Raw genomic sequence first — 57,147 nt, 5'->3', positions numbered from 1 at the left:
AATCGCAGTTCAGATCAAGCCTCAGTCGGCCGATCTCGGCGCGCGTCCGGGCGATCTAGACTCTTACTGATGAGTAAGTTCTTCGGCTCCGTCGACGAGGTGACCAGGCGGCTCACCGATGCCGGGTACCTCCCGTCCATCGACATCGCCACCGCCGTCTTCCTCGCCGACCACCTCGGCAAGCCCCTCCTGATCGAGGGGCCTGCGGGCGTGGGCAAAACGGAGTTGGCCAAGGCCGTCGCCACCGCGTCGACCGCCGACCTCATCCGCTTGCAGTGCTACGAAGGCATCGACGAAGCCCGCGCCCTGTACGAGTGGAACCACGCCAAGCAACTGCTCCGCATCACCTCGGAGCGCGAAGCCTGGGACAGCACCCGCGACCACGTCTTCACCGAAGAATTCCTGCTCGCCCGCCCCCTACTCGCCGCCATCCGCAACCCGAGCCCCACGGTCCTGCTCATCGATGAACTCGACAAGGCCGACGTGGAACTCGAGGGCCTGCTGCTCGAAGTGCTCGGCGACTACCAGGTGAGCATCCCCGAACTCGGCACCATCACCGTCGTCCGGAAACCCTTCGTCATCGTCACTTCCAACGCCAACCGCGACCTCTCCGATGCACTCAAGCGCCGCTGCCTCTACCTCCACATCGACTACCCCACAGCCGAATTGGAACGAGCCATCGTCCGCATGAAGGTCCCTGAACTAGACGAGGCCCTTGGTGAGCCGGTGGTCCGCGTCGTCGGCGCGTTACGCGAACTCTCCCTTCGCAAACCGCCCTCCATCGCCGAAACCATCGACTGGGCAAGAACTCTCGTAGCCCTCGGCACCCGCTCGCTGACCGGCGGAGTTGTTCGCTCCACGCTCGGTGTATTGCTGAAATACCAAGCAGACCACCGCATTGCGTCCGAACGCCTGTCGTTGGACTCCGATGAGGGGACGGAGCGGTGAGTGGTCAGTCAGTAGGCGCAGAGCTCGACCCAGTCGAAGTTGCCGTTGCGATCGTCGAGATTGCCGGCAAAACCGCGACTCTCGAGCAAGAACAATCCGGCACCCTCGACGTACGGAACCGCGAGATCGAAGTCGCTGGCGCGGTAGATGATCCACTTGCTGTCCCGAGCACCCAGCATGCGCGCGTTCTCCGCGGCATCGAGGAAGCCCATGAAGGAGAAGTCGCGCCGAACGCCATGGTGCGGGCGGGAGGCCAGGGTGGTGCGGAGATCGCCGATCACCGCGCGGCCGAGCGATTCATGTTGTCCCCGACCATCATGGTGCGAATGGAGGCAGCGGCATGACGTCTACCCACCGTGGACCAGCTGCTCCGCAACAGCCCTCCGACACGATCACCGATCGCCTCGTCGAGTTCGTCGGACTACTCCGCGACTACGGAATCACGGCGGGCCCCAGCGAAACCATCGACGCCGCAGAGGCAATGCTCGCACTCGGCTTGTCCGACCGAAACCGACTCCGCTCGGGTATGGCCGCCTGCCTCCTCCGCCGCAACGGTCAACGCGCCGTCTTCGACCAACTCTTCGATCTGTACTTCCTGACCACAGAGCAGCCGCAGCCGACCGCCGCCGCAACACCGGAATCCATTGAGTCACTGCGAGATCGACTAGCGGCCGCGCTAATCGAGGACGACCCATCCGCCGCCACCGACCTCGCCCGCCAAGCGCTTACCCAACTCGGCGCCTATGGGGGAGCAGGCACCGGCCAGTCCGACACTCCCGTGACAACCGCCTCCGGCGCAGGCTGGTCCTCCTATCTGACCATGCGAGCCCTGAACCCAGAAGACCTCATCGCCCGCATAGTCGCAGGCACAACCGGCGCACCCGATCTCGACGCCGCCGTCCGCACCATCGAAGCCAACCGCCGCCTCACCCAATTCCGCACCGCCGTCCAAACCGAGGCCCGCCTACGCTCCGCCCAACTCCGCGGCACCGAATACATCGCTCGCCGAGGCGTCGAATCCAACCCCGACCACATCGATTTCCTAGGCGCCCGCGAACAAGACCTAGCTGAAATGCGCCGCCTAGTAACCCCTTTGGCCCGCAAACTAGCCACCCGCCTAGCCGCCCGCCGCCGCAAATCCACCCACGGCCAAATAGACATGCGCCGCACCCTCCGCCGCTCCATCTCCACCGGCGGCGTCCCCATCGATCTCGTCCTCCGCTCCCGCAAACACGGCCGCCCCGACCTAGTAGTCCTAGCCGATCTCTCCGGCTCAGTAACCGGCTTCGCCGAATTCACCCTCCACCTAACTCAAGCCCTCCAAGACCAATTCACCAAGGTCCGCAGCTTCGGCTTCATAGACACCTGCGACGAAATAACCGCCCACTTCACCCCCGGCGACCCACCCACCCCAGGCCTCGCCGCCCGCATAGTCCGCGACTCCAACGTAGCCCGCTACGGCAGCAGCAACTACGGCGAAGCCCTACAAGGCTTCGTCGACAACTACTTAGACGCCCTCGGCCCCCGAACCTCCCTCCTAATCCTCGGCGACGCCCGCACCAACCGCACCGACCCGAATCTCCCTGCCCTACAAGCGATGTGCAATCGAGCCAAACACGCGTACTGGCTAAACCCAGAACCCTCCCGCTCCTGGTCCACCGGCGACTCCGCCGCCCACCTCTACTCCGACCACATCACCATGCACGAGTGCCGCAACGTCAAGCATCTCGCCGAAGTCATCTCCCGCCTGCTGCCTGCCTAAGCAATCTGGCTGTTCGCCCGCGGACCAGCAATACTGAACGGGCGGTGCGGCAGGTCCTTTACCACCTCCAGATGCCGCTACCAAGTTCACAAGTCGGTTCCGAGTCATCGGTTACTGTCATGTGCCAGATTGATACAACAGGCGAGTGGAATTGGCAGCGGGAGGGACCGATCGACGACAGGTGGGGTCGATGACCGAGCTACGGTTTGTTGATGTGTGCGCGGGGGCAGGTGGGTTGGCCCTTGGCCTCGAGCAGGCTGGCTTTGAGCCGGTGCTGCTTCTGGACGAGAAGCCCGGGGCCTGCGGCACGCTGAAGTTGAATCGTTCGGCGTGGCAGGTCCTGGAAAAGAATCTGCTGGACTTCTCACCTCTGCAGCACCGGGAGATCTATGACGTTGATCTGCTGTCGGCAGGGTTGCCCCGTGTGAAGTCCAGTGCAACTGTCATGCGGATCGAATCAGAGGCCGAACTGCGATTGCTCGAGGCAACCGTGTATCTGGCGCACGCAGTCAAGCCCCGAGCGTTGCTCATCGAGAACGTGCCGGAGCTTGTCAACGCACCAAGCTTTGAGCCGATACGCGACTTCCTCCGTCAGGAGCTGGTTCATCTCGGCTATCGGTTCCACTGGTTCATCCTGAACGCGGCTGACTTTGGGGTACCGCAGAACCGGAAGCAAGGCATGCTCGTGGCGCTTCAGAAGCAGTATTTCGACGCGTTCTGTCCACCAGAACCAACAGTGCGCGAGCATCAGTCCGTAGGTCGAGCGCTATACCGGTCCATGGCCGCGCGCGGTTGGCGCGACGTCGACCGTTGGGCAGCCCAGGCGCTCAGTGTTGCCCCGACATTGGTGGGCGGGTCGGACAGGCGCGGAGGTGCAGACCTCGGGCCAACTGGCACGAGGAAGGCATGGGCCAAGATAGGCGTAGACGGAGGCACGGTCGCAGACGAAGTTCCCGGTCCAGACTTCATCTGGGCTCCGGAAACGGGTAGGCGCGGAATGGTGAGGATTACCACGGACCAAGCCGCGCTCCTACAGGGTTTTCCGACTGAGTGGAGATTCGATGGTAAAAAGACGGCCCGCTATCGTCAGATAGGGCATGCCTCCCCGCCTCCAGTAGGGAGGGCAGTGGGATTGGCGATCCGAGCGGCGTTGGTAGAATCTGCGGCCCCTGCCGCCGGCTACACTTCAACCCCATGAACCTGGAAGCACACGCTTGTCATTTCGACGGAGTCCGCATCCTTGATCTCTTCGCAGGTCCTGGGGGACTCGATGTGGCCGCGCACTTCCTGAAGTTCAAGAGCATCGGGATCGAGCTGGACCAGAACGCGTGCGAAACGCGCTATGCGGCAGGCCTGCCGACGATTCACGCCGACGTGAGAGTCATGCGCGAGACCCGCTTCGACGAGATCCCGAAGTCGGTCGATGTGCTCGCCGGGGGCCCACCCTGCCAGTCCTTCTCGGTCGCAGGAAACGGCGCGGGGCGGCGAGCTCTGGACACTGTTAAGCAGTTCATCCACCGTCTTGTAAGCGGAGAAAACGAGGCCACGATCGATGAGGATCTGCTTGCCCTCGGCGATCCCCGCACCGCCCTGGTCCTGGAGCCACTCCGCTGGCTCCTCAAGGCGATCGAAACAAACGGTCGTAACCCATACGAGGTAATCGTTCTCGAGCAGGTGCCAGCGGTTCTGCCTCTCTGGGAGGTCTACGCGAAGCTCCTCCGGGGTGGTGAGGGAAAGCTGGAGGGTGTCAAGTACGAAGCGGAGTGCTGGGAATTGAAGACTGAACAGTTCGGTGTGCCGCAAACTCGCACCCGCGCGGTACTCGTCGCTCGTCTCGCGGGGCAGGGAGCGATCGAACCGATCAGAGCGACTCACCTGCCATTTGACTTGTATCGAGGCAAACGCGACGCGGCTCAACCCGATGTGCTTCTGACCGACTGCGCGATTCCTGGGGCCAAGCAGCGCTGGATATCTATGGCAGGTGCCCTCGACGCGGCAAGTCGGCTCGAGGATTCTCCCGTTGACGTTTCCCGATTCCGTGCAGGAGACAAGACGGAGTTCTTTGTTGTCTCGAACTATGGCTCTGGCGGTGATCCGAAGAAGCGAGGTCGGCGCCTGTCCTCTGAGCCCGCCTTCACCGTCACCGGAAAGATCTCGCGAAACAAGATCTATAGGAGCATCGCGGAATACGAGGCCAACCGGTCCGACCGGTTCACAATTCCTGAGTCTGGGGTTCTTCAGACCTTCCCGCACAACTTCCCCTGGTCTGGTAAGGACCAGGCCCAGCAAGTCGGGAACGCTGTACCCCCGCGGTTAGGCATGCATGTGCTCAGCACAGCCTTGCATGGGAGGCCTCCTTCGGACGAGGAGTTGATGGCCGCAAACAGCTGGCCGAGTGTATCCGAAGCAATCTCAGAGGAGTTGCGTCATCTGGGATGTGGTGATCAGAGCCAATGTCCTCCGGAATCACACAAGATCACTCGCCTTCGTCGGAGTCCCGCCCCCTGACCTGCGCATCTGCAAACAGCTCCGCGAAATGACCAACCAATCTCTCGACCGCCTGTTCCGGGGCACGCTCTTCCTCTGGGCCTTCGGGGAGGTTGTTCCGGGGCGAGGGAAGGGACGATTCAGCGCCCGCAATCCAGTCCCGCATTGGGTCAGCGTCGCGTTCCGCGTCCGGAGCGATAACGTCATACATCAAAGTTGCCGCAGCGGTGTTGACCGCGGTCGTCAGGGCATTCACTTCTCGACCGGTTCGGACTATCCCGCGTTCCATCAGTCTGATAAGCGCCAGAGCGGTAGGACGGTGGTCGATGACGTCGAGCCGAAGCGCAGAGTTGAGCATGTCCTGATTACCACATGCTATTACGGCGGGTCGGTAATCCGGGCCGTCACGGAATAGTTCGGCTGCCCACCAGAGCCGCGCGAACGCCTGCTTGTAGTGTGCGCCAACGAACTTGTCTCGAGCCACACGGCCATGTGGAACGTCTGGCTTCGGCTCGGGCAGATGCCGCCAGACGACGTAGTCCGGCGCCACGCCCAAGGCCAGATAGGTCCACAGTTGCTTGTCGGATGCCTCCCGACGTGTCAATCGGAGGGTCTCATGCAGGCGGGGTGCCAGCCACGCGTCCGCTGCAGTTGGACGCTCGTCACGGTACTTGGCAATCGCATAATCGATCAGATCCCGTACGTTCTGAAGTCCTAGTCGTGCGTCCTCGTTCGGCAGTGGCGTGGCAGCCTTGTTGAGCGCAATCGCAGGAACGTCTTCGCGGCCTTCGAGTAGCCCTGTCGAGATGTACTCAGCGGCCTGTATATCGGACAGCAGCGCAAGCCTTTCCGGCAAATACTCGGGGCGGGATGTCACGCGGAGGTCTCCTGGTCGAGTCGTTCGATGTCACGGACAGCGGCGGCCAATATCTTAGGAACATCAGCACGTCGTGCGGCTGCATACTGGATTCGCGGTTGTAGGTCCCTCCAACTTCCTTCGCCGGAACGTCGGATGTGAACCTCGCGCAAAGCGTCCTCTGCTGATCGCCCGGGGATAATATCCGGGAGCATCTCGCGAAGGACTGCTCCGCGCCAATCCGGTGGGAAGACTGGATTCCCGTCGTCTTCGATCTCCAGATCGCCTACAGCGGTGTGAAATACAGCGGTCCACACATCGGAACACATATGAGCGAGCAGCATCTCGCCCAACACGCTCTCCACCTTTGAGCCCCCGCCTTCGACGAGCGCAACAAGGCCCTCGAAGTCCGAGTTCATGCGAACGGCGGGTATGCGGCCTGAAGTGTCCACGATCCAGGGCACATCACGGAATCTCGCCAAACGCTCGGTGCTGCGGGCGAAACTAACGGTGCTCACATCGAGTTGGCGATCCCGGAGCGGGGCGTCGGCAGTCATGTCGATCATCCACTCCTGATCGGTGGAGCCGATTATCCGGCCATGTGTTTCTCCTACCGTGGCTACTACATGCACCGCGAGGGACGCACGGTCCAGGTAGTCGTCTCGGTTGAGCTCGACTTCTCCGATCCATTCCCTGCCACCTGCCGTACCGGGTCGCAGTTGGGCTACGGTGCGTGCATTGGTGGCACCCTCCGTCAAAACGGCGATTACTACGAGGTCGGACCAATGACCTTTTGCCTCGATCTCGCGAACGGGCACAGTCGCGCTGAGGGCAATCCGGGCAGTCTGCCAGTCATTCCGTTCGGCCCTGCCCAGTGCTACAACCTGCTCGACGACCGAATACCCCTTCGTGTCCAGCTGTTCACGGCTGTCGCCGAGACCGCGGAGCCGGACAGCTGTGACCCGCACGGTCACTGCTCCAGCAAGTCGAGGGTAGGGGTATACCTTCATTCGACTCCGCCCTTGCTTTCTAGGAGTTCGACAACGAGACCGGTCAACGCGGCTCGCACAGGATGTGCCGACACATCGGTAATGCCTCGAAAGACAGCACGGCGGGCGTTGGGCGTGAACAGCAGCACCCCGTCGGTCACCTCGCAGTTGCTAACAGCGACGAGCTCGGCCCATTTGACCACTGGACGAGGACCAGAGCGAACCTCGAGCTTAGCGACGGGTCTCATGCGCCAAGGCTCTTCTCCGGGTGACAGCTTGACCTCTGCAGTGATCTGCCATGCCCCGGAGGAATTGATGCTCGCCTCTAGACTGTCCAGTTTCGGAGGAGCCACCGTTCCCCTTACCTTGGCAGTGGGCTTGCCCGAAATCTTGAGTCGCTTGCGTACCTTGGTTGTGCCGCCAGGCTTCTTTTCCTTGGGGATTGCCACCAGTTCGTGCACGGCTCTGTTGGTCGCCGAAGTCAGAGCTGCTATTCGCCGATGGGCCGAGGGCGAGTAGCGCATTCTCAATTCCTCGGTCTGGGCCCATTTATTGTGCTCCGGCGGCTCGGCGGAACGGAGAAACTCCTCTGCCGCGGCAGCGAACGGCGCCTCACCGCCCGCTGCGACGCCTGCAAGTAGAACTGCTTGGAACGGATTGGTACCTACCGGGAGGTTTGGCACCCAACTGGTCTTGACCGTCATGCGGTTGCCGCGCATCGCGGTCACCTGATTGATTTTGCCGTCGGCATCTGTCGCCTCGGTAATGAGTAGGACCGCTCGATGCTCACCGGCTGTTCCGGTTTGGCCATCTCGATCGGGAACATTCAACGGGACCGTGGCTAGCGCAACTTGTCCTGCTTCTACTAGCCGATCCACCGTCTTGCCGCTCAGAAATGCCTGGAGGGCACGGGAGCGTGCGGGCTGATGAATCTGCGGATCGACCTGTTCTTCCTCGATGTACTCCACACCGTTGCGCAGTGTTCTTACAGATGCCTCGAGCAAGGGCGGGCGTCCGCCTCCCGACGTCATCGCGGCCCAAAAGTTGCGACCGAGGGCGCGAACCAACCGCTGATGCATCCGCTCGAGGCTGTCCTCATCGTCACCTACGTCGCCGTCTTGACCCGGTCCGGGCTCGGCAAGACTGGCCACGTCGTGTGCTCCGACAATTAGGAAAGATGTGCCGGCATCATCGTCTTCGCGTGTGAGATGAAGTCTTTCCACGATGTCGTCGTCGGCCCACCAAGAACGGGCTACCTTGGCGTTGTCCGCTTCGGTATCTGGCAGGCCCAACCAAGCTGGACCCGCGAATCTCGCGCCATCTACCTCTCTCCAGGGCAGATCGAGGCGGCCGATCAAGCGTCGCTCAGTACGCCCCTCGTGTGGTTCGGAAAGCGTGGAGTTCATGAGGACCAGCCCTAGGCGGCTGGTCGCCCAGAGGGTGGCTTTTCCGAGGCCATACGATCCTCCGGCCACCGCGTCCGATTTACGACTCTCGAGTTGGCGTCGCACTACGGCGGAGAATCGGCCGTCCTCATAGTCATCACCCGTTAGCCCATTGGCGTTGTAGTCATCAACGCGAAGAAGGACCAGTCGGTCCCGCTCGTACATCTCTCGCATGCCGGCGCGGATGACGCGTCCGACTTTCTGATCTTGGGCAGCGGCCGCTGCGTAGTGCGGGTAGAGGTCGTCCCAACGAATGGCGGTGCGGAACTGAGCCAACGCGTCACCAGTTAGTTCGTGCAGAATGTAACGGACCCGAACTGGGCGGTCGTTGCGCCTGTCACGCTCGTCCAGGCTGTTCTGGGTGGCTTCACGGGCCAGGACCTCCAGATCGGCTTCGAAGGCGAAGGCTGCTGCGTTGCCGAATTCCCGTCCGCCGTCGAGGTGTCCGGGACGGTGGTACCAGGCGATCGATTTGTCCGTAGGTTCGCTTGGGGGCGAACCAATCCCGATTTCCTCTTGGGCACCATCCTCCCCGGTAAATATTTCTTGAACCTTGATCAGTAGGTCCGGACGAGGCGCGGATCGGTTATCGAGCCAGGCTTCGACGAGCGCTCGCGTTACTCCGAGACGGCGTGCCAGTTCGGTTTCGTCCGTCCCATTTCCTTGCATCCGTTCAGCCAGCCATCGGCCAAACTCCGCGTTTCGTGAGGTCACCGCTTCCTCTCTCGTATCGGTGCTGTTGTATGCCTCCACTCTGCTGTCGGCGCTGCGTAGCAGCGGCTTGCCAGCTGCGGATTCTCCTGGTTTCTCTCGATCACTGCCTATGTCGGTCCGTTCCGTGGCCTCCCGCGCGAAATCTCGAGCAGCCTTCATGCGCCGACGTTTCGACTCAGGGTCGTCTGGGGCCAATCCGATTTGAATCCTCAAATCCGTCAGCGCTCGATTCTCGATCTGCCGAATCCGCTCGCGCGTTACTCGGAATTCCTTCCCGATTTCATCGAGCGTCCATTGTCTGTCATCGATGAATCCGAACCGCAAAAGAAGAACTCTTCGTGTTCTCGTGGGAAGACTGCTGGCGTCGAAGAGTTGGAAGAGTTCCTGACGTGTGAATTCGTTCCAGAGTGCCTGTTCAGGGCCAGGGATGCCTCGGCTCAGATCGGCGGTCAGCTCCCCAAGGGTTATGTTGTCGCCGACGGGCTTATCGAGTGAAAGGACATCTCGGTTGCAACTGAGCCGCAGGCAATCCTCTACCCGGGCGTGACTGATACCGCACGCAAGGGCGAAATCGTCCATATTCGGCGTCCTGCCCTGGTTGTAAAAATCTCGCTGAACCTTCCGCACCTTCTCGATATCACTCCATACATGGACAGGAATCCTGATAGAAGACTCTTCGTCGATCACGGCCCGAGTTATCTTCTGTCGAATCCACCAGGTAGCGTACGTGGAAAATTTCCACCCCAGAGACAGGTCGAATTTCTCCATGGCTCGGATTAATCCGAATATGCCGTGTTGGGCAAGATCGTCATACATGGGATTGTCTTTGGAGCGTCTCATGTTGCGCAATGTATTGTGAACAAGCCCCTGATTGTGGAGGATCATTGCGGAAAATGCCCGATGTTCCTCACTGTCTCGCGAAAGCTTCGAAACATATCCATCGGGCAATGATTCCGATGGATTAATATTCCCTCGGAACAGGAGGCAGAGGCCCACTTCTTCTTGCGCGGTCAGCAGATACTTCTCGAGCTTTGATCGCCTGCGATCGATTTCGAGCAGGCCTTGAGCGGCGCGACGTGCCGCACGCAAGTCTTCGACATGTACATTTCCACGGAGAGTCCTGAGGTCCGGAGCATTTTCTTCCTCGGGGACCTCGAAGTCTTCCAGACCGTTGCCTGCGCCGACAACTTCACTCTCCTCGTCGCTGTGATCCTCTTCGGCCCTACCACTCCCCGGATTCGTCGCAACCACAGCTCCGTACAAGATGGGAGCATCCTGCACGTTCAGGCGCGCGGCTCGCCTCACCTGATCCAGCGCGGTGTCGAGTTCGACCCCTTCCGCCGTGAAACGCCGTACAAGACCCGCGAGCATATCTTGGGCAAATCCGTTCATCCGGCTGTTGGATTCACCGCTTCGCCCCATGGTCACCGCCCCTTGCACCCACCCCGTCAACGCTCTGTCTCAGAATCGGCTCCCTGAGCGAATCTGACTCGATATCTTGATGATACGTTTAAGATGCCGTTGGGGAGGGTAGATGCGGGTCATTCCGAGTGAGATCTCGAGCAGTACGAAGAGCCAAGCCGAGCGCAGTGTGTTCGCGGCGCTCGAGAGGATCGTCGATGACCAGAGCGTTGCGTTGCACTCTGTTCATCTCCCCAAGCACCATAAGAAGCGTGTCGGCGAGATCGACTTCGTCGTCATCACGCCCCAGATTTTGCTCTTCATTGAGGTCAAGGGCGGTCGCGTCTGCCTCAGGGACGGGAAGTGGTACTACGGTCCACCCGGTCGCGAAGATGGTCCAAGGGAGAGCCCTTTCTCGCAGGCCAGCGGGGGTATGCACGAGTTCGACCGGGAGATCGGCGAACTTGTCGGCAATTTGCGAGGACACGGCGTGCCCAGCGGGTACCTCGTGATCACCACGGACGTCGACATCCAACGCACCACGGAGTTCGAACCAGAGCAGTACCTCGGTGCCACTGCGTATGACGGCGGACGGGGTCTGGCACGAGGAATCGAGCGCGCCACTCTCTTCTGGCTGGCCCGCAATAAGTGGGCCAGCACCCCTGTACCTGCCGTATTGCGCAAGAAGATGCTCGATGCAGTGCGCCCGGAATTCGACCGCGTACCCAATCTGCAGGCTCGGTTGGTAAACCTCGAGGTCGCTTTTGAACGGCTTACCAACGAACAGATCGACAGACTCGATGAACTGGAGTCCAACCCGCGCCTCATATGGATCGGTGGTGCAGGCACTGGCAAGACCTTCCTCGCGGCCGAGGCAGCTCGTAGGAAGTCCACCAACGGCAGCGTCTTGTTCACCTGCGCTAGCGCCACGCTTGCTACCCATTTGAGCCGAATCCTCGCTGACCACGCGATTACCGTGCTGCCGTTCGATCGCCTGGACGAGGTTCGGGGCCGCACCTTCGACCAACTGATCGTGGACGAGGCGCAGGATCTGATGACCTTCGAGAGTCTCGGCATCCTGGACAACCTCGTCTCCGACGGTCTCGCCAATGGCCGATGGATCTTCATGCTCGACCAAAACAACCAGGTGCTGGCGCCGGAGGCCTACGATCCCGATGCTTGGGATTTCTTGCGGCTACTGGGCTCTGTATACGGGCCCATGAAGAGAAACTGCCGCAACACCGTCCAGATCGTTACACAGGTTCACGCTTACACAGGAGCGGACCTTGGCGTTGCCTCCGCAGGGCAAGGAGAACCGGTCCACTTCACGGATGTCCAGGATGCACAGGAAGAAGCCGCTGCCCTAGGCGCCTACGTGAACAAGCTTGTGCAGGAAGGCATCTCGCTGCGGGATATTACGCTACTGTCCGCTTCCGGGGACTGGGAAACGGGTTCGGCTCGTCTGTTACAGCGATCCTCCAAGATTGAGCGATTCGCAAACGTAGTCGGGACAGACCGTACGAAGCACCGTCTCACCTGGGCTTCCGTCTCCGAGTTCAAAGGCCACGAGAATCATGTGGTTTGCCTGATCGATTTTGGACCCGAACACCTCGAGGGGCGTCTCGATGCGCTTTACGTCGCCTGGACTAGGGCTCGCGCGCAACTCTGGGTGGCCTGTCGCCCAGGCACCCGCCACAAACTCAGGGACCTGGGCAGTGCCATACTGACACGGACGGAAAACCTCGCATGAACGACTCCGAGTCACCGCTCGCCAAGCATCGGGATGCGTTCGTGGCGTATCTCCGCAAGCAATTGGTCGGCCCAGCTGCCGCCGACAACGAGACCCTCGTCGATCCACCCGATCGACGCTATTTGATGGGCACGTTGTACCCACGTGGAGCATCCCTCTCGGAGCTAGCGCAGGAGGACGGCGAGCAGACCTTCAGTGAGACGGAGGCCGGCGCCGGGGAAGAGGACGGATTCGCCGACGATCCTGTGGCCGAAGCGAATGCATGGCTTCCCTCATCCCTTGGTTTCTCCTTCTTCACCGATGCTCAACAGATCGAAGTGTCTTGTGGGGCTTATCGCTATCTCACATTGCGCGAGGGCGGGCGTCGCAGTTGGCAACGACAACCCCGTCTTTCCGCAACAGAGACGGTCGTTGTGGGACAGAAGACACCGATCACCGTTCTGGACGGACATGGTCGTCTCCATACCCGTTGGCGCCCTTACGGAGTCGGACATCTCGTAACGTGTGTCTTGGCTAACGCGCGCTCTGAAGAAGAGAGCCCACACCGGGACCGGGACCGGATGCTCTTCCAGGCCGAGCTAGAGGCATCAACAATCGGAGGGAAGGTCCTGGAGTATCCGAGCACTCGCCTCAATAGTCGCGATGAAGAGGAACAGGAGCTTCGCGTCCAGTACCGCCACATCGTGACCAGAGCAGTAGGACATGGTTGTGCTGTCGAGTGGGACGAAATGTCCGGCGAGGTCGCAACGGTACGAGCGCAGGTTATGCCTCTTCAAGTGGTCGAGCACATCACGCCTGACGGGCCCACGACCTTGCCGATACTAAATCTCGCATACTTGTCGCGACCCGGGCTCGCGGTGGACGCTCTTCGAGCCGAACTGCACTCGTTCGTCCAGGGGTATCGCGTGTGGTTCGAAACCCAGCAGGTGCAGGCCCAATCCCTCCCGGAATGGGCCGCTACACCGTCTCAACGGATCCTCGGCCGCATCGATGTCGTGCTCAACCGCATGGCGCTAGGAGTGGAGGCACTCACCGCATCGACACGTGCGGGAGGCAAGGCGCGTGAGGCGTTTCGTTTGGCCAACCGGGCGATGGCGCTTCAGATGCTTCACAGCCGCCGAGAATTGGCAGGTAGCCGTCGCCGCAGAGACAGTGAACTGCTCCAACAGACCGAGCCCGACGACGACTACGCATGGCACCCGTTCCAGCTCGCCTACTTTCTACTCGTGGTCGAATGTTTGATGAATCCTCACAGCGAGGATCGCGAGACCGTTGACCTGATCTGGTTCCCTACAGGTGGCGGCAAGACGGAGGCATATCTACTCACCGCATGCTTCGAGATCCTTTGGCGCCGACTGTGGTACGGACCGGAGGGCGGTGGGACTGCAGTTCTCAGTCGGTACACGCTGAGTCTGCTTACAACCCAGCAATTCCAGCGCACGGCAACGGCCATCTGCGCCCTGGAATACATCAGAAAGGGACTTGACGGTCCATTGCTCCACGACCTGGGGGAGGAGCCCATCTCCATCGGGCTTTGGGTGGGGAAGGAGACGACGCCGAACAAGATCTCCGCGGCGCAAGACGAGCTCAGCGCCCTGAAGCAGATGAACGAACCCGATGATCGCTTTCTGTTGGAGCGCTGCCCATGGTGTGGCACCGAAATCGTTCCGGAGCGACGCGGATGGAACAAGGATTTCGGGATACGGGCGGATGGAATCTCAACTTCTTTCTTCTGTCCGCGCGACTCTTGTGTATTCCATGAAATTTTACCGGTCTCCGTCGTGGATGAACAGATATATAAGGAGCCTCCTACTTTCGTGCTCGGGACTGTGGATAAATTCGCACGGTTGGCTTGGGAGACGGAGGCCGGGAATCTCTTCGGCAAGAATGGTAAGCGTGCCCCCTCGCTGGTTATTCAGGACGAATTACACCTGTTGGCAGGCCCGCTGGGAACAACGGTCGGATTGTATGAGACAGCTATTATCGAACTGTGTTCCTGGGGCGGCACCGTGCCGAAGATCATCGCATCGACAGCGACCATCCGGCGCTCGCAGGAACAAATCCGCAACCTGTATGGTCGTCCCGCGCAGCTATTCCCTCCTGCTGGAATCAAGGCTGGTTACTCTTATTTCGCCTCTCCGGACGAGGATAAGCCCGGACGTTTGTACGTGGGTGTCATGGCGCAGGGGCATACCGCCTCGACCGCGACCATTCACGTGGGTGCCGCCGCCCTGCAGGCTCCGAAAGAAATCTGTTCAGACGATACCCTTCGCGATGCCTACTGGACCGCAGTCGCCTACCACAACAGTCTGCGAGAGCTCGGTCGAACGGTAACGATCGCAAGGGACGACATCCCTGCGCGACTTGAGCATCTGACGAAGGACGTCGCTCGTCGTCGGAGTTTGAGCGATGACTCGGTAGCTGAGCTCACCAGCAATATTCCGCGCGCAGCTCAACCACGGCTTCTAGAGCGATTAGGCAAGAGCTTCAAGGAACGTGGCAGCATCTCGTTCCTCGCCGCGACCAACATGCTTGCCGTCGGTGTCGATGTTCCACGGCTGGGGCTCATGCTTATGAACGGACAGCCAAAGACGACATCGGAGTACATCCAGGCCACCAGCCGCGTCGGCAGGAAGGTTGTGCCTGGGCTGATTGTTACGCTTTTCCGCTCGACCAAGCCTCGGGACCGATCTCATTACGAGTCGTTCGGCGCCTATCACCGCTCGCTGTACCGGCACGTCGAACCTACCAGCGTCACGCCGTGGTCTATGCCCTCTCGTGGCCGCGCGCTGCATGCGGTACTCGCCATTCTCGTTCGACACGGGATCGGCCTGAATGCGGAGAACATGGCGGGAGACATCCTTGATCACATGATCGAGGTCAGACGGGTCCGGGATCTCATCGTCAACCACGTGCAACGGGCCGATCCAGAAGAGGCTGACGCCGCGATCAGGGAGCTCGACTCGTTGATCGAGGCCTGGCAACAAGAAGCCGAAATCGTCCGCGGTGAGGGTGGATATCTCTATTACCAATCTCAGGGACGTGGATATACAGCGCTCCTCACTGACTTCGGTAAACAAGATGGACTTTGGGAGACACCACAGTCGATGCGCAACGTGGACCGCGAGTGCCTTGTCGCTGTGAGGGGGATGCCATGAAAGATATTCGCCGCAAGGTGCGTAGAGCGCAGACTGTCGTTCCCTTCGGGGTCGGCGGCATTATCGACCTCCGAGGCGAATCGTTCGTCGCCGCGGATATCCGGAGCTGGGCCGCAAGTGGCGAGCGGGTCGAGTCTCCAAGGCTTGCAATGAAATTGAGGGTCGAAGGGTTCCGATCGGCCCCTGTAATCCCCTCTGGAAAAGCCTCCTACACGTCCCGTGTCGGGCCTGCGTACGTACGATTTCCCAAGTGGCTCTTCTGCCCTCAATGCAGGGAAATGCAGTTCTGGCAAACGAGTCTGGAGCAACGGGACAAGCCACCGACCTGCCAGCATTGTGCGGCGAAGGCGCAGCTGGCTCCGATGCGTTTCATCCAGGTCTGCAAGGCAGGCCACATGGCCGACATCGACTGGCGTCGATGGGCACACTTCAGGCATGACGGACATGACCAGCGCCAGTGCCAATCCGATCGGCTTCGGTTCGTCGCTAGTCCAGAGTCTGCCGGATTGGAAGCCCTCCGAGTTGTCTGTCTCGTCTGTCGGGCCGAACGCAGTCTGGCGGGGCTCAGCCAGAAGAACGTCCTCAAGCAGACCAACCCGCTATGTCGTGGAACCCATCCGTGGCATCTTGGGGCCGACGAGGCGGATCCGTGTGACGAAACACCTCAAGCGGTACAGCGCGGCGCATCTAACGTGTACTTCCCGATCACTCACTCGGCAATCGACATCCCGGCGCCTGGCGATCTGCCTGAGGATGACGAGCTGACCCAGAAAGTCATCAATAGCTCACCGTGGCCTGCCTTTGTCAATCTCGGTAGCAGCAGTCCCATGTCCGATTCCTACAAGACTGTAATCGCTGACCTGTGTGGGGTGTCGGAGGATTTCGTCGAGAATATTCGACAGCGCTGTGTCGACAAGGATTCGTCGGTGTTGTCGAGCGCTGGCTCGGACGACGATCTCAGTATTGCCGAATGGGCAGCATTCTCCAATCCCGATGCCATTGCCGAGTCGCGGACGTTCTCTGTGCGTCGAATTGAACTCGGAGTTCACCCAAATGATCCCAGGTCTCTGCATGTGCTGGCCGTAAAAATATCTGCCGTCGTTGTGGCAGATCGAGTACGCGAAGTCCGCGCCCTCGAAGGGTTTTCGCGATACGAGCCCAGCTCCGGTGACGATGAAGAACAGGGCGGTCGTGTGGTTTCGGTCAACACAGCAAGCCGGGCACTGTGGCTACCTGCCATCGAAACTTATGGTGAAGGAATATTCATTTCTGTTGACGAAGAGCGTTTAAGTAACTGGGAGAGAGGTGAGCAAGTTCGAGAATGGACGCGACGAATCGAGCGCAACTTGGACGCTTCCTTCCAGGTCGACCGCTTGAGAAGTAAATCCGGGCCAGAGCTCCTCCCGCGATTCGTGATGCTGCACACCCTTGCTCATCATTTCATCCGTCAACTCTCCTACGACAGCGGGTACAACGCGGCATCCCTACGGGAACGCGTTTACGCTCGAAGTCACCCTTCGGGCAGCGGGCTTCCGCAACAAGCGGGTGTGTTCATCTATACGGCGGCCGGGGACGCAGAAGGGACGCTGGGCGGACTCGTCCGCCAGGGGCAGCCACCGAACCTCTCGGAGACTGTGATCCGTCTGCTCGAATCTGCGCAATGGTGTTCACAGGACCCATTGTGCGCAGACTCGACCGGCAGGTCGCTGGCCAACCTCAACCGAGCCGCCTGTCATGCCTGTACTCTTCTTCCTGAGACTTGCTGCGAAATAGGCAACACCTTGTTGGACAGGATGCTGCTGATAGGCGAAGGCGAGGTCCCCGGATTCTTCCGTGACGTTGTCCAGGCTGCACTCGAGGAATCAGCTGAGGCCATCGATCTGCCATGATTCCGTCCCTCCTCGACCTCAGTAGCGAGCAGCGGAAAGTCATTGATATTCCATTTTATGGATGTCATGTGATCACCGGGGCGCCGGGTTCGGGAAAGACCGTGATGGCTATATATCGTGCCTGGGCGTTGGCGACTATTGGGCGTGCCGTTACATTATTTACGCGCTCGAATCTCCTGCATCAATATCTGGAACAACTTGCTCCGGACGTGGCAAATGCCTACGTAGTCACCACTTATCATCGGTGGATCAGGGAATTCTGGTCGGCACACTTCGCCATCGATCCGCCGAAAACCGGTGAGGACGACTGGAGCTACGACTGGATCGAGATGCAGCGGCGCTGTATCTTTCAGAAGGTCAGGTCCACAACGAATCTGGTGATTGACGAAGGGCAAAACCTTCCTGTCGGCTTCTATCAATTGTGTCGTATCGTCGGCGTCGATGTCACCGTCTTTGCAGACGAGAACGAGCGGATCGATGACGAGCAGAGTGCCATATCCGAGATATGCCGTGTGCTGGGGGTGAATGCAGGCCCACTCGCATTGCTAGAGAGTCATCGAAGTACTCGCCAGATTGCGATGTTGGCATCCGAATTCTCCGTGAGGGCAAACGGCGACGCATTCCTACCTGTACGGATGGGGCGTATCCCCGGAATCCTGAAGATATCCTCACTGAGGGAGTTCGCTGCTGAAATATCTCAGTATTTTGAGCAATATCCGGAGCGGAGTATCGGGATTATCTGCAGGTCAATCTGTCTGCTGCGGGATGTTCAGAGCGAGCTCACTCGGCTCGGGCTCACGAAGTATACTCAGGCGTACGTGCACGACGATCAGTATCGGCACACTGTCGACTTCTCAACGCGCCCCATCCGGATAGTAACCACCGCCAGTATGAAAGGCCTGGAGTTTGACAGCGTCTTTGTGCCGGACTTGCATGCGTATACGGAGGACCGGACCAGCGTCGAGGCTCGGCTTCGCCTCTTTGTGTTATGCACGCGCGCCCGCAAGGATCTCTGCTTTGCTTACCTCGGCCCTCAGGAGCCTGCCATTCTGTCGGGCATTCGAGAATCTTTGTTGGCACGCCGCACCGTTGACCTTGGAGTTTAGGAACAAACGGCATTGTTAATCCATGCTCAAACTGTCCTGCGATCGGGTTAATGAGTCCTATCCTGTGAGCAAGCTGATCTCGGTGTGCCGAGTGGGGTTCTGTCTCGAGGGCCAGACGTTGCTACCGCCCGCGGCGTCCTGAGAACGACTCTGTTGCCCCGTGATCGAGGAAGGGCGAACCCGTCTGGTGGAGTTCGATAACACCACCGGCGGTCTGCGATTGCGTCAAGCCGTCGGGCGTGCGCCGACAGGTGATCAGTGACGGACTTCAGCGACCTGGACGGGTCGGTGTTCGGCGCGCGAGAGTTCGCAGGCTTCGGCGACGTAGAAGGCTTCTAGGGCATCTGTTGGGGGGCAGGGGTTTTCGAGGTTGCCGTTGACGACGGAGACGAAGGCAGTTAGTTCGTCGGTGTAGGCGTTGCGGAAGCGGTCCATGAAGCCGGGGTAGGCGGGGTAGGGGGAGGCTGGGTAGTCGGGTTCGACGGAGGTGAGGGGGGAGCGGTCGTCTAGGCCGACGATGGCGTTGCTCTTGGAGCCTAGGGCTTCGAGGCGGACGTCGTAGCCTGCTCCGTTGTAGCGGGTCAGGGAGATGGTGGCGAGGGTGTTGTTGGCTAGGCGTAGCAGGACCGCGGCGGTGTCTACGTCGTTGGATTCGGTGAAGATGGGGTCGCCCTGGTTGGTGCCGGTGGCGTAGACCTCGACTATTTCTTGGCCGGTTACCCAGCGGATTATGTCGAAGTCGTGGACGCCGCAGTCGCGGAAGATGCCGCCGGAGTGGGGGATGTAGTCGGCGGGGGGTGGGGTGGGGTCGAGGGTGGTGGCGCGGAGGGTGTGGAGCCAGCCGAGGGAGCCGGAGAGGATGGCTTTGCGGGCGGCTTGGTAGCCGGCGTCGAAGCGGCGTTGGAAGCCGATTTGTACTGGGACCGTGGTGTTTTGGAGGTGGTCCAGGACGGCCAGGGTGCCTTCGATGTTGGCGGCTACTGGTTTTTCGCAGAAGACGGGGATGCCTGCGTCTACCGCTCTGGTGATCAGCTCGGGGTGGGAGGCGGTGGCGGTGGTGATGATGAGGCCGTCGAGGTCGGCGGCGAAGAGGGTGTCGAGGTCGGGGGCGAATTCCAGGCCGAGTTTGGTGGCGGTGGTGCGGGCTCGGTCGGGGTCGGCGTCGGCGACGATGACGTTGGCTACGTTGGGGAGGTTTTTGAGGGTTTCGGCGTGGGAGGTGCCGATGCGGCCGGTGCCTGCGAGGCCGAGGGTGACGGCTTTGTGGGATGTCATCGACTTTTCCTCCTGATGAATCTCGACGTGCGGTGGGGAAACTGCCTGGGGCAGGGGAAGTTTCAGCTGATGGGGGTGCTGGTCGTCGCGCGGACGACGAGGGAAGGCTGGAGGCGGCGACGGACCGGGTCGGTGCGGTCGGCGCGTAGGCGTTCGACCAGTGCTTCGACGGCGAGGCGGCCCATTTGGACGCGTGGCTGATCGATGGTGGTCAGGGAGACGTGGCGCAGGGCGGCTAGAGAGGTGTTGTCGTAGCCGACTATTGAGACGTCGTCGGGGACGCGCAAACCGGCCTCTTCCAGCGCGGACATGGCGCCGACGGCGTTGAAGTCGTTGCCGCAGACCAAGGCGGTGGGGAAGTTGTCGCGGGTGAAGAGGTTCAGCAGCTTCTGTACGGCGGCTATGCCCGCGGAGTCGGTGTGTTCGCTCGGGATGACCATCGGCTCGAGGCCGTGGCGTTCCATCGCGGTGCGGTAGCCCTTGCGGCGGGGGGCCGCGGTGAACGCGGTGCCGCCGTCGAGGTGCACGATGCGCCGATGGCCAAGGGAGGCAAGGTGATCCACGGCCAAGCCGACACCGACCTCGCCGTCGTCGTTGACGGTGTCGACGTCGGGGATGGTGGAGCTGCGGGACACCAGGACCAGCGGAGCCTGTTGTGCCGCATCGCGAATGGCGGCGGCGGGCAGGATGGGGGAGAGCAGGATGATGCCGCCGGGGCGGAAGGCGAGCAGGCTCTCCAGGGCGGTGTGTTCGCGGGCGGCGCTGCGGCGGCCGGTGTTGAGGATGAGCTCGAGGCCGGATTCTTGTGCGGCGCTGTCCATTCCCTCGACGACGTCGGCGAAGAAGGCGTTGCGCAGGTCGGAGACCATGACGCCGACGATGTTCGAGGTCCGGCTGGCCAGCGAGCGGGCCATGATGTGTGGCTGGTAGCCGAGGTCTTTCGCGGCCTCGAGCACGGCGCGGCGGCGATGGTCGCTCACCTTCGGTGAGTTGCGCATGACGAGCGAGACGAGGGCGCGGGAGACGCCGGCGCGTTCGGCGACGTCTTCCATGGTCGGTCGCGCCATGTCGTCTCCGTTCCGCGTTCGATGATCCGTGCAGTGTCGGACGTTACAAGGTTGTCGCGCGCTAATCAATAGAGCGCTCTAATCCGACTTTCTTCTCATCCGAGTTCTCGGCGTTTTCGCTGGAAGGTCGGATATTACCTGGTAGTAGCGATATTCTGGCCAACGGTGCGCCTCTTGACACACTATGACCCACGTTACATAGTTGGAGCGCTCCAACCGTGTGGAGCGCTCCAACTCGACATCGAAGGTCGGAGAAGTCCTGATGACCGAACCGCTCTACCCGCTGCGCATCGCGGCCGCCCCCATCTCCTGGGGAGTGTGCGAAGTGCCCGGCTGGGGTCACGTGCTCGACGCGCACACCGTGCTCTCGGAAATGGCCGCGCTCGGCCTGTCCGCGACCGAACTCGGCCCGCCCGGCTATCTTCCGCGCGACCCGGACGAATTGCGCTCGCTGCTCGCGACATTCGGCATCACCGCGGTCGGCGGGTTCCTGGCGCTGGTGCTGCACGAGGAGCCGGAAAGCGCGCTCGCGCAAGCGAAGGAGAACGCCGAGCTGTTCGCCGCGACCGGCGCCGACGTGCTCGTACTTGCCGCCGCGACCGGGCTCGGCGGATACGACGCCCGCCCGCAGCTCAGCGCGGACGAATGGCGCACGCTCATCGACACTTCCGCCGCGATCCGCGACATCGCCGCCGAGCACGGCTTGCGCACGGTGCTGCATCCGCACGTCGGCACGCACGTGGAGACCGAACCCGAAGTCGAACGCTTCCTGGCCGATTCGGACCTCGACATCTGTCTCGACACCGGTCACCTGCTGATCGGCGGCACCGACCCGGTACTGCTGGCACAGCGACACGCCGACCGGATCGGGCACATTCACCTGAAGGACGTCCGCAGCGCGATCGCCGACGAAGTACGCGGCGGCGCACTGGAATACAGCGAGGCCGTGCGACGCGGGCTGTATGCCCCGCTGGGAGATGGTGACGTCGACGTCGCCGCTCTGGTACACAGCATGCAGGCCGCCGGATACGACGGCTGGTACGTGATGGAGCAGGACACCGCTCTGCGCCCCACCGACTCGGCGGAGCTGCCGAGCCGGGATACCGAACGCAGCCTGCGCCACCTGGCGGCGCTCGCGACTTCCGCCGCACGAATCTAGTTGGGAAGTGATGACAACGATGTCTCTTCGAGTACGCCGCGGGTGGCAGCGATCGCGCCGCTTGGTGCCGTGGCTGGCCGCCGCCGCGGTGCTCGCCGCGTGTAGCGGGCCGGGCGCCGACGTGCCCGCGCCGACGAATTCCCCTGTCGCAGCGGGCAAATTGCACTCCGTCGCGGTGGTCACGCACGGCAGCCCCGGCGATGCGTTCTGGAACGTCGTCAAGAACGGCGCGGAGGCGGCGGGCAAAGACCTCGGCGTCCGGGTCGAATACAACTCGGCGGGCGATCCGGGCCAGCAGGCGAAGCTCATCGACAACGCGGTCGCGCAGGGTGTCGACGGGCTGGTCGTCTCGATGGCCAACCCCGACGCACTGCGGCCCTCGATCGAAAAGGCTAGGGCCGCAGGCATTCCGGTGGTGACGATCAACTCGGGCGAGAGCGAGAGCGCTAAGTACGGCGCCATCGGCCATGTGGGACAAAGCGAGTCGCTGGCGGGACAGGCGGCGGGTAAGCGCCTCGCCGACGCTAAGAAGACCAAGCTGCTGTGCGTGATCCACGAGGCGGGCAATATCGGCGCCAACCAGCGTTGCGAGGGCGCGACCAAGGCCTTCGGCAATGGCACGACGCTGCAGGTGGACATCAACAACCCGACCGATGCGCAGTCCCGCATCAAGGGCGCGCTCGAGGCGGACAAGTCCATCGACGCTGTGCTGACGCTCAACTCACAGGTCGCCGCTCGCGCGGTGGATGGAGTGAAGGAGGCGCAGTCCGGCGCGACGGTCGCGACGTTCGACCTCAATCCCGATGTGGTCGAGGCCATCCGGGCGGGCAAGCTGCTGTTCGCCGTCGACCAGCAACAGTACGAGCAGGGCTACCTGCCCGTGGTGATGCTGCAGGCCTACCGGACGAACCTGAACACCGTCGGTGGTGGCACACCGGTACAGACGGGTCCGGCCTTCGTCGACAAGGGCAATGTCGATGCCGTCGCCGCGCTCGTGGCACAGGGTACGCGCTGAGGAGTATGAAATGACTGTTGCCACAAAGACATCCGAGGCCGGCCCGGCCGCCGAACCGAAGGGGCCGACGCTGATGCAGCGGATGGTTGTCCGGCCGGAGATCGGTGCCGCGCTCGGCGCGCTACTCGTGTTCGTGTTCTTCTCGATCATCACCGATCGGTTCCTGAGTCCGCTCGGCGTCGCGACCTGGCTGGACGACTCGTCCACGCTCGGCATCATGGCGGTCGCGGTGGCGCTGTTGATGATCGGCGGCGAGTTCGACCTGTCGGCCGGTGTAATGACGGCGTCGACCGCATTGGTCACCGCGCTGCTCGCGGTGCACGCGGGCTGGAACGTCTGGTTCGCGCTGCTGGCCTCGCTGGTGCTCGCGCTGCTCGTCGGCGCGTTCAACGGATGGCTGGTGATGCGTACGGGATTGCCGAGTTTCATCGTCACGCTGGGCACTTTCCTTGCGCTGCAAGGACTGAACCTCGGCATCACTCGAATGGTCACCGGAACCGTTCAGGTGTCGGGGATTCGGAGCGTGGACGGCTACAACTCGGCGGGCTGGGTGTTCGCCTCGACGCTCAACATCGGTGACGCCCGCATCCAAGCCTCGGTCATCTGGTGGATCGTGCTGACCGTGATCGCCTCGATCGTGTTGGTGCGCACCAGGTTCGGCAACTGGATCTTCGCGGTCGGTGGCGCGCTGCAGAACGCGCGGGCCGTCGGCGTTCCGGCGAACCGGACGAAGATCGTGCTCTTCATGACCACGGCGTTCGCCGGTTGGGTGGTCGGCTCCTGCAGCATCCTGCGCTTCGCCAGCGTGCAAGCGAATCAGGGTGTGGGGCTGGAACTGCACTACATCATCGCCGCGGTCGTCGGCGGCTGCCTGCTGACCGGCGGTTTCGGTTCGGCGATCGGTGCCGCCATCGGCGCCCTCATCTTCGGCATGGCCCGTCAGGGAATCGTGTTCGCGCGCTGGGACAGTGACTGGTTCATGCTGTTCCTCGGCGTGCTGCTGCTGGCGGCGGTGTTGGTCAACAACAGATTCCAGAAGCGAGCCGAAAGGGTACGCCGATGAGCACAGCATCGCCTAGCGATGGGCCCACCCCATTGATCGAGGCCGTTGGTATCGGCAAGAGCTACGGCGGCGTCGTCGCGCTGGAGGACGTGTCCACCGTGGTGAACGCGGGGCAGGTCACCTGCATCCTCGGCGACAACGGCGCGGGCAAGTCGACGCTCATCAAGATCCTGGCGGGCGTGCACCAGCACGACCGCGGCGAGTTGCGGATCGACGGGCAGCCGGTCCGATTGTCCTCGCCGCGTGCGGCTTTGGATCACGGTATCGCGACCGTCTATCAGGATCTGGCGGTGGTGCCGCTGATGAGCGTCTGGCGCAACTTCGTGCTCGGCTCGGAGCCGACCACCGGCCCGTTCCGACTGCTCGACCGCCGCAAGGGCCGCGAGATCGCCCGACAAGGGTTGGCGGACATGGGCATCGAGATCCGCGATATGGAGCAGCCGGTCGGCACGCTGTCGGGCGGTCAGCGGCAATGTGTCGCCATCGCTCGGGCCGTGCACTACGGCGCGAAGGTGCTGATCCTGGACGAGCCGACCGCCGCGCTCGGCGTGAAGCAGGCCGGGGTGGTGCTGAAATACGTTGTCCAGGCGCGTGATCGCGGGCTCGGCGTCATCCTCATCACGCACAACCCGCACCATGCCTTCCCGGTCGGCGACCGGTTCCTGTTGCTCAAACGCGGCACGGTGCTCGGCTCGTACGAGAAGGACGAGATCGATCTGTCGGAGCTCACGCGGCAGATGGCGGGCGGCGCCGAGCTGGACGCGTTGCAGCACGAATTACAGCGGGTCGTGTCGTGAGTCGCGAGCCGCAGCGGAAGGTGCCGTCGTGACCGGTCTGGAAGCGTTGACGATCGGCCGAGTCGGCGTCGATCTCTACCCGCAGCAGAGCGGTGTCAGCCTAGCCGAGGTCGAATCCTTCGCGAAGTTCTTGGGCGGCACCGCGACCAACGTCGCGGTCGCCGCCGCGCGACTCGGTCGTCGCAGTGCGGTGCTCACGAAGGTGGGGCCGGATGGTTTCGGTGACTATGTGCGAACGGCGTTGGCGGACTTCGGCGTATCGGCCGACTACGTCGGTACCGCGCCGGATCTCCTGACGCCGGTGGTCTTTTGCGAACTCAAGCCGCCCGCCGATCCGCCGCTGCTGTTCTACCGCGCGCCCATCGCGCCGGATCTCACCATCACCGAGGACGAGGTGCCGTGGGACGTGGTGGATTCGATTCCGCTGCTGTGGGTTACCGGAACCGGGGTCAGCGCCGAGCCCGGTCGCAGCACCCAGCGCCGGATCCTCGAACGTCGCGACCGGCGCGGGCACACCGTGCTCGACCTCGACTACCGGCCGATGTTCTGGCCGGACATCGACACCGCCCGGTCCGAGATCGGCTGGATGGTCGACCACGTCAATGTCGTCGTCGGCAACCGCACCGAGGTCCAAGTCGCCGTGGGGACAGCCGATCCCGATGAGGCCGCCGATCGGTTGCTGGCGCGCGGCGTCCGTCTCGCGGTGATCAAGCGTGGGGCCGAGGGCGTGCTCGTCGCCACCGAATATGAACGCTGGACGGTGCCACCGTGTCGCGTCGAGGTGGTCTGTGGGCTCGGTGCGGGGGATGGCTTCGGCGGTGCGCTGATCCACGGCCTGCTCTCGGACTGGGACCCACACCGCATCGCGACCTACGCGAATGCCGCTGGGGCCCTGGTCGCGTCGCGGTTGGCGTGCGCGGATGCCATGCCGACGAACTCGGAGATCGAGGAACTGCTGTGCCGCTGATATGGCCGGCCATCACAGAACTGGAGGAACTACGGTGCATTTGACCGACGAACGCTGGCGTGAGCTGCTGCGCGTCCGCGCGACGGACCCGGCGGCGGTCGAGCGGGCATATGCGAAGCGGGTCCGGCGGCCGAACCTGTTGGCGGACAAGGACACCCTGTTCCTGATCGCCGCCGACCACCCGGCCCGCGGCGCCCTCGGCGTCGGCTCGGACCTGACCGCCATGGCGGACCGACGCACGCTGCTGGAGCGGCTGCTGATCGCGCTGGCCCACCCGGACGTCGACGGCGTGCTCGGCTCGCCGGACGTGGTCGAGGAACTGCTGCTGTTGGACGCCCTGGACGACAAGGTCGTCATCGGCTCGATGAACCGCGGCGGGCTGGCCGGCGCGGAGTGGGAGATCGACGACCGCTTCACCGGATACGACGCCGACTCGCTCGCCAGATTCCGCCTCGACGGCGGCAAAATGCTACTGCGCCTTGTCGATTCGGACGCGGGCACGGTGCCGACGCTGCAAGCCTGCGCGCAAGCCGTCTCCGAACTCGCCGCCAACGGCCTCATGGCGATGGTCGAGCCACTGCCGTACCACCGCAACGAATCCGGTGCCCTGGTCATGAGCAAGGACGCGGCATCGCTGGCCCGCGCCATCACGGTAGCCTCCGGCCTCGGCGTCACCTCCGCCTACACCTGGCTGAAAATCCCTGCCCCCGAAGATATTTCAGTCCTCGACGCCACCACCCTGCCGGTAGTCGTCCTAGGCGGCGCCCCCTCCGGCGACCAGGTCGCCGACATCGCCTACTGGGACGGCGCCCTAGGCCACGACGTAGTCCGCGGCCTGGTAGTCGGCCGCACCCTGCTCTACCCGCCCGACGGCGACGTCGGCACCGCGGTCGACGCGGCAGCCAAGATGCTGAAGGAGGCCCGATGAGTCGCAGCCACCTCCCGACCCCTGTCCCCGGGCTCGACTGCGCGTTGTTCCTCGCGACCGCCGCGCACAGATCGTCATCCCGCGCACGAACCCGCCAGCGAATTCGTGCGCGGCGCACGATGATGTGCGCGCCGAGTACACACGGTGGCGTGCGGCACGTCGAGCGCCGTAGCCGGCCAACGGCCGCCGCGCGGCGTGGTGGGCGACTGCTGCGTACGAAACTTCCTGGCGCGCACGGAATTGCTGGCAGTTATGTGCGCACGGTGCGATTTCGTGCGCTGCGGTCGGCAGGCGCGGGCACGGTGGCAGCCAAGATGCTGCAGGAGATCCGATGAGTCGCGGCCGCCTGCCAGTAGTCGACTGCGCGCTGTTTCCCGCGTTCGCCGCGCACGGATTGTCGTCTCGCGCAGTTCGGCGTCAGCGGATTCGTGCGCGGCGCACCATCATGCGCGCGCCATGTACCCGTGGCGCCGGGCCAAGCGCACTGCGGATAAGCAGACCAACGGCCGCCGCGCGGCGTAGCGGGCGACTGCCGCGCATGAATCTTCCTGGCGCGCACGGAATTGCTGGCAATTGTGTACGCGCGGTGCGATTTCGTGCGCTACGGCTCGCGGACGTGATGGCCACCAGAGTGACGAAGGAGGCGCGATGAGGCGGGTGAACCTGGCGAACGTCAGCAGTGGCCGTCCGCCGCGTGCGAATCATCAGGGCGCGCGGAGAATTGCGGGCGATTGTGGGCGCGTCGCGCGAATTCGTGCGCTGCGGGCCGGTGCGCGCGTGGGGCGTGGCGCGAGTTCGGGGGCAGGTGGCTCGGGGGCGGCCGCCATCGCCGAGAACTGGAGGTTGCGATGAAACTGCATCGACCGGCCGGAACCCTCAGCGAGGGTGGCGATTCGATCCATCTGTCTCCGGAAGATGCCGGGTGGACCTACACGGGCCTGCGGGTGCTGAACCTGCGCGCCGGTGAGACTCGACAACTCGAGACAGGGGAGTTCGAAGCGTTCGTTCTCCCGCTGGCCGGAGCCTGTACTGTGCGCGTCGACGGTATGACGTTCGAATTGTCTGGCCGGGACTCGGTTTTCACTCGCGTGACGGACTTCGCCTACGTCCCACGTGACGCTCAGGTGGAGCTGGTTGCTGAAGGTGACCTCGAGCTCGCACTGCCGATGGCACGCTGCACGAACCGGCTGGAACCGAAATACGGTCCCGCTGAAGAGGTTCCGGTCGATATCCGCGGTGCGGGGCAGGCGACCCGTCAGGTCACCAACTTCGGCGTCCCCGGCATCTGGGACCACGCCGACAAGCTCAATGCTTGCGAGTTGATCACTCCAGACGGCAACTGGTCCTCCTACCCACCGCACAAGCATGACGAGGCGAGTGACTGCGAGGTCGTCAACGAGGAGATCTACTACTTCCGCATCGCAGGTCGGGATGGGATTACTCCGTCACGTGACGGATTCGGAATGCATCGGACCTACACCGCGGACGGTGCGCTCGACGAGAACGTCGCCGTGCGGGATGGCGATGTTTTCCTGGTCCCGCACGGTTACCACGGACCGTGTGTCGCCGCGCCGGGCTACCCGATGTACTACCTCAACGTGCTCGCGGGCCCCGCCCCGCAGCGCTCGATGGCCTTCTGTGACGACCCGGCACACACCTGGGTGCGCGGCAGTTGGGATGACGAACCCCTCGATCCGCGTTGCCCGGTCACCAACCACAAAGGACGGCTCGGATGAAACTGACTGCGGCACAGGCGTTAGTGGCCTGGCTGGTCGCCCAGCGTTCGGAGACCCTCGACGGCCGCGAAGTGCCTTTGTTCCCCGCCGTTTTCGGTATCTTCGGACACGGCAACGTGCTCGGTCTCGGCACGGCCCTGCAGGAGCGACGCGACGAGATCCCGGTCTGGCGCGGGCACACCGAGCAAGGCATGGCCCTGGCGGCCGTCGGCTACGCCAAGGCGACCCATCGGCGGCAGATCGGGGTGGCGACCTCATCGATCGGCCCCGGCGCGCTGAACATGGTGACCGCCGCGGGCGTCGCGCACGCGAATCGTCTTCCGCTGCTGCTGCTTCCGGGCGACACCTTCACCACCCGCGCACCCGACCCGGTACTGCAACAGGTCGAGCATTTCGGCGACGCGACCGCCACGGTCAACGACGCCTTCCGCGCGGTGAGCCGCTACTTCGATCGAATCACCCGCCCCGAGCAGCTGATTTCCACGCTGCCCCAGGCGGTCCGGGTGCTCACGGACCCGGCCGAGGCCGGCCCGGTCACCCTCGCCCTGCCGCAAGACGTCCAGGCCGAGACCTACGACTTCCCCGACGCCCTGTTCGAACCGGTCGTCCACCGCATCCTGCGCCCACGCGCCGACGAGCGCTCGCTGACCGACGCCGTCGCGGCACTGCGCAACTCGGCGCGCCCGTTGCTGGTGCTCGGCGGCGGTGTCCGCTACTCGGGCGCGGCCGCCACCGCCCTCGAATTCGCTGAGCGCCATGGCATTCCGATCGTCGAGACGACGGCGGGCCGCACCCTCGTGCCCCACGACCACCCGCTCTACGCCGGTCCACTCGGCGTCACCGGCTCGACCTCGGCCAATGTCCTGGCCGCCGAAGCCGACCTGGTCCTCGCCGTCGGCACCCGGCTGCAGGACTTCACCACCGCCTCGTGGACTGTCTTCGCGCCAGAAGTCCGTCTCGTCACCATCAACGCCGCACGGTTCGACGCCGTGAAACACGGTGCCCTCGCAATAGTCGGCGACGCCGACGCAACGGTCCGTGACCTGGCCGAACGCACCCAGGAATGGCGCGTCGACCCCGAATGGACCGCACGCGCCGCCGCTCAACGCAGCACATGGGACGCCCACATCGACAAGCTGCGCGCCCACACCCCGGGCATCCCCAGTTACGCCCAGGTGGTCGGCATCGTCAACGAACTCAGCGAACCGAACGACTACGTCATGACCGCCTCGGGCGGCATGCCCGGCGAACTCGTCGGCGGTTGGCGCGCGTCCGGCGGCGCACCGACGATGGACGTCGAGTACGGATTCTCTTGCATGGGTTACGAACTCGCCGGAGCCTGGGGCGCGGCCATGGCACACACTGACGGTTTGGTCACCACCATGCTCGGCGACGGCTCCTACCTGATGCTGAACTCCGAACTGTTCTCCGCAGCGTTCGCGGGCCACCCATTCGTCGCGGTCGTCTGCGACAACGACGGCTACGCGGTGATCGCCCGTCTCCAGGAGGGCCAAGGCGGCGCACCGTTCAACAACTTCTACGCCGACTGCCGCAGCACACACGACGAACCGCCGCGAGTGGACTTCGCCGCACACGCCCGCGCGCTGGGCTGCGCCGTCTTCACCGCCACCGACCTCGACGAATTCCGCACCGCCTACACCGAAGCGCGAGAAACCGCGGTCCGCGAGTCCCGACCGGCCGTGCTGGTGATCCGCACTCAACCGTCGTCCTGGACCGAGGCCGGCGCCTGGTGGGAGGTCGGTGTCCCCGAGCATCTGTCCGGCCGCGCCGCCCACAACGCCGCGAAGCCACGCCAGGTGCGTTACCTGCGGCCGTGACCAGAAGACTCGATCTGGGGGCTGCACGGCGCGGCAGAAAGTCGTAGGATGACTTAGCGGCGCCTTAGTGCGCTGGTAGCGATGGCCTTTGCGGCACAAGATAACTGGGACGTGGCCGAGCATCGGCCACCACTTGCGTCGAGAAGGGGAAGGCCTGTGCGGACCGAGGCGAGCAGAGCGGGCCGGTGACTCTCAACCGGGTCGACCATACGGCGCTCGCGCTGTGGGCGGCGGCGTGTGCCGAGCACGTGCTGCCGCTTTTCGAGCGCGCGCACCCCGATGACGCGCGACCGGCCGCGGGGATCGAAGCCGCCCGGGCGTGGGTGCGTGGCGACCTGACGATGCCCGAGGCGCGCAAGGCCGCGTTCGCCGCTCATGACGCCGCTCGCGAGACCGATGGTGCGGCCGGTTTGGTCGCGCGGTCGGCCGGGCACGCGTCGGCGACCGCACATGTCGCGGGCCACGCGGTGCACGCGGCGAACTATGCGGTGCAGGCGGTACAGGCGGATTCGTCGGAGGGGGACGACGAACGAGCCTGGCAACAAGCTCAGGTACCTGAACGACTGTTTCGGGTGGTTTTCCCGGATCGGGGCCTGTCAGAGCATGGGAGGTGACGGCAACAATCCCTCGTCAGCGTTGTTTTGCTCACAGTTGACCGAGGAAGATGTGGAGAAATTCGTCGGATCATGGCATCGTTGATCACGAGACCAGGCCATTCCATTTGGCAGAATCTGGCTCGTCTACAGAAAGTATGAAATGGCTCAGGGCATTGTGAAGTGGTTCAACAGCGAGAAGGGCTTCGGCTTCATCGCGCAAGACGGCGGAGGCCCCGACGTCTTCGTGCATTACTCGGCCGTTAGCGGCGCGGGTTTCCGGTCCCTCGATGAGGGGCAGCGCGTGGAGTTCGAGATCGGCCAGGGCCAGAAGGGCCCGCAGGCGCAGGACGTTCGCGTCCTCTGATCTGATCGCTCCTAAGCTTTTGAAAGGCCCCACACCGGCATGGTGCGGGGCCTTTCCCCGTTTCGGGGGAGTGCTTACGCCCTGGTGAACGTCACATGGGTGACCGCTGGGGATCGGATAACCGAGCTGACCGCGTAGCCGGGCAGTGTGCCGAGCCCGTCATAAAGGCGTTCGCCGGCGCCGAGCAGGATCGGCACGACGGCCAGGTGCAGCTCATCGACCAGACCGGCCTGCAAGAACTGGCGCACCACCGATGAGCCGCCACCCAATCGCACGTCCTTGCCTTCGGCAGCCTTGAACGCCCGCCGCAGCACCTCTTCCGGAGTGTCGTCGACGAAGTGGAATGTGGTCCCGCCGTCCATCGGCAGCGACACCCGCGGGTGATGCGTCATCACGAACGTGTCGTGATGGTACGGCGGGTTGTCACCCCACCAGCCCTTCCACTCCTCGTCCTGCCAGGCGCCGCGAATCGGTCCGAACATGTTGCGGCCCATGATCGTTGCGCCGATGCCGACCTCGCCCGCCTTGATGAAGTCATCGTCGATACCGGTTTCGCCGCCCGCGCCGCCGGACCAGTCGTTCCCGGTTCGAGTGGCGAAGACCCACTCGTGCAGGCGCATACCGCCTTCGCCGAGCGGATTGTCGGGGCCTTGATTCGGTCCGGCGACGTAGCCGTCCAACGAGATGGCCAGATTGCGGACCAGGAGCTTCGCCATTGTGCTGCCTTTCTCTCTACTGCTTGCGGTTTGCAATCGCTTTCGTAGAGGTTAAGGCCATCTGGTTGTATATTGCAAGCAGAAGTTCGAATCGGTTTCGCGGCGAAGGAGCGGTGGATGCGCGAAGAGGGACGCTCGGGCTGCCCGATCAACGCGACGATCGAGGTGATCGGCGATCGGTGGACCCTGCTGGTGCTGCGCGACGTGATGTTCGGCAACCGGCGTTATTTCCGTGAGCTGCTCGCCCGATCGGATGAGGGCATCGCCTCGAACATCCTGTCCGATCGGCTGAAGCGGCTGGTCGCGGCGGGCCTGCTGAGCCGCGAGAACAGCAGGCCCGGTCAGAAGGCGGAATACCGGCTGACCGAGCCTGCCATCGAGTTGGTGCCGGTGATGGCGCAGCTCGGCGCGTGGGGGCTGCGGCACCGGCCGACCACCAAGCAGTTGCGCGTGCGGGCCGAGCTGCTGGAGGAGGGCGGACCCGAACTGTGGGCGGAGTTCATGGACGAACTGCGCGAGTCCCACCTCGGGATTCCCCGTCCGAACCCGGACCGGCCGACCGCGACGCACCGGCTGGAGCAGGCGTACCTGTCAGCCGTCGCCGAAGCGTAAGGGACACAAGCGGTTAAGACCCCGCCATGGCCTCGGCGCGAAAGAACTCCGCAGTGAGGCTCCTGGCCCGGTCGAGGTCAGGTTCCACCGACTTCGGGAAAGCCGCTGCGGCCAAGTCGAATTCGGACTCGATGAACGCGGCGATCGGCACCGGCACTGTCCCACTGCCCATTTCGCGGGTCCGCGACTTGAGCTCGGTCAACTCCGCCACTGCCGCAACAAGATCGGCGGGCAGGTCGCACTCGTCCAGCAACGTCGGCAGGTGCATCGGCGCGACCGCCGCACCCGGGTGCTCGCGTAGCCAGCGCAACGCCATTGCCGGGCGCAGCGAATAGAACACCTTCTTCAGTGATCGGTTGCGGTCGAACAACTCCCACTGCTTGGCGCCGAGATGCAGGTAGTGCCTGGCCACCCGGTTGCGGTCGGCGACCTCGGCGGCCAAGGCGCGCAGGTCGTCGCGGAACCGGCTGTCGCCGCGGTAGACGATCGGCGACATCAGCCATTCGATGAGCACGGCATTACCCGCGACCAGCAGGCGCAGCGCCTTGGCCAGGTCCCAGCCGTTCACGTCGAGCAGGCCGGACAGCGGCGTCTCCAGCACGTCGCGGGTGCGCCAGGGCGAGAGGTAGGTATCCAGGTTCGCGACATAGACGAACCGGCAGTCGTAATCGGAATCCGGCGACGGGAAACCCCAGGCCCGGCTGCCGCTTTCGATGGCAAGCCGGATCGAGACGCGATGCTCGCGTTCGACTCGTGCCAGCTCGAAGTCGATGGACCCGACCACCGTCGGGTCCATCGAAGCGGGGATCACGCGTAGGGCCATGCCATTGATGCTAGGTGCCCGATGATCATCACCGCATCTCGTTTTTCGCTATCTCCGCAGTTCGGGGGCTTCCGGTGCGCGGCTCGCCGCGGCGATCGTCAGCGCGACGAGCACGAGTGCGCCGCCGAGCCACATCGCCGAGCTGATGCCGAACGCGTCCGCGGCCCGTCCGCCGACCAGGGCGCCGAGGGCGATGGCTGCGTTGAAGACGCCCGCGTTCAATGAGGACGCGGCCTCGCGCGCGTCGGGTGCGGCGGCGAAGGCCCAGTTCTGCGTGGTGACCGACACGCCGCCGTAGGACAGACCCCAGGCCACCATCAGCACGACGGCGAGCCACAGCGAACCGCCGAGCGCCGGTATCAACAGCACGGAGACGGCCAACGGGATGCTGATCGTGATCAGCGTGCGGCGCGGGCCGCGAACGCCGACGGTGCCCATGCTGAAATTGCCGATGACACCGGCGATTCCGTACACCAGCAGCACGGCGCCGATGGTGCTCGCACCGATGCCGGTGACCTTCTCGAGCAGCGGACGGATGTAGGTGTAGGCCGCGAAGTGACCGGTCACCAGGAACGCGACAACCAGTAGCGCGGTACGCAATTGGGGCCTGCGGGTCATCCGCAGCACCTCGCGGAGCGGAACTAACTGCGCGACAGTCAATCTCGGCAGCAGCACGGCGATGGCGACGAGGACGACCAGCGCGAGACCGGCGCAGACGAGGAAGGCCGCGCGCCACCCGGCGAGCGCGCCGACGTAAGTCCCTGCGGGCACGCCGATCACCGAGGCCACCGCGACACCGCTGTAGACCAGCGAGGTGGCCGGACCGATCGATTTCTCCGGTACCAGCCGCGCCGCCATGCTCGCTGCGATGGCCCACACGCCGCCGATGCCGAGGCCGATCAACACCCTGGCCCCGATCATGACGGCGAAGTTCGGCGACCAGGCCGCGCCGAGATTGCCGAGGGTCAGCACCGCGAGCAGCGCGCAGAGCACGAGCCTGCGGTCGGTGCGGCCGAGCGCGGCGGTGATCAGCGGCGCGGACAGGGCGGCGACCAGGCCGGTGGCGGTCAGCGAGAGTCCCGCCGCGCCCTCGGTGACCCGCAAGGTGTCGCTGATGGGGGTGAGCAAGCCGACCGGGAGCATCTCCGAGGTGACCGCCGTGAAGGTGGCGCCGGTCACGGCGCCGACGCCGAGCCAGCCGCGCAGCGCCGAACCGCGCGCTGCCGGAGCCGGATTCGCGATTCCTCGAGTCTGTGTCATGACTCCAGCCAACTGATCATCCCGCCTGGAATCAACGGCGAAGGTCTCATCGTTCTATGAGCTGAACTCATCGACGCTGGAGAGGACGCCAATGACCGGCCTGGAGGTACGTGAGCTGGAGGCCTTCCTCGTGCTCGCCGAGGAACTGCACTTCGGGCGCGCGGGGGAGCGGCTGTACGTCTCGCAGAGCCGGGTGAGTCAACTGCTGCGCGCATTGGAACAGCGGGTGGGCGCGCGACTGATCGAGCGCACCAGCCGTAAGGTCACGCTCACGCCGCTCGGCGCGGACTTCCTGGCCGATCTGGAGCCCGCCTACGCGGCGCTGCGGGCGACGGTGGACAACGTCCGTGCGACGGCCCGCGGGACCGAAGGTGTACTGCGCATCGGCATCCAGGGCTCGGGCAGCGAGAACCTCACGGCGGCCCTCGAATTGTTCCAGCACCGGTTCCCCGCCTGCGTCACCGAGGTCGTCGAGATTCCGCTGGCCGATCCGTTCGGTCCGGTGCAGCGCGGCGAGGTCGATATCGCGGTCGTGCTGCTGCCGATGGGGGAGAGCGATCTCGTTCTCGGGCAGGTCTTTTCGGAGAATCCGCAGATGTTGGCCGTGCGCAAGGGCCACCCGCTCGCGACCCGGACCAGCTTGTCGCCGGAAGACCTCGCCGAGTTCTCGTTGATCGGCGTGCGTGGGCCGGCACCGCAGTACTGGCGACGAGCGCAGTCGGTGGATATGACCCCGGGCGGTCGGCCCGTTCCGGCCGGGCCCAGCGTCGGCACATTGCGGGAGGGGATCGAGTTGGTGGCGGCGGGTGCGGGCGCGATGTTGCTGTGCCATCCGACCGCGGTGTTCCATGACCGGCCAGAGGTCAGCTTTGTGCCGGTGACCGGGTTGGCGCACTCGCGGCTGGGGCTGGTCTGGCATCGCAATCGCGAGACCACGCGGGTGCGGGCCTTTTCCCGGGCTGTCGCCGCGGTGAGCTGAACGTCGATTGCGGGTGGGTGAAAGATAGTGCGCGGCACGTTTATCCGGTGCGGATATGGATGATCCAAAGGTGCGCCGAATGTGTCGTTTGACGATGCGCACACGACTGCTTCTACGAGGTGCAATCGGCGAATTCGTGCGCTTGTTACAGAGTTTCGGTTAGCTGTCGGAAATGTCCGGGTCTGTCGAACGTGTATAGCCCTCTTATTGGGGTGCTACCGATTTCTTAGAAGATCTTTATGTTTACCGCCCGTTGGTCCGAGACTGCGGACGGCTGGGCGCATACATGGTGGTCAAGCCCATGGTTCTCAGGGCACGTACCCCTAATGGTCACCTGACCAGGTGTTCTTCGTGATCTGACTGTAACCTGCATCACTAAATGCCCTAATTTCGTAACCGTCCTCGTTCGGGCGCCGATGAGCCTTGTGTCAGCCAGTACGACTGGATTGTCTTTCAATGAAGAGGTATTTAAATGATCCCCGTTATCATCGACACCGGTAGCGCTGCCCTCGGCGGTTTCCTGGACACCTTCGGTGCCGCTTTCCACGGAATCCTCAACACCCTGTGGACGGGCTCCTTCGGCGGCCGCTGATTTGACGTAATGGTCGATTGATCGACCGGGTCTCGCGCCCACTGAGCGCGATTCCGGAGAGGGCCCCGCACCCGAGTGGTGCGGGGCCCTCCGCGTTTCGCTAGCGGGCGTGCACCGTCTGGGCACCGACCCGGGCGATCTCGGCTGCGACCTGTGCGGGGTGGGTCAGCTGCGGGTAGTGCCCGGTGCCCTCGATCACGGCCAGTTCCTGCGGCACGGTCATCGTGAGCGGGTCCTGCGTGCCTGCCACGATCCGCACCGGCACGGTTACCCGCGCGAGCAGGCCGGTCAGCTCTTTCCGGCGTTCAGGCGCACTCGCGTGCCGCAGCGCGGCGATCGTGCGGGTTGCCACCCCGGGCCGGTGCAGGTTGTCCGCTGCACTGTCCACCGCAGGCCCGGCGGGTATACCGAGCTGTGTTGCCAAGGCGGCGGCTGACATTCGCCGCAAAGCCAACGCCGCCAGCGGCGAACGCAGGAGCCAGCCGGTCCGCGGCTGCAGGAACGCGGGCGACACCAGTACGACACCCGAGACCCGATCCGGGTGTGCGGCGGCATATCTCAGCACCGGCCCGCAGCCCAGCGAATGACCTACCAGCACTGGACGACTGCGTACGGAGCCCATCAATCGCGGTAGTACATCATCGATTCCGCCGGGCGCGGACCGCCCGAGTCCGGGCAGGTCGGCGACCAGGCTCGGTGCCGCGAGGGCAGCCCGTACCTCGGCCCAGGATTCACTGTCGACGGGCAGGCCGTGCAGCAGAACGTAGGCCGGATGCTCTCGCTCCCCGGAAATCCAAGTGCCGTCGACGAATCCGGCGGTCGGATCCGCCTCGACGGCACCGAACCGGCTCGACACCAGGTGATCGGCCCAGGTGCGCAGAACGGTCTCGGCGGGCGGCATCGTGAGTCCCGCGGTGCGCGCGACCGCATCCGCGGCGGACGTGTCGTACCGATCGTCGGCGATGAACGGAAGCGTCTCGGGATCGGCACCGGTCAGCGCCCTCGGCAGCTTCTCGATGACACTGACCGGCACCGAGAAGCGCGGCGCGCGCACGCCCAGATGCTCGGCGAGCACCCGAATCAGGTCCGGCAGCACCGGGGTTCGGGAATCGAGAACGGTGAAGGATCGTCCCGCCGTGTCGTCCTGATCCGGCAGGTTGATCAGGAAGGTCGCGAAGTAGTCCAGATCGACTATCGGAACAAAGGTTTCGCGACCGCCGGGGAGCGCCGCGAGCCTGCCGTGCCACAGATCGTCGACCATGCTTGCGAGCCCGACGTATTGGCCCGCGCCGAGCACGCTGCTCGGATTGGCGATCGTGAGGGGAATGCCGCGCTCGGCCGCATGGCGGCGCAGCATCGGATCCGACTCGAACTTGGACGCGCCGTAAGCCCCTCTCTCGTAGTCCTGTTCGTTCGAGTCCTCGACGGTGATGCGATAGCCGGTGATGTGGACGACACGCCGCAACTCGGGCAGTGTCGCGGCCCAGTCGAGCATGTGGAGCGCGCCGGTCACGTTCACCGCGTAGGCCTCGTCCTTACCGAGACCGAAAGCGAAGCGCGCCGCGCAGTTGTAGATGTCACGGATGTCGGCGGTGTCGAGATCGGCAGGGAGTCCGAGGTCTTTCGCTGTCACATCGCAGGAAACAACCCTGAGCCCGGTCTGATCGGTGGCGCGTGCTCGCAACCATGTGGTGAGCCGGTCCTCGCTGCCGGGACGGACGGCGGCGACGACGGAACCGCCCTGCTCGAGCAGTTGCGCCACCACTGCGCGGCCGATGAACCCGGCGGCGCCGAGCACGATGCTGTGGGACATGATTCTCCTTAATAGACCGGTCTACATATTCTGTAGACCTGCGAAAACTGTTGGCATAACTACTGATCCGTTCAGATCATGGTGCGAATGGTCCGCGCCACGCGCTCGAGCGGCTCGCGGCTGCGCTGGGCGCGCGCCAAGAGCAGGCCGCCTTCGATCATCGCGAGAATCGCCCCGGCCAAGTCCTCGGCATCCGGGCGCCCGTCGGCCTGCAGCCGAATGCGCAGTGCCTCTTCCCATCCCGCGTAGGCGGCGGCGCATTCGGCCTGGATGGTGTCGTTGGCCGCCGAAACGTCGAGGGTGACGGTCGCGACCGGGCAGCCCTGCTGCCATGCGGAGGCTTCGAGTCGATCACCGAACGCGGTGAGCAGGCTGGTCGCCGCCGCGGCGGTGTCGCCTGGCTCGACCGCATCGATCAACGCCGCGATCTCGTTGCCCGCCTGGGCGACCGCCTCGGCGACGAGCTGGTCCTTGCCGCCGGGGAAGTGGAAGTACAGCGAGCCGCGCGGTGCGCCGCTGGTCTCGATGATCTGGTTGAGGCCGGTGCCGAAGTATCCGTGCTTCTCCACCAGTCCGCGCGTGGCGCTGATCAGTTGGCAGCGCGTCTCTGTTCCCTTGGCACCCATGCGTTAACTGTAGACCGGTCTTCATATTTTGACCAATGCGGCATACTGACGACGGCCGCCTTACCAGGGGGTAGAACATGCCGAAACGACGCCCACTAAGCTGATCGGCGGTAATTGCCGAACCCTTTCCCCAGGAGTACTCCACAGTGAGCCAAGCAGGCCGTCCTGTTGTCCTGATCGCCGACAAGCTTGCCCAGTCGACCGTCGACGCGCTCGGTGACGGAGTCGAGGTTCGGTGGGTCGACGGCCCCGACCGCCCGGCTCTGCTCGCCGCTGTCCCCGAGGCCGACGCGCTACTCGTGCGCTCCGCGACCACGGTGGACGCCGAGGTGCTCGCGGCAGGCAAGAACCTGAAGATCGTCGCCCGGGCCGGCGTCGGCCTCGACAATGTCGACGTGCCCGCGGCCACCGAACACGGCGTGATGGTCGTCAACGCGCCGACCTCGAACATCCACACCGCCGCCGAGCACGCCGTCACGCTGCTGCTCGCCGCCGCGCGCCAGATCCCGGCCGCCGATGCCACGCTGCGCGAGCACACCTGGCAGCGCAGCAAATTCAACGGTGTCGAGATCTTCGACAAGACCGTCGGCGTGGTCGGCCTCGGCCGTATCGGCCAGCTGTTCGCCGCCCGGCTCGCCGCCTTCGAGACCAAGATCGTCGCCTACGACCCCTACGTCTCGCCGGCCCGCGCCGCCCAGCTCGGCATCGAGCTGCTGAGCCTGGACGAGCTGCTCGAGCGCGCCGACCTGATCTCGGTGCACCTGCCGAAAACCCCGGAGACCAAGGGCATCATCGGCAAGGAAGCCCTCGCCAAGACCAAGCCGGGCGTCATCATCGTCAACGCCGCGCGCGGTGGCCTGGTCGACGAGCAGGCGCTGGCCGATGCCATCAAGTCCGGTCACGTGCGGGCCGCGGGCCTGGACGTCTACGAGACCGAGCCGTGCACCGACAGCCCGCTGTTCGAACTGCCGCAGGTCGTGGTGACCCCGCACCTCGGCGCGTCCACCTCCGAGGCGCAGGACCGGGCGGGCACCGATGTCGCCAAGTCCGTATTGCTCGCGCTCGCCGGTGAATTCGTGCCCGGCGCGGTGAACGTCACCGGCGGCAGCGTCGACGAAGACGTCGCGCCGTGGCTGGACATCGTGCGCAAGCAGGGTGCACTGCTCGGTGCGCTGTCGAGCGAGCTGCCGGTCAGCGTCGAGGTGCAGGTGCGCGGCGAGCTCGCCGCGCATGACGTTGCGGTGCTGGAACTTTCGGCGCTGCGCGGCATCTTCTCCGCGCTGGTCGAAGACCAGGTCACCTTCGTCAACGCGCCGACCCTGGCCAAGGAGCGCGGCATCACCGCACAGGTGAACACCGTGCCGGACAGCCCGAGCCACCGCAGCGTGGTCGACCTGCGCGCCGTGTTCGGCGACGGCCGCACCCTGAATGTGGCGGGCACGCTGACCGAGCCGCAGCAGGTGCAGAAGATCGTCAACATCAACGGCCGCAACTACGACATGCGCGCCGAGGGCATCAACATGGCCGTGCTGAACTACGAGGACAAGCCGGGCGCGCTCGGCAAGATCGGCACCAAGCTCGGCGAGGCGGGCATCGACATCCTGGCCGCGCAGCTGAGCCAGGACGTCGACAAGGAAGGCGCGACGGTGATCCTGCGGGTCAACCGCGAGGTGCCCGACGCGGTCGAGGCCGCCATCGCCGAATCCGTCGGCGCCGCAAAGGTCGTCGTCGTCGACCTGTTCTGATCGGGTTCGGGGGCGCGCCCACGGCTGGGCGCGCCCCCGATTAACAACGGAGCGTTGCAATGAAGCTTGCTGTCATCCCCGGCGACGGCATCGGGCCCGAGGTCATCGCCGAGGCGCTCAAGGTGCTCGACGTGGTCCAGCCCGGCGTGGCGAAGACCGAGTACGACCTCGGCGCCAAGCGGTACCACGCGACCGGTGAGATCCTGCCGGATTCCGTGCTGCCGGAGTTGAAGCAGCACGACGCGATCCTGCTCGGCGCGATCGGTGACCCGTCGGTGCCGAGCGGCGTGCTCGAGCGCGGGCTGCTGCTGCGCACCCGGTTCGCGCTGGATCATCACGTGAATCTGCGGCCGTCCAAGCTCTTTCCGGGCGTGACCAGCCCGCTGGCCGGCACCCCCGACATCGACTTCGTGGTGGTCCGCGAGGGCACCGAGGGTCCGTACACCGGCACCGGCGGTGCGATTCGGGTCGAGACGCCGCACGAGGTGGCGACCGAGGTGAGCACCAACACCCGCTTCGGCATCGAGCGCGTGGTGCGCTACGCCTTCGCGAAGGCGCAGGCCCGCCGCAAGCACCTCACACTGGTGCACAAGACCAACGTGCTCACCTTCGCCGGTTCGCTGTGGCAGCGCACCGTTGACGAGGTCGCGGCCGAATTCCCTGAGGTGGCAACGGCTTACCAGCACATCGATGCCGCGACCATTCACATGGTGAACGATCCGGGCCGGTTCGACGTGATCGTCACCGACAACCTGTTCGGCGACATCATCACCGACCTCGCGGCCGCCGTCAGCGGTGGCATCGGGCTGGCCGCCAGCGGCAATATCGATGCCTCGGGCACCAACCCGAGCATGTTCGAGCCGGTGCACGGCAGCGCGCCCGACATCGCGGGGCAGTCGAAGGCCGATCCGACCGCGGCGATCCTCTCGGTGTCGTTGCTGCTCAACCATCTCGGCAATAGCGAGGCTGCCGCGCGCATCGAATCCGCCGTTGCCAAGGATCTCGCGTCGCGCGTTGGTGCGGCGTCGACGGTCGAGGTCGGCGATCGCATCGCCGCCATCGTCTGAGCGAAACCCGGCGAGGTCCCGTACCGAAGCAATTCCGGTGCGGGGCCTTGTGGCCACGTGTGAAACGCGCGTGGGGTGGTAAACCATGGACTGAGTCCATGACGTGTGCTGCACTCGGCCGCTCATCGACGGGCTTACCTGGTGAGACGGAGGGTTCGGTGAGCGCACAGCACGGGAATCGGAGATCGCAAGTCGGTCCGTATGCCGGGCTTGATCTGCGTGACGCCCCAGGTGGCGGCAAGGGTTTCGAGCTGGAAGACGGCTGGCTGGTCGAGGTGGCCAGCGGCGCTCGGCACAATCACGTGACGCAGCGGCTCGGTCGATTCATCGATGCCGGTGCCGTCGGAGCCGCCGTTCATCTCTGTGTCGGGAGCGGCTGGGAGGTCAGCACGCGCAGCGGAGTGCGCAAGCCCGACATCATCGTGCTTCCGCGTGAGGTCGCCAGGGCCGCGGTCGTCGCGGAGGTGCCGAAGCGAGTTCCGGGATCCGAGGTGCGGCTGGCGGTCGAGGTCGTCGCGCCGGGCAGCGGGACCGAACGCACCGATCGGGTGCGGAAGGTGCGCGAGTACGCGGCGGTGGGCATTCCGCAGTATTGGATCGTCGAGCATCAACCCGATGTCGTGATGCATCGGATGGTGTTGGGCGAGGGCGGCTATGGTGCCGATCCCGTTGTCTGTTCCGGCAGTGTCTTCGACGCGGTCGTCGACGCCGACATTCCGTTCCACGTCACGTTCGATCCCGCTGCGCTGCTTGCGGTTTGAGTCGAGCGGGCGTCAGCCCATGCCGTGGTGGCGGATCGGGCGATGGTTGAGGCCGACCGCGCGGCGGACGAACGCGATTGTCTCCCTGGCGATCTCGTCGTGCGGGCGGCCCGCGTCGATGCGTTCGATGGCGCGGCCGAGCGCGCCGTCGATGAGATCGGCGGTCAGATCGGGGTCCGGGTTGTCGAGGGCGGTGAGTGCCTTGCGCAATGGCGCGGCCGAATCGTGGTGTGCGTCGGCGAGATCGCGCCGGGTCGCCTCGTCGCGGGGGAGGGCGCTGCCGAGGACGGCGATGCGGTGCGCGCCAGATGCCGCCAGTGCCAGGGTGGTTCGCACGTAGGCGTCGACTTGGCCCGCGGGGGTCTCGGCGCGTTCGACCGTGTCGCGCACGCGCTCGCCCCATTCCAGCAGCGCGTCCGACACGATGCGGAACAGGATTTCGTCGCCGGAGCTGAAGTACTTGTAGACGCTGCTGCGGGCGAGCCCGGCGGCCGCGCCGACCGTGGCGGGTGTCACCGCCTGCGGTCCGTTCTGTAGCAACACCATGCGGGCGGCATCGAGCAGCGCGCGTTCTTGGTTCGCCCGGTGTTCGGCGACGGTTGGTGCGTCGATCCTCGGCATCGCACTCCTGGTGATAGCGACAGAATGTTTCTATCGTACCTGTTGGCGACAGCATGTCGCTAAAAGCGACATCTGGGCCCGCCGCAGGTGACTCAATCGTGCTTCAGTCTGATCGCGGGCGGTGGGTAGTTCGGGATCGAAGGTTGTCCAGTGGGCTGAATGGCGCTGGCGTACCAAAAGTGTTGTGGCCTAATCGTTCCCGACTCGTCAGAGTGATCGATGTCGCATCAGCCTGGGCGTGACCCCATGGGTCGCGTCTGACACATCCGACGATCGACGCCCGCTCCGGCATGCGAGGGGCGTCAATCCATCAGGGCTGGGCGGTTATTGGGTGCGGCGGTCGGTCGGGACCAAGGGTATGGCGGCGACCGCCAGCGCTGCCGCCAGTAGATAGGCGGCGGCGAAACCGCTTGCGCTGATGAGCGCGCCGAACACCGGCGGCACCGCGGCCATCGCCAGATTCTGACCGGTGTTCTGGATGCCGAGTCCGCGACCACTCCAATAGGGGCCCGCGATTTCGGCGACGGCGGTGAAGGCGAGTCCGTTGTCGGACACCGTGATCACCGAGGCGACGACCAGCAACGGGATTGCGGCCCACCACATGTGGGTCCAGGCCGCCAAGGCCAGCGCGGCCATCGACAACACGGCGGCGACGGCGACGGTGCGTAACGGACCCAACCGGCTGCCGACCCGGTCGGACCAGGCGCCCGCCCCGATTCGGCCTGCGGCGCCCAGGATTTGGGTGGCGGTGACGAGAATTCCCGCCGCGGCCAACGACCAACCGATATCGCGATGCAGCCACAGCAGTGCGAAAGTCCACACCGTGCCCTGCGGTATGACGAGCAGCACAGAGACGGCATGGATGCGCCACAAAGTCGTATCGCCGCGATAAGGATTGGCGCGCAACGCCGCATCGCTCGCGGTGGCGCCCGCCGGACGCGGCGGATCGACGATGCCGATCAGCGCGCCCACCGCGGCGATACCCGCCATCGCCGCAGGAACCAGAATCGCCGCGGGCACACCGTATGTCGCGGCGACGGCCGGCACGGCCAGCGCGCCGATGCCGACGCCGAGCGGCTGCGCGGTCTGCCGGATCCCCATCGCCAGCCCGCGCCGCTGCGGCGGGAACCAGCCGACAATGAGGCGGCCGCTGGCCCCGTTGGTGCTCGCCGCACCGACGCCACCCAGGAACAACAGTGCGCCCAAAGCGATGTCGTTCGTCGCGGCGGCCGCGGCGCCGCCGGCGATCAGCATCAGCAGCGGCCCGCCGATCAGCACTTTGCGCTCACCGATCCGATCGACCACGTACCCCCACGCGATCAGCGTGCAGACCAACCCGAGTGTGGGCATCGCCACCAGCAGTCCCGCTGTGGCCAACGGCATACCGCGATCGGTCAGTGCGGGCAGCAGGAAGGCGACGCCGTTCACGAAGACCGCGCTCGCGGCTTGCGCGAAGACGCCGAGACCGAGCATGGACCACCGTCGAGTCTCCTTGATCTGCGTCACGGTAGCCATCGGTCTCACCTCTGAATCTCATTATTTGGGAATATGTTCCCATTGGATGAACAATGCGGCTTACGTTACACCGCGCGGGCAAATGGATTTCGGCAGTCGGATGTCGGACTGCTCACAGCTGGCAGGATTGGGCCGGATGCGGCCCCGCGTACCGCTCGGTTGGGCGCGTTCGGGCAGGTGGAAGCCGGTCGATAGACTGCCCGGCATGCGTCTAGGTCGAGTAGCCAGTCCCGATGGGGTCGCGTTCGTCAGCATCGAAGGGGACGGAAGCGACACCATCGCGAAGGAAATCGCGGAACACCCGTTCGGTACGCCGACGTTCACCGGGCGGAGCTGGCCGCTGGCCGATGTCCGCCTGCTCGCGCCGATTCTGGCGAGCAAGGTGGTCTGTATCGGCAAGAACTACGCGGCACACGCGGCCGAAATGGGCGGGCCCGCACCGGAAGACCCGGTGATCTTCCTCAAGCCGAACACCGCGATCACCGGGCCGAACGCCCCGATCATCCTGCCGCCCAGCTCCTCTCAGGTCGACTACGAGGGCGAGCTCGCCGTCGTCATCGGCCGCCCGTGCAAGGACGTGCCCGCCGCCCGCGCGCTGGACGTGGTGCTCGGTTACACCGTCGCCAACGATGTAACCGCGCGCGACCAGCAGCGCCACGACGGACAGTGGACCAGGGGCAAGGGCTACGACACCTTCTGCCCGCTCGGCCCGTGGATCGAAACCTCCTTGGATCCTTCGGATCTGGAGATCGTCACCGAGCTCGACGGCGAAGTCCGCCAGCGCAGCCGCACTTCGCTTCTACTGCACGACATTCCGAAGCTCATCGAGTGGATCAGCGCCGTGATGACGCTGCTGCCCGGCGACGTCATCCTCACCGGAACGCCGGAGGGCGTCGGTCCCGTGCAGGCCGGACAGCAGGTGTCCGTGACCATCGAAGGCATCGGAACCTTGATCAATCCTGTTGCCGCCAAGCACCGCTAGTGACTGCTTGCAGGTCACTCGAAACGACCAGCTAGTCGAAAGAGAGCCATGACTGAAGTACGGGTCCGCTTCTGCCCGTCGCCCACCGGGACGCCGCACGTCGGCCTGATCCGGACGGCGCTGTTCAACTGGGCCTACGCCCGACACCACGGTGGAAAATTCGTCTTCCGCATCGAAGACACCGATGCGGCACGGGATTCCGAGGACTCCTACCGCGCGCTGCTCGACGCGCTGCGCTGGCTCGGCCTCACCTGGGACGAGGGCCCGGAGGTCGGCGGCCCCTACGAGCCGTACCGCCAGTCGCTGCGCAAGGATCTGCACCGCGACGCGGTCCAGCGTTTGCTGGCGGCCGGCGAGGCCTACGAATCCTTCTCCACGCCTGAGGAAGTCGAGGCCCGCCACCGGGCCGCCGGACGTGACCCGAAGCTCGGCTACGACAACTACGATCGCGACCTCACCGCCCAGCAGATCGAGGCGTATCGAGATGCCGGGCGCCCCGCGGTGATTCGGCTCCGGATGCCCGCGGCGGACATCACCTGGCACGATCTGGTGCGCGGCGAAACCACCTTCAAGGCGGGCAGCGTGCCGGACTTCGCGCTCACTCGCGGCACCGGTGACCCGCTGTACACGCTGGTCAACCCGCTCGACGACGCGTTGATGAAGATCACCCACGTATTGCGCGGCGAGGACCTGCTCTCCTCGACCCCGCGCCAGATCGCGCTCTACGGTGCCCTGCGCCGCATCGGCATCGCCGACTTCACCCCGGAGTTCGGCCACCTGCCGTTCGTCATGGGACAGGGCAACAAGAAGTTGTCCAAGCGCGATCCCGAGTCGAATCTGTTCGTCCATCGCGATCGTGGATTCATCCCCGAAGGTTTGCTGAATTACCTGGCACTACTCGGTTGGAGCATCGCCGACGACCACGACGTGTTCACCATGGCGGAGATGGTTGCCGCGTTCGACATATCGAAAGTGAATTCGAATCCGGCCCGATTCGATCAGAAGAAGGCGGACGCGCTCAACGCCGAGCACATCCGATTGCTGGAACCGGGTGATTTCAGCAACAGACTGCGTGAGTACCTGACCAAGCACGGTCATATCGGTGCCGAAATCGATGAGAAGATGTTCGCCGCTGCGGCCGAACTGGTGCAGACCCGGATCGTGGTCTTGTCGGACGCTTGGGAACTGTTGCGTTTTCTGTTGGCGCCCGCCGAACAATTTGCGATCGACCCCGCCGCGGGAGCCAAGAATCTCGGTACCGAAGCAAATCAGGTATTGCAATCTGCTATTGCCGCACTGGAGCCACTGACACAGTGGTCCACCGCCGCTATCGAAGACGCGCTGAAAACCGCGCTGATCGACGATCTGGGGCTCAAACCACGCAAAGCATTCGCGCCCGTGCGCGTCGCGGTGACCGGATCACACATCAGCCCACCCCTCTACGAGTCGCTCGAACTGCTCGGCCGCGACACCACCCTGGCCCGGCTGCGCTCCGCGCAAGAGTGGTCGGCGACGGCCTGAAAGTCGGGAATGAGCCAAAAACATGGCTTTGACCAGGCGATTTGTAGTTAACCCATAGCCGTTTGGTAGTCTTCTTCTCGGCTCGGAACAAGGCCTCGCAGTCATCCAGACGCGAGGCTGAAACGCCTGGTCATTGGGGTATGGTGTAATTGGCAACACAGCTGATTCTGGTTCAGCCATTCTAGGTTCGAGTCCTGGTACCCCAGCGGAGAGATTGTTGTCGAGATCGGTGCGCGGCCGAAATCAGTACAGCAGCTGGCGATTTGGTCGCCACGCTCCGGCCAGCTAAGCTAGCCGAGCCTCCTGATCGAAAGATCAACCAAAGGTGCTCCTCGTGCAAACGAGAAGCAGTCCTGGCCCCGTCGTCTAGCGGCCTAGGACGCCGCCCTCTCAAGGCGGTAGCGCGGGTTCGAATCCCGTCGGGGCTACAAACCAGTGCAAGGCCCATGCTCATGGAGAGCATGGGCCTTTTCTGGTTTTCCGCGTTTCTTTTGGGGGTGCAACCCCCAAACCCCGCCCGGCGGGCTTCGCCCCCGGACCCCCGGCCAGGAGGCTTCGCCCCTGGCGGTCATGTGGGCAGGTCGGCAGGGGAGCTCTTAGTTTCCACGGTTTACAAAACTCGGTCGGACTGATCGGCTCTCGGTCGGCGTGCATCGTTCGATGGTGGTGAGCGGGCCTCCAGCTGGACGATGTCGGGTCTCATCGAGGCAAAACGAAGGCCCCCAGGTCTGTGACCAGGGGGCCTTTCTCGTCTCTTGAACTATCCGCTCTTGCGGCGGAATTCGCGCTTGGTGCTGGCGTTGCCGTGGGTGGCGTTGGCGCCCTTGGAGCGGCCGTCGAGGTGGTCGGCGGTGCGGGCGTTGTGCTGGTTTTTGCGGTCGAGGGCCTCTTTGAACTTGCGCTTTACGTCTTCGGCGCTGGTGGCCTCGGGGGTGCCTGAGCCGGGGGAACTATCAGATTCCGTCATCGCCGTCGTCTCCTCGTGGTGGCGGTCGGGGTGCCGCGCCCTTGCGGGCTGCGGTGGCCGGCCGATTTGTGTCGAACGGTTCGACGTTAGTCGGGGGAGGGGGGTGATGTCAGTTCGATATCGGGGCGCGTCGGAGGCTGTGTCGCAACGCATAGGCAGGTCAGTCGAGGGGTTGGGCGGTGGTGCCGCCCAAGGGGAGTTGGGGGAGGCCTAGTTTGCGGTGGTCCCAGCTTCGGGTGCGGTCGGGGATTACGCGGATGGCGGAGCGTTTGTGGAGCATGGTTTCGACCATGGGGCGGACGTCTTCGGTGTAGGGGCCGGTGTAGCGCTCCCAGACGCTGACGCCGACGGCGTAGAGCTTTTCGGGGTCGTCGATGATTTCGGCGTGGCCCTCGATGGCTACGCCGCGCAGCTGGTCGTAGGTCTGGCCTGCCTCGACCATGCAGGTGATGCGGGGGTCGCGGCGCAGGTTGACGGCTTTTTGGGACTTTGTCTTCGTTTCGAACCAGAGTTCGCCGTCGATGAGCGCGTACCACATGGCGGTCAGGTGCGGCCTGCCGTCGGGGCCGATGGTGGCCAGGGTGGCGACTCGGCTGCGCTCCAAGAAATCGCTGATCTCGGTGTCGGACATGACGATCTGTGCCCGTTGGTTGACTCCCATGGGCCTACTCTAGAACGTGATTTCTAGAACGTGTTACAGGCGCTTGTGTAGGGCTTCGGCGGCGGCGACCAGGTCGGCGGCCCAGCGGGCGCCGGGGCGGCGGCCCATTCGATCGATGGGTCCGGATACCGAGACGGCGGCGATGACGGTGCCGCCCGCGTCGCGCACGGGGGCGGAGACGCTTGCCACGCCGGAGGCGCGTTCGGCGGCGCTTTGTGCCCAGCCGCGCTTGCGGACCTCGGTCAATGCGCGTTCGCCGAAGACGGCGTCGGCGAGGATGGTGCGCTGCAGGTCGGCGTCGGCCCAGGCGACGAGCACCTTGGCGGCGGAACCGGCGGTCAGCGGCAGGCGCGCTCCGACGGGAACGGTGTCGCGCAGCCCGACGGGCGGTTCCAGCGCGGCGACACAGATCCGCGCATTGCCGTCCAGGCGATACAGCTGGACGCTTTCGCCGGTGATCTCACGTAATCGGGGCAGCACGGCCGATGCGGCCTCCAGCAGCGGATCGGTGGCGCCGGCGGCGAGCTCGGCGAGCGCGGGGCCCGGCCGCCACATTCCGGTGTTGTCGCGCGCCAATAGGCGATGCACTTCCAGGCCGACGGCCAGGCGATGTGCGGTGGCGCGGGGCAGGCCGGTGCGGGCGCACAGCTCGTTGAGACCGCAGGGGTGCTCGGCGACGGCGTACAGCACCGCCACTGCTTTGTCGAGGACGCCGATGCCGCTATGCTGTCTCATAGAACGATACTAGCGTCTCGGATGTTGGGAAATCCACTTCGGTGTCTTCGCGCCGTGGAATCTCCTATGAGGCATCCGACCTCGCACATACCCGAAAACTCGTGCAACCGCCGCCGCGCTCCCAGCCCGGACCGCGACCGGATGCTTGTCGAAAGGTGATCGAGAAATGGCACAGCCACGCACCATGGCCGAAAAGGTGTGGGAGCAGCACGTCGTAACCCACGGTTCGGGTGAGGGCGCCGGGCGCGAACCCGACCTGATCTACATCGACCTGCATCTGGTGCACGAAGTGACCAGCCCGCAGGCATTCGACGGCCTGCGCGCGGCGGGCAGGCCGGTACGGCGGCCCGACCTGACGATCGCGACCGAGGATCACAACGTCCCGACCGCCGATATCGATAAGCCCATCGCGGACCCGATTTCGCGCACCCAGGTGGACACCCTGCGCCGTAACTGCGCGGAATTCGGTGTGCGCCTGCATCCGATGGGCGATCTGGACCAGGGCATCGTGCACGTGGTCGGCCCGCAGCTCGGTCTCACCCAGCCGGGCATGACGGTGGTGTGCGGCGACAGCCACACCTCGACGCACGGCGCGTTCGGCGCGCTGGCGATGGGCATCGGCACCTCCGAGGTCGAGCATGTCCTTGCCACCCAGACACTCTCGCTGCGCCCGTTCAAGACGATGGCGATCACCGTCGACGGCAGTTTGGCGCCCGGCGTGACGAGTAAAGACCTGATTCTGGCCGTCATCGCGAAAATCGGCACCGGCGGCGGCCAGGGCTACGTGTTGGAGTACCGCGGCGAGGCGATTCGCGCCATGTCGATGGAGGCGCGAATGACCATCTGCAACATGTCCATCGAGGCGGGCGCCAGGGCCGGCATGATCGCTCCGGACGAAACGACCTATGAATTCCTCGAAGGACGCCCGCACGCCCCGCAGGGAGCCGACTGGACGGCAGCAGTGGCCGCCTGGGAGGCGCTGAAGACCGACGACGGCGCGGCTTTCGACGCCGAGGTGCACATCGACGCCGCCGAGCTGACCCCGTTCGTCACCTGGGGCACCAACCCGGGACAGGGCGCGCCCCTTGGCGAATCGGTGCCAGACCCCGCCCAGATCGCGGACGAGACGGCGCGCGAGTCGGCGGCGAAAGCGCTGCGGTACATGGATTTGGAGCCGGGTACTCCGCTTCGGGATGTGGCGGTCGACACGGTATTCGTCGGTTCGTGCACCAACGGGCGCATCGAAGATTTGCGTGCTGTCGCCGAGGTTTTAAAAGGACGCAAGGTCGCCGACTCGGTGCGAATGTTGGTTGTACCGGGGTCTATGCGGGTTCGCGCACAGGCCGAATTAGAAGGACTGGGCGAGATTTTCACCACGGCGGGCGCCGAATGGCGGCAGGCGGGCTGCTCAATGTGCCTGGGAATGAATCCGGATCAGCTCGAGCCCGGTCAGCGGTGCGCATCCACGTCGAACCGGAACTTCGAGGGCCGACAGGGCAAAGGTGGCCGCACGCACCTGGTTTCGCCGCTGGTGGCCGCCGCGACCGCGGTGCGCGGAACCCTGTCCTCACCTGCGGATCTGGACTGACCGGACGCGATACCCCTACCGACTCAGGAGAATCAATGGAAGCCTTCACCGTGCACAAGGGGATCGGCGTGCCGTTCCGCCGTTCCAATGTCGATACCGATCAGATCATCCCGGCTGTGTACCTGAAGCGGGTGACCCGCACGGGATTCGAGGACGGACTCTTCGCCGCCTGGCGTAACGATCCGGACTTCATTCTGAACAACGAGCCGTACAACCGGGGCAGTGTGCTGGTAGCGGGTCCCGATTTCGGCACGGGATCCTCTCGTGAGCACGCCGTTTGGGCGCTGTCGGACTACGGCTTTCGGGTGGTGATCTCGTCTCGCTTCGCCGACATCTTCCGCGGCAATGCCGGTAAGGGCGGGCTGTTGGCCGCTCAGATGTCACAGAACGATGTCGAAATGCTCTGGAAGTTGCTCGAGGAACAGCCCGGACTCGAATTGGTTGTGGACCTCGAGGCGCGCACGGTGACTGCCGGAACCGCCGTGTTGCCGTTCGATATTGATGACTACACGCGGTGGCGTCTGCTCGAAGGATTGGACGACATCGGGCTCACGCTGCGCCGCAGCGACACCATCGCCGAGTTCGAAAACGCAAGGCCAGCATGGAAACCCACTACCCTGCCGGCACGTATTTCGCAGTCCTAAACACCCTTGGGTGTTAGCTGGATGGCACCGGGGCCGATAGCTGGACGTGTGCTAAACCACATGAATTTTGGCGTGGCACATAGACTCTTGCCCATTCTGGGTTTACCGTGGTACCTAGTCGGTCCGACGACGGGCCATTAGTCTGCGGAGGATTCAATGAACAAGGCGGAACTGATCGACGTTCTGACCGAAAAGTTGGGTACTGATAGGCGCACGGCCACCGCGGCAGTCGAGCATGTGGTCGACACCATCGTGCGCGCGGTGCACAAGGGTCAGAGCGTCACAATCACCGGATTCGGTGTGTTCGAACAGCGCAAGCGTGCGGCTCGAGTCGCCAGGAACCCGCGCACCGGCGAAACCGTCAAGGTGAAGCCCACTTCGGTGCCTGCGTTCCGTCCGGGTGCTCAGTTCAAGGCCGTGATCGCGGGCAAGCAGAAGCTCGCCCAGAGCGGTCCCGCCGTCAAGCGCGGCGTGAATGCCCCGGTGGCAGCCAAGAAGGCGGCCGCCAAGAAGACGGCGGCGAAGAAGACCGCCGCCAAGAAGGCCACCCCCACAAAGGGCCCGGCCAAGACCACGGCCAAGAAGGCTGCGAAGAAGGCGCCCGCAAAGACCGCTGCTCGCAAGACGACTGCGGCCAAGGCGCCCGCCAAGAAGACGGTCGCCAAGAAGACCGCGGTGAAGAAGGCTCCGGCCAAGAAGGTCACCGCCGCCAAGAAGACGGTGGCCAAGAAGACCGCCGCCAAGAAGACGGTCGCCAAGAAGGCTCCGGCCAAGAAGTCGGCTGCCAAGAAGGCTCCCGCTCGCGGTCGCCGCTAGATACTGCGCCAGTACGGTATTGGCGCCGGATGACCGGCCGTAAGGCCCAAACATCCGCTGTACCGATCGAACACGGCCCCGGAACCAAGGTTCCGGGGCCGTTTCGGTTGTCCAGGGGCGTCTTTCAGAGCAGTAGAGTCCGGTTTTCTACTCCGATGGTCAGGACTTCACGAAGTCGGAGTTCAGCGAGCGGTCCAGATGGTCGGCGGCGACCAGCCGGCCGTCGACGAAGGACAGCACCCACACACTGCCCTTGCGGTTGCGCGCGGACGGTAGCGTGATGCCGTCGCGCTCGGCCCACCACTGCAGCAGATCGGGAATTACCTTGCCCTGACTGCAAACAACGGGCACCTCGGTATCGGGGATCAGCGAAAGGATCCGCTGCCGCGTCTCGTCCTGCGCTGCGGCATAACCGATTTCGGAAAGCAGCGGCTCGAGGATGATCTCGGTGTCGAGCTTCTCCGCCAGCGGCGTCACCGTCTGCACGCAGCGCACCGGATCGGCGGAGTGGATCTCAGATGCCCCGAACGCCAGCAGATTCGACACCAGGGCCCGCGCTTGGGCCTGTCCGGACCGATCCAGCGGGCGCAGCGGATCGGGACCGGAGAAGCGGTCTCGCCGACCAGCTTTCGCGTGCCGCACCAACAGCATGGTGCGAGTGTTCGCGGGCAGCCGGGTGAACGCGCGCAGCACCTGCCGATCCATCGGATAGGACAGCTGCTCCATCACCCGGTCCAGCGAGTACCAATTCAGCACGTCCACTTCGTCATTCGAGGTGAACTCGCCGCCGGCCACCTCGGCCGCCCAGTAGTCGACCCGCTTCAGCTTGCGGTGTCCCGGAACGGGATAGGTGACGTGACCGAGGTAGCGGCCGAGCTTGCAGTCCAGACCCGTCTCCTCGCGGACCTCACGGACCGCGGCGAGCACCGGCGTCTCACCGGGATCGAGCTTGCCCTTGGGCAGCGACCAATCCTGATACTTCGGCCGGTGCACGACGGCTATCTCCAGCGCGCCGTTCGTCGCCCGCCGCCACACCACCGCGCCTGCGGCGTGAATGTTGGCGGTAATACGGGGATCCCAGAAGGGTCCCCCTTCCATTTCGTACCCCGTGGTACCACTCACTGCTGTTCGGGCCTCCGCAGGCGCATCAAGAACTCTTGGTGGTCACGTACTTTGACGTCGTCGTCGCCCGCGTGCTCCGGTCGGGCCAGCCAGTTGCCATCCGAGGTGAGTACCCAGCAGCGGGTGTCGGGATGCAACGCGGAGTCGAAGACCTGCCCGAGCTGCTCGGTCAGCCGCGGATCCTTCACCTGCGCCATCACTTCCACGCGCCGGTCGAGGTTGCGGTGCATCATGTCCGCGCTGCCGATCCAGTACTGGTCTTGCGCCTGAAAGTGCATCACCCGCGAATGCTCGAGGAAGCGGCCGAGGATCGAGCGCACCTCGATGTTCTCGCTCATGCCAGGCACGCCGGGGCGTAGTCCGCAGATGCCACGCACCACGATCTGCACCGGAACGCCGGCCAGCGAGGCCCGATACAGCGCGTCGATGATCTCCTCGTCGACGATCGCATTGGCCTTCAACCGGATTCGGGCGTCCTTGCCCTGCGCGGCCAGTTCGGTCTCGCGCTGGATCCGCTCGATGATGCCGGCGCGCACGCCGTGCGGCGCGACAAGCAGGTTGCGGTAGTTCTCTTTTCGCGAGTAACCGGTCAGCGAATTGAACAGGTCGGTCAGGTCCGCGCCGATTTCCGGTGCGGCGGTGAGCAATCCGACATCCTCGTAGAGCCGCGCGGTCTTCGGGTTGTAGTTGCCGGTGCCGATGTGGCAGTAGCGGCGGATGGTGGCACCCTCGCGGCGCACCACCAGGCAGGTCTTGCAGTGCGTCTTGAGGCCGATGAGGCCGTAGACCACGTGCACGCCTGCCTGTTCCAGCGCGCGGGCCCATTTGATGTTGGCCTGCTCGTCGAATCGCGCTTTGATCTCGACCAGCGCGACGACCTGCTTGCCTGCCTCGGCCGCGTCGATGAGCGAGTTGACGATCGGTGAGTCACCGGAGGTGCGGTACAGCGTCTGCTTGATGGCGAGCACCTGCGGGTCGGCGGCGGCCTGTTCGATGAACCGCTGCACGCTGGTGGAGAACGAGTCGTACGGGTGGTGCACCAGCACGTCGCCCTCGCGCAGCGCCGCGAACACGTTGCGCGGGGTCTCCCGCTCGCCGAACGCGGGTGGGGTGGCGGGCACATAGGGCGCGTCTTTGAGGTTGGGGCGGTCCACCCCGTACACCTGCCATAGGCACGACAGGTCGAGCAGGCCGGGCACCTGGATCACATCGCCGGGATCGACATCGAGTTCGCGCAACAGCAATTCGAGCATGTGCTCGGTCATGTCGTCGGAGACTTCTAGACGCACCGGCGATCCGAAGCGGCGGCGCGCGAGTTCGCGTTCCAGTGCCTGCAGCAGGTCCTCGTCGCGGTCCTCGTCGACCTCGAAGTCGGCGTTGCGGGTGATCCGGAACGAGTGCTGCTCAACCACTTCCATGCCGGGGAACAGCAGATCGAGGTGCGCCGCGATCAGTTCCTCCATCGGGAGGAAGGCGGCGATGGTCGAACCGGAGTCGGTGCGGCGCACCCGGACGAACCGATCGACGTTGTCCGGCACCTTGACTCGCGCGAAGTGCTCGCCGCCGGTGGCGGAATCCTTCACCGTCACCGCGAGATTCAGGCTCAGGCCGCTGATGTAGGGGAACGGATGCGCCGGATCCACCGCGAGCGGGGTGAGCACCGGGAAGACCTGATCCTGGAAGTGGCCCGAGAGGCGTTGGCGCTCATCGTCGTTCAGGTCGGTCCAGTCGATGATCGCGATGCCCTCCGCGGTGAGTGCGGGCAGCACGTCGTCGAGGAAGACCCGCGCGTGGCGGTCGGCGATCTCCTGTGCGCGGGCGGCGATCAGTTCCAGCTGCTCGCCGGGCGAGCGTCCGTCCGCGGAACGGACCAGTAGACCGGTTTCGGCCCGGCGCTTCAAACCAGCGACCCGGACCATGTAGAACTCGTCGAGATTCGACGCGAAGATGGCCAGGAATTTGGCGCGCTCCAGCAGGGACAGCGACGCGTCCTCGGCGAGCGCGAGCACCCGGGCGTTGAAATCGAGCCAGCTCAACTCTCGATTGAGGTAGCGATCACGTGGCAACTGTTCGCCGGTGGCATCGGTCTGCACCGGCGTCGCCGCGGGTGGCGGCGTAGGAAGCAACTGCGGCTTGACGGTCTCTGTATCGCTCATGCCGTTACCTCGCTGGGGCTCGGCACCGACACGCGCGATGCGCGCTGGCAGTTGGATAGCTCGCTTCGCTCACTCACGCCAACGATCATCCCCTACGGACGGGGTGCTGTGGAGCCCGACACTATGATTGCCGTGAGTATCACCACACGCTGGCGATCTTCTAGCACACTCGGCGAACCGGCTGATGAACACGATCTGGCCAGCCGATGTCGTGCAGCGCGACTCTGGTCGCACAGCCTGCCCCGAGCTCAATGGCCAGGTCCAGGTCCTCGGCCGTGTCGACATCCAGCCGTAGACCGGGCCAATCGCCGGTCAGATCGACCGCACCGGCGGCGATGTGTTTGCCCGCCGAACCGGGGCCGAACCGGGGTTCGAGGTCGGCGACGGGATCGCGGACAAGTAGCGCGGCTGTGCCGGTGCCCGCGTGATCGACCACGATCGAGCGCAGCCCGCGCGGCGCGAGCGTCAGCACGTCGGCCAGTTCCTCCGCGCGCAGCGCGGGCAGGTCGGCCTGCAATGCGAGTAGATCGACCGGACCGTGCCGGTGCCGCAGCCCGGCCGCGGCGTCGGCGAGCGCATTGTTCAGCCCGTCCAGACCGGCGGAGCGTGGCTCGGGATGCACCGCGGCGTCCATCGATCGGGCCAGGTCGGCCACGACCGGATCGGGCGTGACCACGACGACCGAGGCGATCTCCGGAACGGCCGCGGTGGCGGTCAAGGTGTCGGCGAGCATGGCGAGGACCAGCCGGGCCCGGTGTTCCGGGCGCAGCCGGTCGGCCAGTCGGCTCTTGGCCTGATCGAGGCTCTTCACCGCGATCACGGCATGCACAGCGTGCGGGCGCATGCGTCCAATCCTTCCATGGCATATTGGGCAGATGACGAGGGCGGCAGTTATGGGCGCGGGATCTTGGGGGACCGCGTTCGCGAAGGTGTTGGCGGACGCGGGAACCGAGGTCACCATCTGGGCGCGACGACCCGAAGTCGCCGAAATACTGCACACCCAACATCGCAATCCCTCTTACCTCACCGATATTCCGCTGCCCCCGCTGGCGGCCACCCACGACCCGGCCGTCGCGCTCGACGGCGCCGACATCGTGGTGCTCGCGGTGCCGTCCCAATCGCTGCGCGCGAATCTCGAGCAGTGGAAGGGTTTGATCGCACCGGACGCGTCGCTGCTCAGCCTGGCCAAGGGCATCGAGAACGGCACGCTGCTGCGAATGAGTCAGGTGATCGGCGAGGTCACCGGGGCCGACGAGAGTCGCATCGCGGTGCTGTCCGGCCCGAATCTGGCGCACGAGATCGCCGTCGGTCAGCCCGCCGCCACCGTGATCGCCTGTACCGATGCCGATCGTGCCGTGGCTCTGCAGCACGCGAGCGCCACCGGATACTTCCGCCCCTACACCAACATCGATGTGATCGGCTGCGAGGTCGGCGGCGCGAGCAAGAACGTGATCGCCCTCGCCTGCGGCATCGCGTCCGGAATGGGGTTGGGGGACAACACCGTCGCCAGCATCA

49 protein-coding genes and 2 tRNA genes (1 of these 51 cut by a window edge) are annotated in these 57,147 nt (G+C 64.5%); 32 read left to right on the top strand and 19 right to left on the bottom strand.

Annotated elements, in window-relative coordinates; translation table 11 throughout:
* Positions 1-69 precede the first annotated feature (69 nt).
* A complete protein-coding gene (locus tag ACIBK2_RS19580) occupies positions 70-948 on the top strand; it encodes an AAA family ATPase (RefSeq protein ID WP_396968937.1) in 879 nt (292 codons plus the stop codon).
* 8 nt (positions 949-956) lie between these two features.
* On the opposite strand, the gene ACIBK2_RS19575 is transcribed toward ACIBK2_RS19580, so the two are convergent.
* Positions 957-1,229 carry a hypothetical protein gene (locus tag ACIBK2_RS19575; RefSeq protein WP_396968936.1) on the bottom strand — a complete coding sequence of 91 codons (273 nt, stop codon included), beginning with the start codon at positions 1,227-1,229 and terminating at the stop codon, positions 957-959.
* 59 nt (positions 1,230-1,288) lie between these two features.
* Between ACIBK2_RS19575 and ACIBK2_RS19570 the strand changes: the two genes are divergently transcribed.
* From ACIBK2_RS19570 to ACIBK2_RS19560, 3 genes are all read left to right on the top strand, one after another.
* Positions 1,289-2,710 (top strand): VWA domain-containing protein, encoded by a 1,422-nt coding sequence (locus tag ACIBK2_RS19570; protein ID WP_396968935.1) that lies wholly within the window; start codon positions 1,289-1,291, stop codon positions 2,708-2,710.
* Between the two features lie 190 nt (positions 2,711-2,900).
* Positions 2,901-3,908 carry a DNA cytosine methyltransferase gene (locus tag ACIBK2_RS19565; protein ID WP_396968934.1) on the top strand — a complete coding sequence of 336 codons (1,008 nt, stop codon included), beginning with the start codon at positions 2,901-2,903 and terminating at the stop codon, positions 3,906-3,908.
* A complete protein-coding gene (locus ACIBK2_RS19560; protein WP_396968933.1) occupies positions 3,905-5,218 on the top strand; it encodes a DNA cytosine methyltransferase in 1,314 nt (437 codons plus the stop codon). The genes ACIBK2_RS19565 and ACIBK2_RS19560 overlap by 4 nt, the downstream gene beginning before the upstream one ends.
* On the opposite strand, the gene ACIBK2_RS19555 is transcribed toward ACIBK2_RS19560, so the two are convergent.
* From ACIBK2_RS19555 to ACIBK2_RS19545, 3 genes are read right to left on the bottom strand one after another with little or no spacing between them, the layout of a single operon-like run.
* Entirely contained in the window at positions 5,187-6,074 is an 888-nt protein-coding gene (locus tag ACIBK2_RS19555) for a DUF6339 family protein (protein ID WP_396968932.1), read from the bottom strand. The genes ACIBK2_RS19560 and ACIBK2_RS19555 overlap by 32 nt on opposite strands.
* The gene (locus ACIBK2_RS19550) at positions 6,071-7,063 is read right to left on the bottom strand and encodes a hypothetical protein (protein ID WP_396968931.1); all 993 of its coding nucleotides are present in this window, start codon (positions 7,061-7,063) and stop codon (positions 6,071-6,073) included. Before ACIBK2_RS19550 ends, ACIBK2_RS19555 begins: the two co-directional genes overlap by 4 nt.
* A complete protein-coding gene (locus ACIBK2_RS19545) occupies positions 7,060-10,623 on the bottom strand; it encodes a sigma-70 family RNA polymerase sigma factor (protein WP_396969225.1) in 3,564 nt (1,187 codons plus the stop codon). The genes ACIBK2_RS19550 and ACIBK2_RS19545 overlap by 4 nt, the downstream gene beginning before the upstream one ends.
* 112 nt (positions 10,624-10,735) lie before the next feature.
* On the opposite strand from ACIBK2_RS19545, the gene ACIBK2_RS19540 reads away from it, so the two are divergent.
* The 4 genes from ACIBK2_RS19540 to ACIBK2_RS19525 are packed head-to-tail and all read left to right on the top strand — an operon-like array spanning position 10,736 to position 18,505.
* Entirely contained in the window at positions 10,736-12,352 is a 1,617-nt protein-coding gene (locus ACIBK2_RS19540; RefSeq protein ID WP_396968930.1) for an NERD domain-containing protein, read from the top strand.
* Complete coding sequence (locus tag ACIBK2_RS19535) at positions 12,349-15,510, top strand: helicase-related protein (RefSeq protein WP_396968929.1); 3,162 nt, start codon at positions 12,349-12,351, stop codon at positions 15,508-15,510. The genes ACIBK2_RS19540 and ACIBK2_RS19535 overlap by 4 nt, the downstream gene beginning before the upstream one ends.
* A complete protein-coding gene (drmB, locus tag ACIBK2_RS19530) occupies positions 15,507-17,399 on the top strand; it encodes a DrmB family protein (RefSeq protein ID WP_396968928.1) in 1,893 nt (630 codons plus the stop codon). Before ACIBK2_RS19535 ends, drmB begins: the two co-directional genes overlap by 4 nt.
* Complete coding sequence (locus ACIBK2_RS19525) at positions 17,396-18,505, top strand: hypothetical protein (RefSeq protein ID WP_396968927.1); 1,110 nt, start codon at positions 17,396-17,398, stop codon at positions 18,503-18,505. The genes drmB and ACIBK2_RS19525 overlap by 4 nt, the downstream gene beginning before the upstream one ends.
* Positions 18,506-18,760: 255 nt before the next feature.
* On the opposite strand, the gene ACIBK2_RS19520 is transcribed toward ACIBK2_RS19525, so the two are convergent.
* Positions 18,761-19,780, bottom strand: a complete 1,020-nt coding sequence (locus ACIBK2_RS19520) for a Gfo/Idh/MocA family oxidoreductase (RefSeq protein ID WP_396968926.1) — start codon at positions 19,778-19,780, stop codon at positions 18,761-18,763.
* 62 nt (positions 19,781-19,842) lie between these two features.
* Positions 19,843-20,847 (bottom strand): LacI family DNA-binding transcriptional regulator, encoded by a 1,005-nt coding sequence (locus ACIBK2_RS19515; RefSeq protein WP_396968925.1) that lies wholly within the window; start codon positions 20,845-20,847, stop codon positions 19,843-19,845.
* A gap of 262 nt (positions 20,848-21,109) precedes the next feature.
* Between ACIBK2_RS19515 and ACIBK2_RS19510 the strand changes: the two genes are divergently transcribed.
* From ACIBK2_RS19510 to ACIBK2_RS19460, 11 genes are all read left to right on the top strand, one after another.
* Positions 21,110-22,006, top strand: a complete 897-nt coding sequence (locus tag ACIBK2_RS19510; protein ID WP_396968924.1) for a TIM barrel protein — start codon at positions 21,110-21,112, stop codon at positions 22,004-22,006.
* Positions 22,007-22,025: 19 nt separating this feature from the next.
* On the top strand, positions 22,026-23,021 hold the full coding sequence (locus tag ACIBK2_RS19505) for a sugar ABC transporter substrate-binding protein (protein ID WP_396968923.1): 996 nt from the start codon (positions 22,026-22,028) through the stop codon (positions 23,019-23,021).
* A 10-nt stretch (positions 23,022-23,031) separates the two neighbouring features.
* The gene (locus tag ACIBK2_RS19500) at positions 23,032-24,084 is read left to right on the top strand and encodes an ABC transporter permease (RefSeq protein ID WP_396968922.1); all 1,053 of its coding nucleotides are present in this window, start codon (positions 23,032-23,034) and stop codon (positions 24,082-24,084) included.
* On the top strand, positions 24,081-24,881 hold the full coding sequence (locus tag ACIBK2_RS19495) for an ATP-binding cassette domain-containing protein (protein ID WP_396968921.1): 801 nt from the start codon (positions 24,081-24,083) through the stop codon (positions 24,879-24,881). The genes ACIBK2_RS19500 and ACIBK2_RS19495 overlap by 4 nt, the downstream gene beginning before the upstream one ends.
* 28 nt (positions 24,882-24,909) lie before the next feature.
* Positions 24,910-25,848: a 5-dehydro-2-deoxygluconokinase gene (gene iolC / locus ACIBK2_RS19490; RefSeq protein WP_396968920.1), complete on the top strand. Its 939-nt coding sequence runs from the start codon at positions 24,910-24,912 to the stop codon at positions 25,846-25,848.
* Between the two features lies 1 nt (position 25,849).
* Positions 25,850-26,776, top strand: a complete 927-nt coding sequence (locus ACIBK2_RS19485) for an aldolase (RefSeq protein ID WP_396968919.1) — start codon at positions 25,850-25,852, stop codon at positions 26,774-26,776.
* Positions 26,773-27,111 (top strand): hypothetical protein, encoded by a 339-nt coding sequence (locus ACIBK2_RS19480; RefSeq protein WP_396968918.1) that lies wholly within the window; start codon positions 26,773-26,775, stop codon positions 27,109-27,111. Before ACIBK2_RS19485 ends, ACIBK2_RS19480 begins: the two co-directional genes overlap by 4 nt.
* A gap of 513 nt (positions 27,112-27,624) precedes the next feature.
* Positions 27,625-28,512 carry a 5-deoxy-glucuronate isomerase gene (gene iolB, locus ACIBK2_RS19475; RefSeq protein WP_396968917.1) on the top strand — a complete coding sequence of 296 codons (888 nt, stop codon included), beginning with the start codon at positions 27,625-27,627 and terminating at the stop codon, positions 28,510-28,512.
* On the top strand, positions 28,509-30,350 hold the full coding sequence (gene iolD / locus ACIBK2_RS19470; RefSeq protein ID WP_396968916.1) for a 3D-(3,5/4)-trihydroxycyclohexane-1,2-dione acylhydrolase (decyclizing): 1,842 nt from the start codon (positions 28,509-28,511) through the stop codon (positions 30,348-30,350). Before iolB ends, iolD begins: the two co-directional genes overlap by 4 nt.
* A 185-nt stretch (positions 30,351-30,535) precedes the next feature.
* On the top strand, positions 30,536-30,964 hold the full coding sequence (locus ACIBK2_RS19465; protein ID WP_396968915.1) for a putative immunity protein: 429 nt from the start codon (positions 30,536-30,538) through the stop codon (positions 30,962-30,964).
* Between the two features lie 142 nt (positions 30,965-31,106).
* Complete coding sequence (locus ACIBK2_RS19460) at positions 31,107-31,310, top strand: cold-shock protein (protein ID WP_054814460.1); 204 nt, start codon at positions 31,107-31,109, stop codon at positions 31,308-31,310.
* 74 nt (positions 31,311-31,384) lie between these two features.
* Here ACIBK2_RS19460 and ACIBK2_RS19455 read toward each other — a convergent pair whose 3' ends face one another.
* Positions 31,385-32,026, bottom strand: coding sequence for a dihydrofolate reductase family protein (locus ACIBK2_RS19455; protein WP_396968914.1), 642 nt, complete (start codon positions 32,024-32,026; stop codon positions 31,385-31,387).
* 117 nt (positions 32,027-32,143) lie between these two features.
* On the opposite strand from ACIBK2_RS19455, the gene ACIBK2_RS19450 reads away from it, so the two are divergent.
* Complete coding sequence (locus ACIBK2_RS19450; RefSeq protein WP_396968913.1) at positions 32,144-32,638, top strand: winged helix-turn-helix transcriptional regulator; 495 nt, start codon at positions 32,144-32,146, stop codon at positions 32,636-32,638.
* Positions 32,639-32,651: 13 nt separating this feature from the next.
* Here ACIBK2_RS19450 and ACIBK2_RS19445 read toward each other — a convergent pair whose 3' ends face one another.
* Complete coding sequence (locus tag ACIBK2_RS19445) at positions 32,652-33,461, bottom strand: DNA polymerase beta superfamily protein (protein WP_396968912.1); 810 nt, start codon at positions 33,459-33,461, stop codon at positions 32,652-32,654.
* Between the two features lie 48 nt (positions 33,462-33,509).
* The gene (locus tag ACIBK2_RS19440) at positions 33,510-34,721 is read right to left on the bottom strand and encodes an MFS transporter (protein ID WP_396968911.1); all 1,212 of its coding nucleotides are present in this window, start codon (positions 34,719-34,721) and stop codon (positions 33,510-33,512) included.
* 91 nt (positions 34,722-34,812) lie between these two features.
* Between ACIBK2_RS19440 and ACIBK2_RS19435 the strand changes: the two genes are divergently transcribed.
* The gene (locus tag ACIBK2_RS19435) at positions 34,813-35,700 is read left to right on the top strand and encodes a LysR family transcriptional regulator (RefSeq protein WP_396968910.1); all 888 of its coding nucleotides are present in this window, start codon (positions 34,813-34,815) and stop codon (positions 35,698-35,700) included.
* 692 nt (positions 35,701-36,392) lie between these two features.
* On the opposite strand, the gene ACIBK2_RS19430 is transcribed toward ACIBK2_RS19435, so the two are convergent.
* Together ACIBK2_RS19430 and ACIBK2_RS19425 are read right to left on the bottom strand one after the other, a co-directional pair.
* A complete protein-coding gene (locus ACIBK2_RS19430) occupies positions 36,393-38,105 on the bottom strand; it encodes an alpha/beta fold hydrolase (RefSeq protein ID WP_396968909.1) in 1,713 nt (570 codons plus the stop codon).
* A gap of 71 nt (positions 38,106-38,176) precedes the next feature.
* Complete coding sequence (locus ACIBK2_RS19425; protein ID WP_396968908.1) at positions 38,177-38,731, bottom strand: TetR/AcrR family transcriptional regulator; 555 nt, start codon at positions 38,729-38,731, stop codon at positions 38,177-38,179.
* A 146-nt stretch (positions 38,732-38,877) separates the two neighbouring features.
* On the opposite strand from ACIBK2_RS19425, the gene serA reads away from it, so the two are divergent.
* The 3 genes from serA (at position 38,878) to ACIBK2_RS19410 (ending at position 42,304) form a co-directional block, all read left to right on the top strand.
* Positions 38,878-40,476 carry a phosphoglycerate dehydrogenase gene (gene serA / locus ACIBK2_RS19420; protein WP_396968907.1) on the top strand — a complete coding sequence of 533 codons (1,599 nt, stop codon included), beginning with the start codon at positions 38,878-38,880 and terminating at the stop codon, positions 40,474-40,476.
* A 59-nt stretch (positions 40,477-40,535) separates the two neighbouring features.
* Positions 40,536-41,543 carry a 3-isopropylmalate dehydrogenase gene (locus tag ACIBK2_RS19415; protein ID WP_396968906.1) on the top strand — a complete coding sequence of 336 codons (1,008 nt, stop codon included), beginning with the start codon at positions 40,536-40,538 and terminating at the stop codon, positions 41,541-41,543.
* A gap of 158 nt (positions 41,544-41,701) precedes the next feature.
* Positions 41,702-42,304, top strand: coding sequence for a Uma2 family endonuclease (locus ACIBK2_RS19410; RefSeq protein WP_396968905.1), 603 nt, complete (start codon positions 41,702-41,704; stop codon positions 42,302-42,304).
* A gap of 12 nt (positions 42,305-42,316) precedes the next feature.
* Here ACIBK2_RS19410 and ACIBK2_RS19405 read toward each other — a convergent pair whose 3' ends face one another.
* Together ACIBK2_RS19405 and ACIBK2_RS19400 are read right to left on the bottom strand one after the other, a co-directional pair.
* Positions 42,317-42,925, bottom strand: coding sequence for a TetR/AcrR family transcriptional regulator (locus ACIBK2_RS19405; RefSeq protein WP_396968904.1), 609 nt, complete (start codon positions 42,923-42,925; stop codon positions 42,317-42,319).
* Between the two features lie 324 nt (positions 42,926-43,249).
* On the bottom strand, positions 43,250-44,440 hold the full coding sequence (locus ACIBK2_RS19400) for an MFS transporter (RefSeq protein WP_396968903.1): 1,191 nt from the start codon (positions 44,438-44,440) through the stop codon (positions 43,250-43,252).
* 205 nt (positions 44,441-44,645) lie between these two features.
* Between ACIBK2_RS19400 and ACIBK2_RS19395 the strand changes: the two genes are divergently transcribed.
* From ACIBK2_RS19395 to ACIBK2_RS19380, 4 genes are all read left to right on the top strand, one after another.
* Positions 44,646-45,422, top strand: coding sequence for a fumarylacetoacetate hydrolase family protein (locus ACIBK2_RS19395; RefSeq protein WP_357378166.1), 777 nt, complete (start codon positions 44,646-44,648; stop codon positions 45,420-45,422).
* Between the two features lie 48 nt (positions 45,423-45,470).
* On the top strand, positions 45,471-46,943 hold the full coding sequence (gltX, locus tag ACIBK2_RS19390; protein ID WP_396968902.1) for a glutamate--tRNA ligase: 1,473 nt from the start codon (positions 45,471-45,473) through the stop codon (positions 46,941-46,943).
* Positions 46,944-47,077: 134 nt separating this feature from the next.
* Positions 47,078-47,149: transfer RNA gene (locus ACIBK2_RS19385), tRNA-Gln, on the top strand.
* A gap of 149 nt (positions 47,150-47,298) precedes the next feature.
* A tRNA-Glu gene (locus ACIBK2_RS19380) sits at positions 47,299-47,371 on the top strand.
* 332 nt (positions 47,372-47,703) lie between these two features.
* On the opposite strand, the gene ACIBK2_RS19375 is transcribed toward ACIBK2_RS19380, so the two are convergent.
* From ACIBK2_RS19375 to ACIBK2_RS19365, 3 genes are all read right to left on the bottom strand, one after another.
* Positions 47,704-47,910: a DUF5302 domain-containing protein gene (locus ACIBK2_RS19375; RefSeq protein WP_379284815.1), complete on the bottom strand. Its 207-nt coding sequence runs from the start codon at positions 47,908-47,910 to the stop codon at positions 47,704-47,706.
* 160 nt (positions 47,911-48,070) lie between these two features.
* On the bottom strand, positions 48,071-48,571 hold the full coding sequence (locus tag ACIBK2_RS19370) for a PPOX class F420-dependent oxidoreductase (RefSeq protein ID WP_396968901.1): 501 nt from the start codon (positions 48,569-48,571) through the stop codon (positions 48,071-48,073).
* A gap of 33 nt (positions 48,572-48,604) precedes the next feature.
* Complete coding sequence (locus ACIBK2_RS19365) at positions 48,605-49,306, bottom strand: IclR family transcriptional regulator (protein WP_396968900.1); 702 nt, start codon at positions 49,304-49,306, stop codon at positions 48,605-48,607.
* Between the two features lie 166 nt (positions 49,307-49,472).
* Between ACIBK2_RS19365 and leuC the strand changes: the two genes are divergently transcribed.
* The 3 genes from leuC to ACIBK2_RS19350 all read left to right on the top strand — a co-directional run bounded on the left by leuC (position 49,473) and on the right by ACIBK2_RS19350 (position 52,354).
* Complete coding sequence (gene leuC / locus ACIBK2_RS19360) at positions 49,473-50,894, top strand: 3-isopropylmalate dehydratase large subunit (protein WP_396968899.1); 1,422 nt, start codon at positions 49,473-49,475, stop codon at positions 50,892-50,894.
* A 35-nt stretch (positions 50,895-50,929) separates the two neighbouring features.
* The gene (gene leuD / locus ACIBK2_RS19355; protein WP_135232543.1) at positions 50,930-51,538 is read left to right on the top strand and encodes a 3-isopropylmalate dehydratase small subunit; all 609 of its coding nucleotides are present in this window, start codon (positions 50,930-50,932) and stop codon (positions 51,536-51,538) included.
* Between the two features lie 156 nt (positions 51,539-51,694).
* On the top strand, positions 51,695-52,354 hold the full coding sequence (locus tag ACIBK2_RS19350) for an HU family DNA-binding protein (RefSeq protein ID WP_357378180.1): 660 nt from the start codon (positions 51,695-51,697) through the stop codon (positions 52,352-52,354).
* A gap of 159 nt (positions 52,355-52,513) precedes the next feature.
* Here ACIBK2_RS19350 and ACIBK2_RS19345 read toward each other — a convergent pair whose 3' ends face one another.
* The 3 genes from ACIBK2_RS19345 to cofC all read right to left on the bottom strand — a co-directional run bounded on the left by ACIBK2_RS19345 (position 52,514) and on the right by cofC (position 56,476).
* A complete protein-coding gene (locus tag ACIBK2_RS19345; protein WP_396968898.1) occupies positions 52,514-53,452 on the bottom strand; it encodes an NUDIX domain-containing protein in 939 nt (312 codons plus the stop codon).
* 20 nt (positions 53,453-53,472) lie between these two features.
* Entirely contained in the window at positions 53,473-55,632 is a 2,160-nt protein-coding gene (locus ACIBK2_RS19340; protein ID WP_396968897.1) for an RNA degradosome polyphosphate kinase, read from the bottom strand.
* 160 nt (positions 55,633-55,792) lie between these two features.
* Positions 55,793-56,476, bottom strand: a complete 684-nt coding sequence (gene cofC, locus ACIBK2_RS19335) for a 2-phospho-L-lactate guanylyltransferase (RefSeq protein WP_396968896.1) — start codon at positions 56,474-56,476, stop codon at positions 55,793-55,795.
* A 31-nt stretch (positions 56,477-56,507) separates the two neighbouring features.
* Here cofC and ACIBK2_RS19330 point away from each other — a divergent pair, with 31 nt between their 5' ends.
* Positions 56,508-57,147, top strand: the 5' portion of a protein-coding gene (locus ACIBK2_RS19330) for an NAD(P)H-dependent glycerol-3-phosphate dehydrogenase (RefSeq protein ID WP_396968895.1). The gene runs 356 nt beyond the window's last position; 640 of the gene's 996 nt are visible here — the first part of the coding sequence; the start codon lies at positions 56,508-56,510; its stop codon lies off the right edge, out of view.

The organism is Nocardia sp. NPDC050175 (assembly GCF_044459885.1).
Lineage (GTDB): Bacteria > Actinomycetota > Actinomycetes > Mycobacteriales > Mycobacteriaceae > Nocardia.
This window is presented reverse-complemented; position numbering and strand designations above follow the sequence as displayed.

Bases quoted from the DNA above. Each gene is read 5' to 3' on its own strand.
- ACIBK2_RS19515 (WP_396968925.1), bottom strand. From the start codon at position 20,847: ATGGCGCGACCGACCATGGAAGACGTCGCCGAACGCGCCGGCGTCTCC.
- gltX (WP_396968902.1), top strand. From the start codon at position 45,471: ATGACTGAAGTACGGGTCCGCTTCTGCCCGTCGCCCACCGGGACGCCG.
- ACIBK2_RS19565 (WP_396968934.1), top strand. From the start codon at position 2,901: ATGACCGAGCTACGGTTTGTTGATGTGTGCGCGGGGGCAGGTGGGTTG.
- ACIBK2_RS19500 (WP_396968922.1), top strand. From the start codon at position 23,032: ATGACTGTTGCCACAAAGACATCCGAGGCCGGCCCGGCCGCCGAACCG.
- ACIBK2_RS19370 (WP_396968901.1), bottom strand. From the start codon at position 48,571: ATGGGAGTCAACCAACGGGCACAGATCGTCATGTCCGACACCGAGATC.
- ACIBK2_RS19455 (WP_396968914.1), bottom strand. From the start codon at position 32,026: ATGGCGAAGCTCCTGGTCCGCAATCTGGCCATCTCGTTGGACGGCTAC.
- ACIBK2_RS19540 (WP_396968930.1), top strand. From the start codon at position 10,736: ATGCGGGTCATTCCGAGTGAGATCTCGAGCAGTACGAAGAGCCAAGCC.
- ACIBK2_RS19425 (WP_396968908.1), bottom strand. From the start codon at position 38,731: ATGGGTGCCAAGGGAACAGAGACGCGCTGCCAACTGATCAGCGCCACG.
- ACIBK2_RS19505 (WP_396968923.1), top strand. From the start codon at position 22,026: ATGTCTCTTCGAGTACGCCGCGGGTGGCAGCGATCGCGCCGCTTGGTG.
- ACIBK2_RS19545 (WP_396969225.1), bottom strand. From the start codon at position 10,623: ATGGGGCGAAGCGGTGAATCCAACAGCCGGATGAACGGATTTGCCCAA.
- ACIBK2_RS19580 (WP_396968937.1), top strand. From the start codon at position 70: ATGAGTAAGTTCTTCGGCTCCGTCGACGAGGTGACCAGGCGGCTCACC.
- leuC (WP_396968899.1), top strand. From the start codon at position 49,473: ATGGCACAGCCACGCACCATGGCCGAAAAGGTGTGGGAGCAGCACGTC.
- ACIBK2_RS19365 (WP_396968900.1), bottom strand. From the start codon at position 49,306: ATGAGACAGCATAGCGGCATCGGCGTCCTCGACAAAGCAGTGGCGGTG.
- ACIBK2_RS19375 (WP_379284815.1), bottom strand. From the start codon at position 47,910: ATGACGGAATCTGATAGTTCCCCCGGCTCAGGCACCCCCGAGGCCACC.
- ACIBK2_RS19560 (WP_396968933.1), top strand. From the start codon at position 3,905: ATGAACCTGGAAGCACACGCTTGTCATTTCGACGGAGTCCGCATCCTT.
- ACIBK2_RS19445 (WP_396968912.1), bottom strand. From the start codon at position 33,461: ATGGCCCTACGCGTGATCCCCGCTTCGATGGACCCGACGGTGGTCGGG.
- ACIBK2_RS19485 (WP_396968919.1), top strand. From the start codon at position 25,850: ATGGCCGGCCATCACAGAACTGGAGGAACTACGGTGCATTTGACCGAC.
- ACIBK2_RS19495 (WP_396968921.1), top strand. From the start codon at position 24,081: ATGAGCACAGCATCGCCTAGCGATGGGCCCACCCCATTGATCGAGGCC.
- ACIBK2_RS19395 (WP_357378166.1), top strand. From the start codon at position 44,646: ATGCGTCTAGGTCGAGTAGCCAGTCCCGATGGGGTCGCGTTCGTCAGC.
- ACIBK2_RS19430 (WP_396968909.1), bottom strand. From the start codon at position 38,105: ATGTCCCACAGCATCGTGCTCGGCGCCGCCGGGTTCATCGGCCGCGCA.
- ACIBK2_RS19525 (WP_396968927.1), top strand. From the start codon at position 17,396: ATGATTCCGTCCCTCCTCGACCTCAGTAGCGAGCAGCGGAAAGTCATT.
- ACIBK2_RS19535 (WP_396968929.1), top strand. From the start codon at position 12,349: ATGAACGACTCCGAGTCACCGCTCGCCAAGCATCGGGATGCGTTCGTG.
- ACIBK2_RS19520 (WP_396968926.1), bottom strand. From the start codon at position 19,780: ATGACATCCCACAAAGCCGTCACCCTCGGCCTCGCAGGCACCGGCCGC.
- ACIBK2_RS19550 (WP_396968931.1), bottom strand. From the start codon at position 7,063: ATGAAGGTATACCCCTACCCTCGACTTGCTGGAGCAGTGACCGTGCGG.
- ACIBK2_RS19570 (WP_396968935.1), top strand. From the start codon at position 1,289: ATGACGTCTACCCACCGTGGACCAGCTGCTCCGCAACAGCCCTCCGAC.
- ACIBK2_RS19350 (WP_357378180.1), top strand. From the start codon at position 51,695: ATGAACAAGGCGGAACTGATCGACGTTCTGACCGAAAAGTTGGGTACT.
- ACIBK2_RS19405 (WP_396968904.1), bottom strand. From the start codon at position 42,925: ATGCCGAGGATCGACGCACCAACCGTCGCCGAACACCGGGCGAACCAA.
- ACIBK2_RS19480 (WP_396968918.1), top strand. From the start codon at position 26,773: ATGAGTCGCAGCCACCTCCCGACCCCTGTCCCCGGGCTCGACTGCGCG.
- ACIBK2_RS19400 (WP_396968903.1), bottom strand. From the start codon at position 44,440: ATGGCTACCGTGACGCAGATCAAGGAGACTCGACGGTGGTCCATGCTC.
- ACIBK2_RS19340 (WP_396968897.1), bottom strand. From the start codon at position 55,632: ATGAGCGATACAGAGACCGTCAAGCCGCAGTTGCTTCCTACGCCGCCA.
- ACIBK2_RS19415 (WP_396968906.1), top strand. From the start codon at position 40,536: ATGAAGCTTGCTGTCATCCCCGGCGACGGCATCGGGCCCGAGGTCATC.
- ACIBK2_RS19440 (WP_396968911.1), bottom strand. From the start codon at position 34,721: ATGACACAGACTCGAGGAATCGCGAATCCGGCTCCGGCAGCGCGCGGT.
- ACIBK2_RS19345 (WP_396968898.1), bottom strand. From the start codon at position 53,452: ATGGAAGGGGGACCCTTCTGGGATCCCCGTATTACCGCCAACATTCAC.
- leuD (WP_135232543.1), top strand. From the start codon at position 50,930: ATGGAAGCCTTCACCGTGCACAAGGGGATCGGCGTGCCGTTCCGCCGT.
- iolB (WP_396968917.1), top strand. From the start codon at position 27,625: ATGAAACTGCATCGACCGGCCGGAACCCTCAGCGAGGGTGGCGATTCG.
- drmB (WP_396968928.1), top strand. From the start codon at position 15,507: ATGAAAGATATTCGCCGCAAGGTGCGTAGAGCGCAGACTGTCGTTCCC.
- ACIBK2_RS19460 (WP_054814460.1), top strand. From the start codon at position 31,107: ATGGCTCAGGGCATTGTGAAGTGGTTCAACAGCGAGAAGGGCTTCGGC.
- iolD (WP_396968916.1), top strand. From the start codon at position 28,509: ATGAAACTGACTGCGGCACAGGCGTTAGTGGCCTGGCTGGTCGCCCAG.
- ACIBK2_RS19435 (WP_396968910.1), top strand. From the start codon at position 34,813: ATGACCGGCCTGGAGGTACGTGAGCTGGAGGCCTTCCTCGTGCTCGCC.
- cofC (WP_396968896.1), bottom strand. From the start codon at position 56,476: ATGCGCCCGCACGCTGTGCATGCCGTGATCGCGGTGAAGAGCCTCGAT.
- ACIBK2_RS19450 (WP_396968913.1), top strand. From the start codon at position 32,144: ATGCGCGAAGAGGGACGCTCGGGCTGCCCGATCAACGCGACGATCGAG.
- ACIBK2_RS19510 (WP_396968924.1), top strand. From the start codon at position 21,110: ATGACCGAACCGCTCTACCCGCTGCGCATCGCGGCCGCCCCCATCTCC.